This window comes from Devosia beringensis (assembly GCF_014926585.1).
GTDB classification, from domain to species: domain Bacteria; phylum Pseudomonadota; class Alphaproteobacteria; order Rhizobiales; family Devosiaceae; genus Devosia; species Devosia beringensis.
The window spans coordinates 3,961,449-4,018,112 of sequence record NZ_CP045422.1; the positions used below are offsets into that span (position 1 = coordinate 3,961,449).

Genomic DNA, 56,664 nt, shown 5'->3' on the forward strand with positions numbered 1-56,664 from the left:
TCGAACAGGAGCGACGCTCGGTGGAGCACAATCAGGATGTGCTCGACCAGTTCACGCCGTTTCGCAAGGGCGAGCGCACCGATCGGTGACGGCCAGGCGGCAATCTGTGCTTTCCCCGATTGCCCTTGGGCCCTATGTAGGTAGCCATGATCTGGGATATTTTTGTATTCGTGCTGCAGGCCGCTCTGGCGTTTGTAGTCTCAACCGCCCTGTTTGACGTACTGCACTGGACGCTGCACCAGTGGGAGACGTCATCCAGTCCCCTGCTGCGGCGCCTGTCGTCCTGGCACTGGGTGCACCACAAGTTCCTTGGCCGCGACATGCAGGTCAACCCGGCCTATGCCCGGGCCAATATCTGGTTTCACATCCTGCCTGAATATCTGACGGCCATGGCCGGCACGGCGGCTTTCCTGCTGGTCTTTCCCTGGCCGCCCATTGCCCTGGTTGCCGTTCTGCGCACCGTGATGCTGGGCGCGACGCTGCGCGAGGAAGGGCTCGACTACAATCACATGTCGATGGAGCGGGTTGGTGGTCAGCAGGGCCTGCTCTGGGTAGACAACAATTACCACGCCATGCACCACGTCTATCCGCACAGCTTTTTCTCATCCTTCAGCAATGTCTTTGATCTGTTCGCCGGCACGGCCTGCCAGATCAAGGGGCGCAGGTTCCTCGTCACCGGCGCCAGCGGCGCCCTGGGCTCGGCCATGGTGGCGCGGCTACAACGCTTGGGCGGCATTGTCGAAACCGCCAAATCCGGCGTGGACTTTGCCGCCGGCGACTACGCGGCCATGCGCGCCAAGCTCGAAGCCGCCGATGTGCTGATCCTGGCGCACGGCGCCAAGAGCGAAGATTGCTGGAACGCCAATTTCGTCACCTTCCGCGATCTCACCGCGCTGTTCACCGAGATCGGTGCCAGTCGGCTCGCCCCGCCGGAAGTCTGGGCCGTTGGCTCCGAGGTCGAGTTCCATGGCGACATGGGCATGGATGAGCTCAAGACCTATTCTGCCTCCAAGCGCGCCTTCGCGGTCAAGGCGCTCGAGTTCTACCATTCAGATGCGCTGATCTACCGGCACATCGTCCCCTCCTCCTTCACATCCGCGATGGGCAAGGGCGCCATGAGCGCCGACACGGCCGCCGCTATTGCCCTGTTCTTCATCCGTCGCGGCTTCCGCTACGTGCCGGTTACCTTTACCGGCCTGGCGGTACTGAACTTTTTCCGCTTCCGTTTCTTCCAGAAGGGCCAGCCGGACCTGACCCAGCCGGCGGAGTGAACCATGACCTATGACCCCTCCAATATCTTTGCCAAGATTCTGGCCGGCGACATCCCGGCACACAAGGTGTTCGAGGACGACAGCGCCCTCGTCATGATGGATATTTTTCCGCAGTCGCGCGGTCACACCCTGGTCATCCCCAAGGCGGCGTCGCGCAACCTGCTGGATGCCGACCCGGCGGTGCTGTCAGCGGTGATGCCGCTGGTGCAGCGGGTCGCCAGGGCGGCCAAGGCGGCCACCGGGGCCGATGGCGTCCGCGTGGCGCAGTTCAACGAGGCGCCGGCCGGGCAGACGGTGTTCCACCTGCATTTCCACGTCATCCCGGTATTCGATGGCGTCGCGCTGGGTACCCATGGCGGCGGCCAGGCGGACAATGCAGAACTCGCGACCCTCGCCCAGGCGATTGCCGCCGCTCTCTAGCGGCGACGCCGGCCCCTACCCTAGAGCGTGTGGGCGACGACCAGACCGCCCTTGAGCGTAACGATACGATCGGCGCGCCGCGCCAGGTCGTGATTGTGGGTGGCAATCAGGGCCGCCGCGCCTTCATTCTTGATCAGGTCGGCCAGCGCACCGAAGACGATGTCGCTGGTCTCGGGATCGAGATTGCCCGTGGGCTCGTCCGCCAGGATGACCTTGGGATGGTTGGCCGCGGCCCGGGCAATGGCCACGCGCTGCTGCTCGCCGCCCGACAGTTCGGCCGGCCGATGGCTGGCGCGGGCGCCGATCCCCAGCAGGTCCAGCAGTTCCATCGAACGCTTGTCGGCCTCCGCCTGCGACTTGCCGGCGATCAGCTGCGGCATCGACACGTTCTCGAGCGCGGTGAATTCGGGCAGCAGATGGTGGAACTGGTAGACATAACCCACGGTGGAGCGGCGCAGCTGCGTACGGCCCCGGTCGCCGAGATGGCTGGTCTTGATCCCCATCAGCTCGACCTCGCCGCCCTGCGGGCTCTCCAGCAGGCCTGAGAGGTGCAGCAGCGTCGATTTGCCGGCGCCGGAGGGCGCTACCAGCGCCACCAGTTCACCGCTGTTGACGGTAAGGTTGGCGGCCTCCAGCACATGCACGATCTTGTCGCCCTGGCCGTAATGGCGATGGACGTCGGTCAGTACCAGATGCGGCTTACTCATAACGCAGGGCCTCTACCGGATCATATTGCGCAGCACGCCAGGCCGGATACAGCGTCGCGAGAAAACTCAGGCCGAGCGACAGGCAGACCACCACGGTCACTTCCAGCGGATCGGTCTTGGAGGGCAGCGAGGACAGCAGGAACACTTCGGGCGGGAAAATCGCCACGCCCAGCGTGTTGGAGATAAAGGCGCGCAGGGTTTCGGCATTGGCCGCCACCACCAGGCCCAGGATTACGCCTGACACCGTGCCGATGACGCCAATCGTGGTCCCGGTGATCGAGAATATCCGCATGATGGCGCCGCGCGTGGCGCCCATGGTGCGCAGCACGGCGATATCGGAGCTCTTGTCCTTCACCAGCATGATCAGGCTTGAGATGATGTTGAAGGCGGCGACGAGGATGATCATCGAGAGGATGGTGAACATCACCACCCGCTCCACCTGCAGCGCCGAAAAGAAGGTTTCGTTGCGCTGCTGCCAATCGGTCAGCACCAGCGGCCGTGTCGCCGGGTCGGTCTGCAGCCGTTGCCGCATCACCATGACATCATCGGGATCATGGATGAAGACTTCGGCGGCCGAGACGCGGTTGATGCGCTCATAGGCGGCATCGATCTCGGCATCGCTGGCCAGCGGGTCCAGCGGACCCATGCCGGGCTTGAGCACTTCTTCGAACTGCTTGAAATAGGTCTGGGCCGCCTCGAGCGGCATGTACATGAAGAAGCTGTCGAACTCGACCATGCCCAGGTCAAAGATCACGTCGACGGGATAGGAGCGGATCTGCGGCGTCGAGCCAAACGGCGTCATCGCCCCATCGGGATTGATGATCTGCACCTGGTCGCCCAGGGACACGCCCAGCGTCTGCGCCAGCCGGTAGCCGATTGCCACGCCCTTGGAGCTGTCCCACTGGTCCCAGCCGCCCTGCGTGGCCGCGTTGTAGAGCAGGTCGAGCTTCTCGATGTTTTCCGCGTCCATGCCGCGAACGGTCACGCCGGTCGAATTGCCCCGGCCGGAGGCGAGCACCTGGCCCTCGACGAAATAGACGGCGAAGTCCACGCCTTCGATCTGCTGCAGCGCGGCGATGGTTTCCTTGTAGTCGGTGAATTCGCGCTCGATCGGATAGGCCGTGAAATGGCCGTTGAGGCCCAGGATCTTGGTCAGCAGCTCGGCTCGGAACCCGTTCATGACCGACATGACGACGATCAGGGTGGCGACGCCGATGGCGACGCCCACCATGGTCAGGCTGGCGATCACCGAAATGAACGCCTCCTTGCGCCGGGCCCGCAGATAGCGGCCGGCAATGAGCCACTCAAAGCGCGAAAAGGCGCGCGTGCCCTTGTTCAGTGCAGCCGGCGCCAGGTCGGTCAAATGTCGGTCTTTCTCTGGGGTTCGATCAGGCCCTTGAGCCGCGCCACGGCCGCAGCGATCGGCAGGGTCTCGCGTTCGCCGGACTTGCGGTGCTTGATCTCGGCTTCGCCGGCCTTGAGCCCGCGGGGCCCGATGATGATCTGATAGGGAATGCCAATCAGGTCGGCCGTGGTGAACTTGGCGCCGGCGCCCTGGTCGCGGTCATCATAGAGCATGTCGAGGCCAGCCGCGTTGAGCTCAGCATAGAGCGCATCGCAGGCAGCATCGCATTCGGCATCGCCGGCCTTGAGGTTGATTAGCACCGCTTCGAACGGCGCCACCGAGACCGGCCAGACAATGCCGTTATCGTCATGGAAAGCCTCGATCAGTGCCGGCACCAGGCGGGACGGCCCGATGCCATAAGAGCCCATATGGACGGTGATTTCCTTGCCCTCGGGCCCGGTGACGCTGGCCTTCATCGGCTCGGAATACTTGGTGCCGAAGTAGAAAATATGGCCAACCTCGATGCCCCGGGCGGAAACCCGGAATTCCTCGGGAACGGCGGCCTCGAACTCGGCCATGTCCACCATGTCTTCGGTGGCGGCATAGCGTGAGGTCCAGTCAGCGAAGATCGGGTTGAGATCGCCGCGGAAATCGGTGTCGGGGCCGGGAATTGGTTTGTCGAGCAGGCGCTGGTCGCAGAACACGGCGCTTTCGCCGGTCTCGGCCAGCACGATCCATTCATGGCTGAGGTCGCCGCCGATCGGGCCGGTATCGGCGCGCATCGGAATCGCCGTCAGGCCCATGCGGGCATAGGTGCGCAGATAGGCCACGAACATGCGCTCATAGGCCTTGACCGCATCTTCCTTGGTCAGGTCGAAGGAATAGGCGTCCTTCATCAGGAATTCGCGGCTGCGCATGGTGCCGAAGCGCGGCCGCACCTCGTCGCGGAACTTCCACTGGATGTGGTACAGGTTGAGCGGCAGGTCCTTGTAGGATTTCACATAGGTCCGGAAGATGTCGGTGATCATCTCCTCATTGGTCGGGCCATAGAGAAAATCGCGCTCGTGCCGATCCTGGATGCGCAGCATTTCCTTGCCATAGGCGTCGTAGCGCCCGCTTTCGCGCCACAGATCGGCCGACTGGATGGTGGGCATCAGCAATTGCACCGCGCCGGAACGATCCTGCTCCTCCTCGATGATCTTTTGCACCTTCATCAGCACCTTGTAGCCCAGCGGCAGCCAGGAATAGAGGCCCGAGGCCTGCTGGCGGATCATGCCTGCCCGCAGCATCAGCCGATGCGAGACGATTTCGGCGTCCTTGGGGACGTCACGCAGCACCGGCAAGAAGTAGCGAGACAGGCGCATGGTAACTCCCGAAAAATCAGTCGACTCGTGGCTTTTGTTGATGCCCACTCAAATCCTACTCGTCCATCCGATGCAAGCATGGAAGGCATGCAGAATCTGCGTGACAGACTGTTGAACCCTTGTTAGGGTCGCCAGCAATAAAGCACAGGTGGTTACAAACCGCCGGACGTCGACAACGTCAAGGGAGGAGCGTTGGCTGCGCGCTTAAGTAGCGCACCTAAGACCAGCGTATTGTCGAACAAACTTATTCAGCGGGGCCCAGTGCCCCGCTTTTTTTATGTGGTGTAGGAGTTTGTCGGGTTCAGGAGGCTTTTTGATGGCCACGCAAGCGGACCTGCGCCGACTGGCCATGGCGCTGGCTGGCACCGTCGAAGCACCCCATGTCGATCGCCGGGCCTTCAAGGTCAATCGCATCTATGCCACCCTGGCGGCCGATGGCGACAGCGCCAACCTCAAGTTCACGCCGGACGAGCAGGCCCTCAAATGCATGGTGGCGCCTGACCTGTTTGCCGCGCTCGACAATGCCTGGGGCCGCCAGGGCTGGACCACGCTCACCCTGGCCGCCGCCACGGAAGCCGATCTCGCCGCCGCCCTCGCCATGGCGCACGCCCATGCCATCACCAAACCGACCCGCAAGCGCTAGCCCGGCCGGCACGCGTTTTACGAAAACGGGTTGCCCAGCCACCGGCCCGATCCCTCCCCCGTCAGGGAAGGCTAGGCGGGGATCGTGGGCTACCGCCAAACAAGGGCGGACGCGAATCCGTCCCGCGCTCAGCGGTTCCAGTAGTGGTGCAGCGTCTCGTTGGACATGGCCCAGAGCAGCAGCAAGGTCAGCACAATGGCCAGGCCCGTCGCCATCAGCGCCTTGCGCAACAGTCGCGGCGCTACCGGGGCACCCGGATCACTACCGGCGACCACGGGCGCGCCGGCCTCATGGACGCTCTGGTTGCCGATCGGCAGCACGGCGACAAAGCTGATCCACCACAGCACGAAGAACACGGCGATGAGTGAAGCGACCTGCATAGTCATTACCCGTTCAGACTGGTGACCAAATAGCGACGAAATGGTGTCACCACTCTATCCCATCGCGCTGGGGCACGGAAGTTGCGACAGTGTCGCGGCCCGTTGCAGAGCCGCGACACCGGCATGATCAGACGCGGTGGACGAACACCGAGACGTTGGGCTTGCGACCCCAATAGGCGTTGACCTCGTTGCGAATGCCCTTGAACAGCGCGGAATTGAGCACTTCGGTATCGCTGCGGCGCTTGGGCGGCATCGACTTGAGCACGCCGGCAATGGTGTCCTGCACCAGTTCGGTCAGCGATTCATCCTCGGTTTCGGGCAGGCCATCGATCACCAGATCGGGGCCTGACACCACCTGCCCGCCAGCATTGACGCAGAGGCTGACCACGACATGGCCGCCAAACGACAACCGCCGGCGCCCTTTGACACCCGACTCGTCGGGCGTGCAAAGCACCAGCCCGTCGAGATACAGTTCGCCCGTGCGCACTTCGCCGGGGAACATCTGGGTCTCGGGGAACAGGCGCACCATGTCACCATTGCGCGCTTCGCACACAGTCGGGATGCCGCATTCGCGGCCCAGCTTGGCATGTGCCTTCAGGTGCACAGCTTCACCATGCACCGGGATCAGCACGGCCGGCTTGACCCATTCATAGAGCTGGCGGATTTCGCCACGACGGGGATGGCCCGTCACATGCACCAGACCGTCATTGGCGGTGATGACCTCGACGCCCTGGTCGATCAGCTGGTTCTGGATGTCGATGACTTCGCGCTCATTGCCCGGAATGGCCCAGGACGAGAAAATCATGCGATCGCCGGCGGCCAGCGCAATCACCGGATGATCGCCGCGCGCAATGCGCGCAATCGCCGCCCGGGCCTCACCCTGGCTGCCGGTGCAGATCAGCACGATCTTGTTGCGCGGAATCGACCGGTAGGCATCCTGATCGAGCAGGGGCGGCAGACCTTCGAGCATGCCCAGTTCGCGGGCAATGCCCATGATCCGGTGCAGCGAGCGGCCCGACATGACCACCTGGCGGCCGGCCTTTTCGGCGGCCCGCACGATGGAGATGACCCGGCCGACATTGGAGGCAAAGGTCGTCACGGCGACGCGATTGGGGGCCTCGGCGATCATTGCCGCCAGATTGCCGGCGACTTCGGCCTCGCTGGGGCTTTCGCCATCCTTGAGCGCATTGGTCGAGTCGCAGATCAGTGCGAGTGGCGTGGACGTGTCCTCGCCGATCTTCTTGAGCCGCGCCACGTCGGTGGGCGCATTGCCGACCGGGGTCGGATCAAGCTTCCAGTCGCCGGTATGCAGCACGCGGCCGATGGGCGTGGTGATGAGCAGGGCGTTGGATTCAGGGATGGAGTGGGCGACATTGATGGCCTCGATGGTGAACGGCCCCAGATTGAAGGGCTTGCCGGGGACCATGATGGTCAGGTCGACATTTTCGACAATGCCGTCGCCGGCGCGCTTGGCTGCCAGCATGGCGCCGGTGAAGCGGGTGGCGAAGACCGGCTTTTCAAAGCCGGGCCAGAGATCGAGCACGGCACCATAGTGATCTTCGTGGCTGTGGGTCAGGATCAGGCCCAGCACGTCGTCGGCGCGTTCCTCGAGAAATTCGGGATTGGCCATGATCAGCTCGATCCCCGGCAGGTCTGGCCCGCCGAAGGTCACGCCACAGTCCACCACGATCCATTTGCGCGACTTTTCTGGCCCGAAGCCGTACGCGCCCATATTCATGCCGATCTCGCCGACGCCGCCAAGCGCCACAAAGACGAGTTCATCCCTTTGGGTTTTAGCCATGGGTCAGTTCAGTCCTTTCGAACGCAACGCCGGAGCGAACTTTGGTCGCCGGTCGCCTGCGTAATTGATGGTCAGCTTCGGGCGCTGGCCGTTGCCCCAAAATGCACGTCACCCGCGGTAATCGCGATCCGACGATCATCCTCGACGCGAACGATCAATCGCCCGACGTCGTCGATAGATTCAAATATGCCCCGCAGCACTGCGCCGTCCTGATTGACGGCCACAGGTGCTCCGATGCCGGCGGCCGATGCACGCCATTGCGTGAGAACCTCGGCAATCCCGCTTCCGTCATTCCAGACGCCGAAAGTTTCGGTCCAGGCGTCACTCAGCGCAGCAAAGACGTCTTCAGCACCGCGTGGCACGCCAAGTTCGAGCAAACTGGTGGCTGGATACGGCAAACCCTGCGGCGCAGCAACAACATTGACGCCGATGCCGATGGCAATGGCCTGGCGGCCGTCCGGCAATTTATGGGCTTCGAGCAGGATGCCGGCCAGCTTGGCGCCGTCTGCCAACACGTCATTGGGCCATTTCAGCGCAATGCGGGACTGCCCGTCGCGGGAATCGCCACCATCGAGACCGATACGAACCAGGCCCTTTGGCAGTACCACTGCGAGTGCCCGGCTCAGCGACACACCGGCCACAAAGCCCAGTGTCGCAGACAATGTGGGGTCGCAGTCCGGAACAATCAACAGCGTGGCCGCGAGATTGCCGTGGGGGCTTTCCCAGATACGGCCGCGTCGCCCCCTGCCCGCGCTCTGCTGCCGCGCGGCAAACCAGATCCCGCCCGGCTCGCCCGCGGTTGCGGCCTCCAGGGCTTCGGCATTGGTCGAGCCGATCGTGTCATAGCCGCGCAGCCGATATCCGGCCGCGCGTGCCTTGGGCCCGAGCGAAAAATCGTTCACCTAGAACAGGCTTCCGGCCGCGATATGGGCAAGATTGGCCAGAGGCGCGCCAATGGTGAAGTAATAGCTTGCCACCAGTACGGCGCTGACGCCCATGATGAGGTTGAGCTCCATCGGCACGGCTTCGAACTCATTCACCGGCTCATCAAAGTACATGACCTTGACGATACGCAGATAATAGAAGGCGCTGACTGCCGAAGCGAGCACGCCGATCACTGCCAGCACATAGAGCTGGGCGTCGATGGCGGCTAGGAACACGTGCCATTTGGCAAAGAAGCCGGCCAGTGGCGGCATGCCGATCAGCGAGAACATGCTGATCGCCATCACGGCGGCCACGAAGGGTCGCTTCTGTGCGGCACCGGCCATATCGCCAATGGTCTCGACATAGCCCGCACTGGTGCGCAGTGACAGGACGCAGGCGAACAGGCCAACCGTCATGATCACATAGATCGCCATGTAGATCGCCACGCCCTCAACACCCACCTGGGTGCCGGACGACAGGCCGACCAGAGCAAAGCCCACATGGCCGATCGAGGAATAGGCGATGAGGCGCTTGATCGACTTCTGGCCAATGGCGGCAAAGGCGGCCAAGACCATGGAGGCAATCGACAGGAACACCACGATCTGCTGCCAGTCCGCGGTAATGCCCTGGAAGGTATCGATCACCAGGCGGACCATCAGCGTCATCGCCGCCACCTTGGGTGCCGTGGCAAAGAAGGCGGTGACCGGGGTCGGCGCGCCCTCGTAGACGTCAGGCGTCCACATGTGGAACGGGACGGCAGAGATCTTGAAGGCCACGCCGGCCAGCAGGAAGACCAGGCCAAAGATCAGCCCGATGGAGCGCCCTTCCCCGGCAATGACCAGCACGATTTCCTGCAGATTGGTATGGCCGGTAAAGCCATAGATCAGCGAGGCGCCATAGAGCAGCATGCCAGAGGACAGGGCACCGAGGACGAAATACTTCAGCCCCGCTTCGGTCGCCCGGCTGTCATCGCGCTTGATCGCCGCCAGCACATAGAGTGACAGCGACTGCAACTCGAGGCCGATATAAAGGCTCATCAGGTCATTGGCCGAGACCATCATCATCATGCCCAGCGTCGCCAGCAGGACGAGCACGGCATATTCGAACTTGTGGGTGCCGTTCTCTTCGGCACGCGGCAGGGCGAGCAGCAGCGAGAAGGCCGAACCGCCCAGGACGAGCACCTTCATGTAGCGGGCAAAGCTGTCGGCAATGAACACGCCGTTGAACAGCACGCCGTCCACCGGTGCGAACATCACCAGGGCGCCAACGGCCAGCAACAGCAGCACGGCGCCATAGGACACCAGCAGCGAGCGCTCCTTGTTGATGGTCACGCCCACCAGCAGCAGCACCACGGCGCCAACGGCCAGCAGCATTTCGGGATATGCGGGAGCCAGGCTCGCGAAATCGGTAACGTCTGAGTTCACGGGACTCTCCTAGTGAGCAGCAGGCTCGGCCGCGGGCGCTTCGGCGCCCACAACCGGTTCGGTATAAACAAGCGGCGCAGGCGCGTCGGCCAGCGATACGGCCGGATCCAGCCCAACCGCAATCGCATAATGCGATACCAGATTGTCGACGGCGGCAGCGGTCGTGTCGAGGATCGGCGCGGGGTAGAAGCCGAAGATGATGGTCAGCACGATCAGCGGGTAAAGCATGACCTTTTCACGCAGATCGAGATCGAGGATGCCCTTGAGGCTCTCCTTGGTCAGCCCGCCAAAGATCACCCGGCGATAGAGCCAGAGGGCGTAGCAGGCCGAGAAGATGACGCCGAAGGCGGCACCGAATGCCACCCAGGTATTGACCTGGAATACGCCCATCATGGTGAGGAACTCGCCCACGAAGCCCGACGTGCCCGGCAGGCCCACATTGGCCATGGTGAAAACCATGAAGGCAAAGGCATAGCGCGGCATGCGCTCGACCAGACCGCCATAGGCGGCAATCTCGCGGGTATGCATGCGGTCGTAGATGACGCCGACGCAGAGGAACAGCGCACCGGACACGATGCCGTGCGAGATCATCTGGAACATGGCGCCCTGGATGCCCAGGGCATTGCCGGCGAAGATGCCCATGGTGACAAAGCCCATATGCGCCACCGACGAATAGGCGATCAGCTTCTTCATGTCAGTCTGCACCAGGGCAACCAGCGAGGTCACGATGATCGCGGCCACGGACAGGAAGAAGATGAAATTGGCGAACTGTGCCGAGGCATCGGGGAACATGGGCAGGCTGAAGCGCAGGAAGCCGTAGCCGCCCAGCTTGAGCAGGATGGCGGCCAGGATCACCGAGCCGGCGGTCGGCGCCTGAACGTGGGCCTCGGGCAGCCAGCGATGGAACGGCCACATCGGCATCTTGACAGCCAGCGAGGCAAAGAACGCCCACCACAGCCAAGGCTGCCAGGACAGCGGGAAATCATGGGTCAGCAGACGGGTAATGTCGGTGGTGCCGGCATTCCAGTACATGGCCATGATGGCCAGCAGCATCAGCACCGAGCCGGTGAAGGTGTAAAAGAAGAACTTGTAGCTGGCCTGGATGCGGGCCGTGCCGCCCCAGATGCCGATGATCAGGAACATCGGCAGCAGCGTGCCCTCGAAGAACACGTAGAACATGGCCAGATCGAGCGTGGTGAAGACGCCGATCATCAGGGTTTCCAGGATCAGGAAGATGACCATGTATTCCTTGACGCGCGACTCGACGGGCCAGCTCGCCAGAATGGCGAAGGGCATCAGCAAGGCGGTCAGCACGACAAACAGCACCGAAATGCCGTCAACGCCAACGCGATAACCGATGGTGTCGCCGATCCAGGCGTAGTTCACCACGAACTGGAAGCCGGCATTGGACGGGTCGAACGCTGACCACATCACCAGGGACAGCACCAGCACGACAACCGTGATGGCAAAGGTTACCCAGCGGATGGTTTCGAGCGCCGCCTTGGGCAGGAACAGGATCAGCGCGGCGCCGAGCATCGGCAACCAGGTGAGGACTGAGAGGATGGTATTGTCGAAGGTCATCAGATCAGTCCCCCGGCCAGAATGGCCCAGGTCAATAGAGCCGCAATGCCGATCAGCATGGCGAATGCATAGTGGTAGAGATAGCCCGACTGGAGCTTGGTGACCCAGCCGGTCACGTTCTGCACCCGACGGCCCAGCCCTTCGGTGATCTTGTCATCGATGAGCCAGTCATCGAAGCCCTTCCAGAAGGCCCGGCCGATCCACAGGGCCGGCCTGACGAAGATCAGATCGTACAGCTCGTCAAAGTACCACTTGTTGAGCAGGAACTTGTAGAGACCCGGATTGGTGGCCGCCAGGCGACCCGGCATTTCCGGCCGGCGGATATACATCATATAGGCGGTCGCAGCGCCGATCAGCATGGCAATGGTCGCGCTCCATTTAACCCAGAGCGGCACATGATGGGCCGCCTCGATGATTTCATGGTCGACAACCAGGGAGCCGGCGAAGAAGTGCTCGATATGGGCCACATCGTGGAAGAACATCGAGTAAAACACCGCGCCGGCCAGCACCGCACCGGCAGCGAGCACATAGAGCGGCACCAGCATCACATTGGGTGCCTCATGCGCGTTGTCGTAAGCCGAGCCGTGGTGGCCATGAGCATCATGGGCATGGTCATGGCTGTCGGCGATCGGCTCGTCATGGCTTTCCAGCGCGGCATGCGCCGGGTCGGGATGCGGGCCTTCGCCGGCATGCTGTGCGTCGCGCGGCGAACCGTGGAACGTCAGATGGATCAGGCGCCACGAGTAGAAGCTCGTGAACAGCGCCGCGATCACCAGCATCCAGAAGGCGAACATGCCCGTATTGCCGCCGACCGCATAGGCCGCCTCGATGATGGAATCCTTGGAGAAGAAGCCGGCAAAGCCAAGCCACTCGCTGCCCGGAATGCCGACGCCGGTCAGCGCCAGGGTGCCGATGATCATCATGGCATAGGTGACCGGGATCTTCTTGCGCAGGCCGCCCATGTTGCGCATGTCCTGCTCGTGATGCATGGCGTGGATCACCGCGCCGGCACCGAGGAACAGCAGGGCCTTGAAGAAGGCATGTGTGAAGAGGTGGAAGACGCCGGCGGAATAGGCCCCTGCCCCCAAAGCCACGAACATGTAGCCGAGCTGCGAACAGGTCGAGTAGGCTATGACGCGCTTGATATCGTTCTGGACCAGGCCAACCGTGGCCGCGAAGAAAGCCGTAATGGCGCCGATAACAAGGACGAAGGTCATGGCGGCCGGCGAGGTCTCGAACAGCGGCGACAGGCGGGCCACCATGAACACGCCTGCGGTCACCATGGTGGCCGCATGGATCAGTGCCGACACGGGCGTCGGGCCTTCCATGGCGTCGGGCAGCCAGGTGTGCAGCAGGAACTGGGCCGACTTGCCCATGGCGCCCATGAACAGCAGCAGGCAGACCACAGTCATGGCATCGAGCTGGAAGCCCAGGAAGTTCATCACTGGCAGGCCAGTCGTCGCAAAACCTTCGGCGGCAAGGAACGCACCATCGAAGTCGATATGACCGAGCACCATGAAGGCGCCGAAGATGCCAAGGGCGAAACCGAAATCGCCAACACGGTTGACCACGAAGGCCTTCATCGCGGCGGCGGTCGCCGAGGGCTTGGTGTACCAGAAGCCGATCAGCAGATAGGACGCGAGACCCACGCCTTCCCAGCCAAAGAACATCTGCAGGAAGTTGTCAGCCGTCACCAGCATCAGCATGGCGAAGGTGAACAGCGACAGATAGGCGAAAAACCGGCTGCGATGCGGGTCATCGGCCATGTAGCCAATGGAATAGACATGGACGAGGGCCGACACGGTGTTGACCACCACCAGCATGATGGCGGTCAATGTGTCGACGCGCAGCACCCAGCGCAGATCCATGTCGCCGACCTGGATCCAGCGCATCAGCTCGATCTTGAGCACGGTGGTGTGGCCATCGACCGCTGCGCCCATCAAACCGCCGCCAAAAGCGACCGGCAGGAAGACGACCCAGCTCAGCACGGCGGCAACGAGCAGCAGACCGGTGGTGATGAACTCACTGTTCCGGTGGCCGATGGTGCGCCCCAGCAGACCGGCTATGAGCGCGCCGATGAGGGGCAGGAAAACAATCGCTTGAATCATAGCGGAGGTTCTTAGCCCTTCATCATGTTGACGTCTTCAACCGCGATGGAACCGCGGTTGCGATAGAAAATGACCAGGATGGCCAGCCCGATGGCCGCTTCAGCAGCCGCCACCGTCAGGATCAGCAGCGCAAAGATCTGACCCTGAAGGTCATTGAGCTGCGCGCTGAACGCTACAAAATTTAGGTTCACCGCGAGCAGGATAAGCTCCACCGACATCAGGATGACGATGATATTCTTGCGGTTTATGAAAATGCCGAACACGCCCAGCGTGAACAGAATGGCTCCAACGGTCAGGTAGTGACCGAGCCCGATACCCAAGCCCATAATTGCCTCCTACAGCCCTTGACCGCTTTTGACTTTGACGACTTCCAGCGTTTCGGACGGACGACGCCCGACCTGCTTGACCGGATCCTGGCGCTTCACGTTGCTCTTGTGGCGCAGCGTCAGCACGATGGCGCCAATCATGGCCACCAGCAGGATCAGCGCCGCTCCCTGGAACAGGAACACGTAGCGTGTGTACAGCACCTGGCCGATCAGCCGGATATTGTCTCCACCATTGATCGGCAGCACGGCTGCACTCGTGACCTCGGGCGAGACCACGAAGCTCCCGGCGACCATCAGCAGTTCGAGCAGGAGCACCACGCCCACCACCACGCCCACCGGCGCGTATTGCAGGAAGCCCTGTCGCAGCGACGCGAAATCGACGTCGAGCATCATCACCACGAACAGGAACAGCACGGCCACGGCGCCGACATAGACCACGATCAGGATGAGCGCGAGGAACTCGGCACCCGCCAGCATGAACAGGCCGGACGCATTGAAGAAGGTGAGGATCAGGAACAGCACAGCATGCACCGGGTTCCTGGCCGAGATGACCATGAAGGCCGAGCCCACGGCGATGGCCGCGAACATGTAGAAGAAGAATAGTGGAAGCGTCATAGTCTTCCCTCTCAGCGATACGGTGCGTCGGCGGACAGATTGGCAGCGATTTCACGCTCCCAGCGATCGCCATTGGCGAGCAGCTTCTCCTTGGAGAAGTAGAGCTCTTCGCGCGTTTCGGTCGCAAACTCGAAATTGGGGCCTTCCACGATCGCGTCGACCGGGCAGGCTTCCTGGCAGAAGCCGCAATAGATGCACTTCACCATGTCGATGTCGTAGCGCACCGTACGGCGGGTGCCGTCATTCTGGCGCGGGCCGGCTTCGATGGTGATGGCCTGGGCCGGGCAGATCGCCTCGCACAGCTTGCAGGCAATGCAGCGTTCTTCGCCATTGGGATAGCGACGCAGTGCGTGCTCACCACGGAAGCGCGGGCTGACATGGCCCTTCTCGAAGGGGTAGTTGATCGTTGGCTTGGGCGAGAAGAAATAGCGCATGGTCAGGAAGAAGGCCTTGACCAGCTCGGTGAGCAGCAGCGTGTTGACGAACTGGGCGGCGCGCATCAGGCCATCCCTCCATGCCAGCCCCAGCCCGTAAGCTGAAGCACAAAAGCAACAATAACGACCATGCCCAGCGACAGCGGCAGGAAGAGCTTCCAGCCAATGCGCATCAACTGATCGTAGCGGTAGCGCGGCACGATGGCCTTGGCCATGGCGAACATGAAGAACACCATGCTCAGCTTGATGACAAACCACACCACGCCCGGAATCCAGGTGAAGGGCGGCAGGTCGATGGGCGATGTCCAGCCACCGAGGAAGAGCACCGTGGTCATGGCGCACATCAGCAGGATGGAGATGTATTCGCCCAGCATGAACAGCATGTAGGGCGTCGCCGAATATTCGGTCATGAAACCGGCCACCAGCTCGGATTCGCCTTCGGCCAGATCGAATGGCGGGCGGTTGGTTTCCGCCAGCGCCGAGATGTAGAAGATCACGAACATCGGAAACAGCGGCAGCCAGAACCAGTTGAGGAAGGTCAACTGTGGCAAGCCAATCATATGGGCTAGGCCCATTTCCTGCTGCGCTATGACGATGTCGCTCAGATTGAGCGAGCCAACGCAGAGCAGCACGGTGATGATCACCAGGCCGATCGACACTTCGTAGGACACCATCTGCGCTGCTGCACGGAGCGAACCGAGGAACGGATATTTCGAGTTCGAGGCCCAGCCGCCGATGATCACGCCATAGACACCCAGCGACGAAATCGCCAGCAGGTAGAGAATTCCCAGATTGATGTCGGCAATCACCAGGCCCGGCCCGAGCGGTACGACCACCCAGCCCGTCAGGGCCAGGGTCGCCGTCAACAGGGGCGCCAGCAGGAACAGGATCTTGTCAGCGCCGCCGGGAATGACGGGCTCCTTGAGCGCGAACTTGAGCAGATCGGCGAAGCTCTGCAGCAGGCCGAAGGGGCCGACCACGTTAGGACCGCGGCGCATCTGCACCGCCGCCCAGATCTTGCGGTCTGCCAGCAGGATAAACGCGGTGAAGACCAGCAGCGACACAAGCAGCAGCAGCGCCTTGTAGACCAGGCCTACATGCACACCCCAGCCCAACGGCGGGATGCCCAGCAGGTAATCGAGAGCAGCTTGAATAAAGTCCATTGTGCTCCCCTACTCCGCGGCCTGCCGGAGACCGGCTGCGGTAGCTGCGCATTCACCCATCACGGCAGAGGCGCGGGCGATTGGATTGCTGAGATAGAAGTCAGCAACAGCCGAGCCAAAAGGCGCCGACTTGGTCTTGATTGCCGCCTTGGCCAGCTTGCCGATGTCGGCCGCACCGCCAGGGGCGATCTGGTCGATCCGCGCCAGATGCGGGAATTCGGCATAGATCGCGGCGCGCAGCTGGGTCAGCGAGTTGAACGGCAAGGGCTTGCCCAGGGCGCCAGACAGCGCGCGGATGATGGCCCAGTCTTCCTTGGCATCACCGGGCGGGAATACGGCGCGGTTGGTCACCTGGACGCGTCCCTCGGTATTGACATAGGTGCCCGACTTTTCGGTGTAGGTCGCCGCCGGCAGGATCACGTCGGCGCGGTGTGCACCGGCATCGCCATGCGAGCCGATATAGACCACGAAGGCCTTGCCCATGGCGGACAGGTCGTATTCGTCAGCACCGAGCATGAACATGACATCGAGCTCGCCCTTGCCGGCCAGAGCAATCTGGTCAGCCGAGCAGACGCCACCATCGTGCGGCACGAAGCCGATATCGAGGCCACCCACGCGACTGGCCGCATTGTGCAGCAGTGCAAAGCCGTTCCAGCCCTCGGCAACCGAGGCACCGGCGCTTGCCAGTTTGGCGGCCAGCGCGATGGTGTCGCGGCCGACCTGCTTGCCCAAGGTGGCATGCGACACCGCACCCTCGCCGACAATGATCAGTGGACGCTCAGCCTTGGCCAGAATGTCGGCGAAAGCGCCACGACCGGCAGCCAGTTCGGCCAACGATTCAAAGCCTTCGCCAAGATAGCTATAGTCATAGGTGAGATCGGCCCGCTCGCCGATCACAGCGATCGGCAGGCCCTTGGCGCGCCAGGTCTTGCGGATGCGGGCATTGATCAGCGCCGCTTCACGGCGCGGATTGGTGCCGATGATGACGATCGCGTCAGCCTGTTCGATCCCGGCAATGGTCGGGTTGAAGATGTAGGCGGAGCGCGGCATGGACGGGTCGATGCCCGACATGGCCGGACGCACATCGGTCATGCCCGAGCCGACCGAAGCCAGCAGGGCCTTGAGCGCATACATCTCTTCGACAGCGGCGAGGTCACCGGCAATGGCGCCGACCTTGCTGCCGGCCTTCTTGAGGCGCGCAGCAACGGCCGCGAGAGCCTCATCCCAGCTGGTCGCCTGCAGCTTGCCACCCTTGCGGACATAAGGACGGTCGAGGCGCTGGCTCTTTAGGCCATCCCAGACAAAGCGGGTCTTGTCGGAAATCCACTCTTCGTTGATCGCCTCGTTGACGCGCGGCAGAATGCGCATCACTTCGCGGCCGCGGCTATCGACGCGGATATTGGAGCCGACGGCATCCATGACGTCGATGGATTCCGTCTTGGTCAATTCCCAGGGACGGGCATTGAACGCATAGGGCTTGGAGGTCAGCGCGCCCACTGGGCACAGGTCGATGACATTGCCCTGCAGCTCGCTGCTCAGCGCCTTTTCGAGATAGGTGGTGATCTCGGCGTCCTCGCCGCGACCCAGCAGGCCCATCTCGGCAATGCCAGCCACTTCCGTGGTGAAACGGACGCAGCGCGTGCAGTGGATGCAGCGGTTCATCGAGGTCTTGACCAAGGGGCCAATGTACTTGTCCTCGACGGCGCGTTTGTTCTCCGCGAAGCGGTTCTTGTCCACGCCATAGGCCATGGCCTGGTCCTGCAGATCGCACTCGCCGCCCTGATCGCAGATCGGGCAATCGAGCGGATGGTTGATCAGCAGGAATTCCATCACGCCTTCGCGGGCCTTCTTGACCATGGGCGTATTGGTGAACATCTCTGGCGGCTCGCCATTGGGGCCCGGACGCATGTCCTTGACCGCCATGGCGCAGCTGGCCTGTGGCTTTGGCGGGCCACCCTTCACCTCAACCAGGCACATGCGGCAATTGCCGGCAACCGACAGGCGCTCATGGTAACAAAAGCGCGGAATTTCGGCGCCGGCAGCCTCGGCTGCCTGCATCAGGGTAAAGTAATCGGGAACTTCGACGAGAACGCCGTCAACCTTGATACTTGCCATCGGCCCTACTCCGCCGCGATCGACGGCACAGCGCCGTCGCTGGTGGATGAATACGTGTACTGGTCGATCCGCTCTTCGATCACGTGACGGAAGTTGCGGATTAGACCCTGGATCGGCCACGCTGCCGCATCGCCGAGGGCACAGATGGTGTGCCCTTCGATCTGCTTGGTGACCTCGAACAGCATGTCGATCTCGCGCTTCTGGGCGCGGCCTTCGACCATGCGCTCCATGACGCGCATCATCCAGCCGGTGCCTTCGCGGCAGGGCGTGCACTGCCCGCAGCTCTCATGCTTGTAAAAGGCCGACAGGCGCCAGATGGCCTTTATGATGTCGGTCTGCTTGTCCATCACAATGATCGCAGCGGTACCCAGTGACGAGCCGGCTTCACGCAGGCCGTCGAAATCGACGATGGCGTTCTGGATCTTCTCACCCGGCACGCAGGGCACCGAGGCGCCGCCCGGAATGACGGCGAGCAGATTGTCCCAGCCGCCGCGGATACCGCCGCAATGCTTTTCGATAATGTCCTTGAAGCTCTCGCCCATGGCCTCTTCGAAGGTCGCCGGCCGGTTCACATGGCCAGAGACGCACATCAGCTTGGTGCCGGTATTGTTGGCGCGGCCGATCGAGGCAAACCAGGCACCGGACCGGCGCAGGATTTCCGGCACCACGGCGATCGATTCGACATTATTGACGGTCGTCGGGTTGCCATAGACGCCCATGCCGGCAGGGAATGGCGGCTTGAGGCGCGGCTGACCCTTCTTGCCTTCCAGCGATTCCATCAGGGCGGTTTCTTCGCCGCAGATATAGGCACCGGCGCCGTGATGGACGATGATGTCCAGGTCCCAGCCGTGGATATTGTCCTTGCCGATCAGCTTGGCCTCATAAGCTTCCTCGACGGCACGCTCGAGATGCTGGCGCTCGCGGATAAATTCGCCGCGCACATAGATGAAGGCCAGATGCGCGTCCATGGCGCGGGCTGCCAAGAGGCAACCCTCGACCAGATGGTGCGGATCGTGGCGCAGGATGTCGCGGTCCTTGCAGGTGCCGGGCTCGGACTCGTCGGCGTTCACCAGCAGATAATGCGGGCGCCCGTCATTGACCTTGGGCATGAAGGTCCATTTCAGCGCCGTCGGGAAACCCGCGCCGCCACGGCCGCGCAGACCGGAAGCCTTGACTTCATTGGTGATCCAGTCGCGGCCGGAGTCGATGAACTCCTTGGTGCCGACCCAGGCGCCGCGTTCCCGCGCGCCAGCCAGCGTCCAGTCGTGTTGACCGTAGAGATTGGTGAAAATGCGATCCTTGTCAGCGAGCACGCTTCACACTCCTATCGCCGCTTCCTGCCTGAGGCGCGGACATATTCAGTCTCGCCGTTTCCGGCGAACGCACAGCCGTGCATGTTCCGGCCATCATGGCTTTTCCCCGCCAGGCTTGGCCTTCGGCTTGATGATCGTCCGGGTCTTGCTGGCCGGGCCACCAGCCGATGCGGGCTTGGGCGACTTGCGCACCGCCTTGCCGCCGTCCAGCATGCCGCCTTCGGCTTCCGAACCCGTCGCGCCGGGGCGCATCGCCTTGTTCGGCTCTCCGTCGGCGCCTGCCGCAACATCGGCCGCCTTGCGTTCGCCTTCGGCCTTGGCTTCCGACACCTTGGCCGACGCCGGAGTCCCCTTGAGAGCGGGGGCGGACTCTGCGCTCACGTCCTTGGGCTTGCCGGCCGTGGTTGGTGCCTGCGGAGCAGCGGGCGCTGGGGCAGCGGCAGGCGCCGCAGGGGCCCCGGCTTCCGGCGGTGGTGCTGGCGGAATGAACTTCTCGCGCTGAGCCGTAGGCTTGACCAGCAGCGTGGTCTGGCCACCCTCGGCAGCCGAATGAAGGCGACCGATCTGGGGGCCTGGCTTGATCGTGTCACCCTTGCCAGCGGCAAAGGCGTCGACGATTTCTTCAAACCGCTCCGGCGTCAGGTCTTCGTAGGTGTCGTGATAGATGGTGACCATGGGCGCGTTGACGCACGCGCCCGCACATTCCACTTCTTCCCAGCTCATTGTGCCATCGGCATTGAGGTGCTGGGGATCGTGATGGATCTTGCTCTTGCAGATGGCGATCAGGTCGCCGGCGCCGCGCAGCATGCAGGGCGTGGTGCCACAGACCTGGATATGGGCATTGCGGCCGACCGGCTGCAGCTGGAACTGGGTATAGAAGGTCGCCACTTCCAACACGCGGATATAGGCCATGCCCAGCATGTCCGCGATCGTTTCGATCGTGGCGCGGCTGACCCAGCCGTCCTGATCCTGGGCCCGCATCAGCAGCGGGATGACGGCCGATTGCTGCCGGCCGGTCGGGTACAACCCGATCTTCCATTCCGCCCATTTGGCGTTTTCAGCACTGAATGCGAACGACGTCGGTTGAACCGACTCGTCTGCTAGGCGACGCGCAACCATCAGCGATCAACCTCTCCGAACACGATATCGAGCGAGCCAAGAATGGCCGAGACGTCAGCCAGCATGTGGCCGCGACACAGGAAATCCATGGCCGACAAATGCGCAAAACCCGGCGCGCGGATCTTGCAGCGGTATGGTTTGTTGGTGCCATCGCTGACCAGATAGACGCCAAACTCACCCTTGGGGGCTTCCACGCAGGCATAAACTTCGCCCGCAGGAACCTTGTAGCCCTCGGTATAGAGCTTGAAGTGATGGATCAGCGCTTCCATTGACTGCTTCATCTCACTGCGCTTGGGCGGCACGACCTTGCCATCGAGCGAGGACACGGGGCCCTTGCCGTCGGGCGCGTTCAGCTTGTCCACGCACTGCTTCATGATCCGGGTTGACTGGCGCATCTCTTCCATGCGGATCAGATAGCGATCAAAGCAATCGCCGTTCTTGCCGATCGGAATGTCGAATTCCATCTCGTCATAGCATTCGTAGGGCTGGCTCTTGCGCAGATCCCAGGCCGCGCCGGAGCCGCGCACCATCACGCCCGAAAAGCCCCAGTTCCACGCGTCATCCAGCTGCACCACGCCGATATCGACATTGCGTTGCTTGAAGATGCGGTTCTCGGTCAGAAGCGTGTCGAGATCGACAATGAACTTGGGGAAATCGGTGCAGAAGGTATCGATGTCATCGATCAGCGCCTGCGGCAGATCCTGATGCACCCCGCCCGGGCGGAAATAGGCAGCGTGCATGCGCGCGCCGGAAGCGCGCTCATAGAAAATCATCAGCTTTTCGCGCCACTCAAAGCCCCAGACCGGCGGCGTCAAGGCGCCCACGTCCATGGCCTGTGTGGTGACGTTCATCAGATGCGCCAACAGGCGGCCGATTTCCGAGTAAAGCACGCGGATCAGCTGGCCGCGGCGCGGCACTTCCAGACCCAGCAGCTTCTCGACGGCGAGTGCAAAGGCGTGCTCCTGGTTCATCGGCGCCACGTAGTCGAGGCGATCGAAATAGGGAACGGCCTGCAGATAGGTCTTGGACTCGATCAGCTTTTCGGTGCCGCGATGCAGCAGGCCGATATGCGGATCGACGCGCTCGACGACCTCGCCATCGAGCTCCAGGATAAGGCGGAGCACACCATGAGCCGACGGGTGGACCGGACCAAAGTTGATGGTGAAATTGCGGACATTGGCTTCAACGGTCATTGTTTGGCCTTCTCGTCACCGGGCAGCACATAGTCGGTACCCTCCCAAGGCGACAAATAGTCAAAGGTGCGGAATTCCTGCATCAGCTGCACGGGCTCGTAAACGACGCGCTTGCGCTCCTCGTCATAGCGAACCTGGACAAAGCCCGAGACCGGGAAGTCCTTGCGCAAAGGATGGCCGTCAAAGCCGTAGTCGGTCAGGATGCGGCGCAGGTCCGGATGGCCCGAGAACAGCACGCCATAGAGGTCATAGGTTTCGCGCTCGAACCAGTCGGCGCCCCGGAACACACCGGTAATGCTGGGCACTGGGGTCACGTCGTCTGCCGACAGCTTCACCCGGACCCGATGATTCAAATGAGGGCTCATGAAGTGGTAGACCACCTCGAAGCGCTCATCACGCTCAGGATAGTCAGCGCCACAGACATCGGTGAAACTGATGCAGCGGCACTTGGGATCGTCGCGCAGAAAAGTCGCCACGGAAACGATCGAATCGCGTTGCACCGTCAGGGTCAGTTCGCCAAAGGCGATTTCCTGCAAAATGACCGCAGCGCCCAAAGCACCAGCAATGTGCTGGCCCAGGTCCACAAGCGGATCAAGCTGGATGACGTCATCCATTATCAGCGATCCTATCGTTCGATGGTGCCGGTGCGGCGGATCTTCTTCTGCAGCAGCAAGATGCCATAGAGAAGCGCTTCAGCGGTCGGGGGGCAGCCAGGGACATAGACGTCGACCGGCAGAACACGATCGCAACCGCGAACCACCGAATAGGAATAGTGGTAGTAACCGCCACCATTGGCGCAACTGCCCATCGAGATGACGTAGCGCGGCTCGGGCATCTGGTCGTAGACCTTGCGCAGCGCGGGGGCCATCTTGTTGGTCAGTGTGCCGGCGACGATCAGGACGTCCGACTGGCGCGGCGAGGCACGCGGCGCAGTGCCAAAGCGCTCGATATCGTAGCGCGGCATCGACATCTGCATCATCTCGACGGCGCAGCAGGCCAGGCCTGTCTGCATCCACATCAGCGAACCGGTGCGCGCCCAGGTCACCAGTTGGGAAACGGTCGAGACCAGAAAGCCCTTGTCGGCCAGCTCATCCGTCACATCGGTGAAAAACGGATCCTTGGCGCCGGCAACCTGCTGGGTACGCGGATCGATCAGGCCGGTCGGGCGTGGCGCGACAAGCGTTTCGTTATCGCTCAATCCCATTCCAGTGCCCCTTTGCGCCATTCGTAGATAAAGCCAACCGTCAGCACGCCCAGGAAGATCATCATGGACCAGAAGCCGAACCAGCCGACATCGCGGAACGCCACTGCCCAAGGGAACAGAAACGCCACTTCAAGATCGAAAATGATGAACAGAATCGACACGAGGTAAAACCGCACGTCGAACTTCATGCGCGCATCGTCAAATGCATCGAAACCGGCCTCGAAGGCCGAGACCTTTTCAGGATCCGGATTTCTGACGGCAACAAGGAAGGGAACCACCAACAAGGCCAGGCCGATCACGGCGGACAGGCCAAGGAAGATGATGATGGGCAGATAATCGCTGAGCAAATCAGTCATGCGGCAGCCTGTTACTAGTCCGGTCGGGCGACCGGCATCGCGTGAGAATCGGAGGCAATTGGGGCCAACGAGCCGACGCGACAAATGATGGCTTGGGCTTAGACCTTTGGCTATCCGGTTTCAAGGGAAAGAAATTATGACTATAATGTTCATATATATAGAAGCCGCTCAATGCGGGATGTGCCAGGGCTTGGTACGCTTTTGGCGAAGCCAAGGTCATTCGAGGGGCACCGATTTCGCCCTGCCGAGACGCACAGCCACATAACCGTTCCCGCAGATTCGTCCCATAACGGACAATGGGCCCGAGATGCGGCGCCCAAAAAGCAAAAACGGCGAACCGCAGAGCGGTTCGCCGAATTGGGTTTGCAAGATTTGTCGGGAGGGCGGCAAGCCGCCCTGCCCGATTGCATATCTTAGAAGTGGTAGAATACGCCGACGGTTGCCTTGGCACCGTCGAAGAACTGGTCGCCAGCGGTGTTCGAGAAATCGCCGAGGCCGAGCACTTCGCCACGAACCGACACAGCGTCGGTCACAGCAACTTCAACACCGCCGCCGAGGGCGTAGATGCCGTTGTCAGTGGTGCCCGAACGGCTGGTCAGGCCAACGCCGCCAGCTGCGTACACGACGACCTGGTCGGTCACGACTGCGCCAACGCGAGCCAGTGCCAGGAACATGCCGGCGTCGTCGCCGTCCTGGAACACGTAGTCACCCTGGACTTCAAGGCCGAGCAGGATCGGGTCGTAAGCGATGAAGTTGACGCCAACAGCGCCACCAACCGAAAACTGCGATGCGTTGGTCTGAAGGTTGGTCAGGCCGTTGGTGTTGGTGAACACGCCACCGACGTTAACGCCTGCATACAGACCTTCCCAATCGAAGCCAGCAGCTTCATACATTGGCTGTGGGGTCGTTGGGATGATCAGATCGGCAGCCTGAGCGCCGCTGACGAGAAGCGCGGCAGCTGCCACACCGAGATAAAGGGAACGTACGCTCATGGAGAACTCCAGATTCAAAGTTTAAGTCCACACAAAATATCGCGAAAGTTATTGATCAGGCAATAACAACTGCGACCTTGAGCGGATTTTACCAGCGAGCCGGGCTTATCGGCAACACATTCCACGGCGCCACCGAACGTACGCGCCCCGCGGCGGACGCATTGATCCACAAATGACCAATCCATCTGCCAAAACAGGCACATGACCACGCATCCATGCGACTGAACGAACACCGTTCGCAGCGGTCATGGCCAGGTGACGGTGCCGGGGGTTCTGAGTCGCGACCAAAGCCGTGGCCGAAAAGCAAAACGGCGAATCGCTTTCGCGATTCGCCGAATTGGGTTTGCAAGACGCTAGGTCGGGAGGGCGGCAAGCCGCCCTGCCCGATTGCATATCTTAGAAGTGGTAGAATACGCCGACGGTTGCCTTGGCACCGTCGAAGAACTGGTCGCCAGCGGTGTTCGAGAAATCGCCGAGGCCGAGCACTTCGCCACGAACCGACACAGCGTCGGTCACAGCAACTTCAACACCGCCGCCGAGGGCGTAGATGCCGTTGTCAGTGGTGCCCGAACGGCTGGTCAGGCCAACGCCGCCAGCTGCGTACACGACGACCTGGTCGGTCACGACTGCGCCAACGCGAGCCAGTGCCAGGAACATGCCGGCGTCGTCGCCGTCCTGGAACACGTAGTCACCCTGGACTTCAAGGCCGAGCAGGATCGGGTCGTAAGCGATGAAGTTGACGCCAACAGCGCCACCAACCGAAAACTGCGATGCGTTGGTCTGAAGGTTGGTCAGGCCGTTGGTGTTGGTGAACACGCCACCGACGTTAACGCCTGCATAGAGACCTTCCCAATCGAAGCCAGCAGCTTCATAGATTGGCTGTGGGGTCGTTGGGATGATCAGATCGGCAGCCTGAGCGCCGCCGACGAGAAGCGCGGCAGCTGCCACACCGAGAGAAAGTGAACGTACAAACATATCTTGCACTCCCATAGAGTTAACCGTAGTCCACCGTTAGATGCATCAGCACCACGCGTGTGACAAGCCTTCGCCATTCGAATTTTGGCGGTGCGGATAACATTCCATGAGCATTTGGGATGGGGTGTTGCGCCAATGTCGCGCATTTGGCTCAATTTGATACAAATCCCATCTTGCAACAGCCGCCTAGACGACCGTGCGGCAGATGTATTCACGACTGAGTCGTGCCGTCAAGCCACACCATCGCCATAATTGGGCCACCCCGGCGCCGGATTTTGTGGTCTCATATCCGCAATGGCGTCGGGTTCGATGCTGGTATGGGGCTCAAAAAGCCCCGCAATTGCAGGCTTTGCAGGGAATGGGCGGTGCAATGCCTGGGGATCAGCGCGTGTAAGCGGGCCGGTTCGGTCTGGCTGAATTTAGATCGGGCGGCGACATATTTTTTCGCATTCGCGCCCTGATTCGTCTTGTCGGCGGCTCGGCCGACGAACCAGACTGCATCCCCTTGCCACTCTGACAGTAGTCTCAGGTGCGACGTCTGCACCGGGACGGAGACTTCCGACCGGCGACTCTGGCACCGGTCAGAATAGACCGGCACGGATTGCGCCGGTCCATTCGGGATGGCCTAGAGCGTTCCTACCAGCACGGGATCTGCGCGGTACATATCGGGAAAGATTGCCTTGAGCGCGGCAATTTTAGGCAGGTCGTGCATCACGATATAGGGCCAGGTCGGATTGAGCGTCAGGAAGTCCTGGTGATATTGTTCGGCGGGATAGAATGCCTGCAGCGGTTCGATGGTGGTGACGACAGGCCCTTCAAACAGGCCGGTTTCATCGAGCTGAGCGATATAGGCTTCGGCTGTGGCCGCCTGCTGCTCGTTGAGCGCGAAGATGGTCGACCGATACTGGGTGCCGTGATCGGGGCCCTGATAATTCAGCTGTGTCGGATTGTGGGCCACCGAGAAATAGATCTGCAGCAGGTCGCCATAGCTTACCACCGAGGGGTCGTAGGTGATCTGCACGGCCTCGGCATGTCCCGTGGTTCCGCTGCCGGTCTGCTCGTAAGTGGCCGTATCGGCCGCGCCGCCGGAATAGCCCGACACAGCATTGGTGACGCCGACCACGTGCTGGAAGACGCCTTGCACCCCCCAGAAGCAGCCGCCGGCAAAAACGGCGGTCGCCGTGCTGCCCGTCTCGGCAAGATCGGCGGCGGGTGCAGGGATTGTCACCGGGGCTTCCTGCGCATCAGCCGGTTTATTGAACAGGCCCATCGCAAAGACGGGCATGACCAGCAGCAAGGCGAGTGTCGCACGCCGGCTGTTGGTGGGGGCAAGGTGAAGGGCACGGGTGCTGGACATAAGCGATCCTCGGTTGGAGCTATCTGCACGTCAGTTCGCATCATAGGGCCAACTGGTTACGGCAGATCAGTCCATCACGGTGATATGAACCGGCAATCGCTGCGGCCAGGGCTCAGTCCGGCCGGACCGAGATCACCCGGAACACGTGCATTTTGCCGTCGTCTTCGCGGATCGATACATATTCGCCGACCACGAAGCGCTCCTCGGACAGGCGGAATCCCGCCTCGTCGTCGGTGCTGGTCTTGACGTCATAGTCGAAGATCCAGCCATTGTCCGGGCCGTGCAGGATACGGCCACGCGCCTCCTCCTCCCCCGGCCGACGGCGCACCACGCGGCACCAGTCGGGCATGTCGCGATAGGCCGAAGGGTCAATGTGGCCCTCCGCGTTCAGCGGGAAATACAGGCGATAACTGTGGGCCGGGTCCCCTTCCGGGTGCCCTGGCTCGCGCGCCAGTTCAAGTTCGATGCGATAGAGCACTGCCTTGGTCATAAGTGTCCCTGTGCCTATTGGGCGGTATAGCCGCCATCCACCAGATGGTAGCTGCCGGTGATGAAGGAGGCGTCGTCCGAGAGCAGGAAGGCCGTCAGTGCCGCCACTTCGGCGGGGGTGCCGAGGCGGCCGACCGGGTGCATGCCGGCAATGGCGGAGAGGGTAGCGGCATCGAGGTGGTTGCTCAGCAACGGCGTGTCGATAAAGGCCGGCCCGATGGAATTGATGCGAATGCCGTGCTTGGCATATTCGATGGCCGCCGTCTTGGTGAGGCCGATAACGCCGTGCTTGGCGGCGACATAGGCGGGCGCCGTGGCAAAGCCAACCGAACCCAGGATCGATGCCATGTTGACGATCGAGCCGCCGCCCGAAGCAAGCATGGCGGGGATCTGGTAGCGCAGGCCGTAGAAGACGCTGTTCAGGTTGGTGGCGATCACCTTGTGCCAGCTGTCGAGTGGGTAGTCGCCTGTGGTGGCGGCGGCGCCGGCAATCCCGGCATTGTTGACCGCCAGGTGCAGCCCGCCGAATTCGCGCTGGGCGGCGGCGACCATGGCCTCGACTTCGAGCGCATCGCTGACGTCAACGGCAAAACCCTTGGCGACCCCGCCCTGCGCAGTGATGGCGGCAGCGATATCCCGCGCTCCATCCTCGTTCAGATCGGCGACCAGCACCTTGGCGCCCGACGCTGCGAGCAAGTGGGCGACCGCTGCACCAATGCCGGAGGCGCCGCCGGTGACGATGGCAACCTTGTTCTTGAAATCGAAAGGCATGGCAAATCTCCTTGAAGGCAATGCACTGAACAATCGGTGACCGCCTAGCTGCGCCAGTCGATCTTGCCCGTTCCCTACTCCTACAGATCAGATCTACCACTCAAACTTCTTGATCTCGCGCAAATGGCTGGCAATTGCGTGCACCGGCCGAGCCCGACAAGGCCGATGGCCTGTGGTGGTGTAGTGTTTCGGACATCAGGCTGTCCTTTCGCGCAGCAGGCCTGTGTCACCGGTTGAATGCTGTGCTGCGCTCAGATCGGGACCATCGAGAATGTCCCAAGCCTTGAGCAAAAGGTCTGGCGCGACAATGTCGCCGGGCAAGAGTGCCAGGGCCAGGTCGGGGCCGACCAGGCTGCGCGTCCAGGCCAGTCCCGGGGCGATTTCCGGTCCAATCGTGAAGGCATGCACCCCAAGTGCTGCCACGATGGCGCTGGACGCCTCACCATCGGCAATGATGAAGCGGGAGAAGCCGTTGTCGCGTAGGATGACCGCCAGATTGGCCAGCAGTTGGCCGATCAGCACTCCGGCTGTCTCGGCGCCCCGCTTGTCTGGCACGGCCTCCGGTCCATCGCCGGAATAGACCAGCACCGGCCCCTTGCTGGCGTGCCGCAGCACCCAGTTGGCCACATCGGCCGCCGCCTGTGCCCCGGAGGCCACTTCGGCCGGCATGATCTGCAGGGCGGGCATGCCGGCGTCAATGGCGGCCTGCACCTGCTCGCGCAAGGCAGGTGAACCCAAGCCGGCCAGGACAATCGCCTTTCCCTTCGGCGCGGCCATGCGTTCCGACTCGATCGTGATGCCGATCCGACCCTGGCGCCGGAAATTCTCCAGCAGCCCCATGGCGATCTCCGAACCGCCGGTGACCAAACGGATGCCGGCCATAGCGTCGCCCAGCACGCGCAGATCGGCATCGCGCACCGCGTCGGCAATCATCAGCCGGAAGCCGGCCTGCTGGGCGCGGAACAAGACCGCCCTGACCGCCTCGGGTCCGGCGGAGATAATATCGAGGGGGATCAGCCCCACCCGTGCTGTGGTCTGCGCCTGCAGTACGCGGACCAGATTGGCATCAGCCATGGGTGTGAGCGGATGCTTTCGCATCGCAGTGTCCGACAGCAGGGCGGAGCCCAGGAAGAGATGCCCCTGATAGACGGTCAATCCCGTGGCTGGAGACGCCGGGCAGGCAATGGCGATCGGAACCTCGAGGAAATCCAGCAGGGCTTCGGCAACCGGGCCGATATTGCCAGCGGACGTGGAGTCAAACGTAGCGCCATAGGTGAAAAGGAACTGCTCGGCGCCGGCCTGGCGCAAGGCCATGACCGAAGCCAGCGCCATGGCCACTGCTTCGTCGGCAGGAATAGCGCGCGAGGTGAGCCCGATGACCACGGCCTGGGCGCCGTCAAAACTGATATCTTCGGGCGGTACGCCCATAACCTGAACGGTCTTCATCCCTTGGCGCGCCAACGCCAATGCCAACTCGGTCGCCCCGGCCAGATCATCGGTAATGGCGCCCAGCAGGATGGAATTGGTCATGTGGTCCTCAGCAGTGGCGCCGGCAGAATCTGGCAGCGGCATCGACAATGCCAGCTTGCGCGGGCAAGTGATGTTGAGCAAGCCATCTGTCGATGGCTGTCCTCTCGATCCGTGCAGCGACCAAGCGGGAGCGCCGGACGGCCGGCGGCCTCCGGGGACGAATAGATGGACGAACCCCGAGGCGGCTTTCGCCTCTGGTAAACTTAAAAATGAGACGGAAACCGCCTCGGGGCGCCGGTTTTTGGAACTGTTCGGCGGCGCGGGATCGCTCGTCCTCGCACGGCCGTCTCGGAACCTGTGGGAGAGGCAAAGCCCCCACCCGGCTCACTCCACCACTGTTCGCCTGCAGGCCGCCCATGCGGGGTGATGGGCATGAGTTTAACCGAGCCGGCGCCGCCGGGGATAAGTCTCGTGTTTCCGAACGTCCGATGAGCGAGCAAACCAAGGGGCGCCGTGGTCATCGCCACAGAGAGATCGATGCCGCTCACGGGGATTGCCAAACCGGCGCCGGGGCCAGATTCAGGCAGCGGGCTCCTGCACCACAAGGTCGCTCAACTGTACCGCTTCCTCGTCGCCGACCACCGAGACCGCGCCGGCGGTTCCCAGATCGAAATTCTCCTTTTCGGCCTCAGGCAGACCTTCGCGACGGCTGAGGCGGACAGCGACAAAGCCGATCAGGATCAGCATCACCACACCATTGGTGATGAACATGCCGGCCGGCCCGAACAGCTCGATGCTGAGCGAGGTGAGCAAGGGGCCCACCGTCGATCCCAGGCCGTTCAAGAGCAGCAGGCCGGCAGAAATCTCCACATATTCCGAACGCTCAGCAAAGTCGAACACGTGGGACGCGGCAATGGCATAGGCGGGCAGCAGACCCGCGCCGAAGACAAGGCCCAAAGCCAGCCACAGCCAAGTCAGGTGCGGCAGCACCAGAATGACCAGGCCCACCAGAGCCGCAACGAGCGCCAGGCCGATGATGACCAGGCGCCGGTCCATATGATCGGACAGCTTGCCGGCGGGCCATTGCACGAGAGCGCCGCCCACCACGGCCGCGCTCATGAACAGGGCGGCATCGGTGACACTGCCACTGACCGCATTGGCATAGCTGGGCCCCAGCGACCAGAACGACCCCGTGGCAATGCCGATCAGAAATATCGACACCGTTCCGGTGGGCGACAGGCGAAACATGTGCCGCGGCCGGAAACGAACCATGGTGATCGGCGGCGGTTGGCTGGATCGCGTCATGACGATGGGCACAGCGGCCAGGGACACCAGCACCGAGGCGATCGAGAACAGGACGAAGGAACTCGGCTGCACCAGGGTGACCATCATCTGGCCTATCGTGATGACGGTGAAGTTGACTGTCACATAGGTGGAGATCAGGGTGCCGCGCGTTTCATTGGTCGCCTGGTCATTGAGCCAGCTCTCGACCACCAGATACAGACCCGCCAGACAAAAGCCGGTGATCATGCGCAACAGCACCCAGACCAGTGGGTCGACCGCCAAGGGATAGCCCAAGGCCGCCGCCGAGGCGATCGACACCAGGGCGGCAAAGGTGCGGATATGGCCGGCCCGGATGATGAACAGGGGCGAAAAGGCACAGCCGAGCACGAAGCCGAAGAAATAGCCCGAGCCGAGCATGCCGACCTCAAAGGCCGAAAAGCCTTCAATGCCGCCGCGGATGGGCAGCAGCATGACCTGCAGGCCATTGCCCATGATCAGCAGGGCGACGCTGAGCAGAATGGCGCCGGCGGCCAGCAATGGCGAACGTACCGGCGCTTCAGTCATCACTTCTACCTTTGCGTTCCGCCACGCGCGGGATCAGTCAGGGCCGCGCTGATGCCGCACAAAGGCGGCTATTTCTAGTCCATCGACCCTTCTGTCCCCAGACTATCGGGCGTCGGCTCGGCTTTAGACGGGCTCGGTGGCCTTGTCACGCGTGTGCCAGGCCCCGTCCTGCCATTCGCGGACCGTAACGACAATCTTTTCATCGCCGATGTCGATGAGATTGTAGGCGTTCGACTCGCCGCGCAGCCGGGTCGAGATCGCCGACGACGCCTGGGCGATCAGGATCGGCGCCACGATGGATTTGCTCACGCCCAGCGGTTCACCCTCGCGGACAACGGGCTTTGTCTCGTGCTTGCGTACATAGGACAGGTGAAAATGCCCCGACAGTACGAGCCGCACGCCCAAGCCGGCGAAGGTTTCGAGAGCATCGTCGGCACGTTTGACGCGCTTGGTCTTCTGCACCATGGGCTGGGTGGGAAACAGCAACGGGTGATGCGCCACGATGACGCGCACCGCATCAGGGGATGCCTTGGCAAAGCGCTGTTCTAGGTCTTCGAGCTGGCCGCGCGAAATGGTGCCGTGCCCCCAGTTCCATTCAAGGCGCGCGCGGCGCGAGGTGCGCATGCCGACCAGGGCCACGCCGTCCATTTCGAGGAAGGGTTCGAGATCGGGCGAGATATAGCGTTTGTAAAAGCCATAGGGGTTGAGGAAGCGCTTGAAGATGTTGACCGCCGGCACGTCATGGTTGCCGGGGACTGCAAAAACCGGCGCCGTCAGCGTATCGAGAAACTCACGCGCCTGCTCGAACTCCTCCTTAGTGCCGATCTGGGTGAAATCGCCGCTGGCCACGATGAGGTCAGGCTGTTGCGCATTGATGTCGTCGGCAAAGCCTTCGGCCAAAGCGGGATCGTGGTGGCCAAAATGCAGGTCGGAAATGTGCAGGATCTTCATGCCGCCTCCGCCGGTGTCGCATATTCGGCGGGTACGATGACGGATAGCGAGCGCGGCCGGATGGAGAATTGGAGCGGCGGCTGCAGATTTTCGACCTCGCCGTCGAACATCACCTTGATCAGCGACTTGCGTGAGTCGATCGTGACAGCCTGCACGCTCTCCATGGTCAGCGCCTCGTCATTTTGCCAGTGGCCCAGCAGCATGCTGGCCGTCAGGCGCAAAAAATCACCCGGGTTAAGGTGGCGCAACACGTAGAGCGTGAGCGTGCCGCCGTCCAGCACGTGACGGGAAAAGAACTGTCCCAACCCCTCATCATAGGCATTGCTGGATACCGCTATGGCCTGTACCCGCTCGACGCGCCGCTCGCCCTCGCTGGGCTGGATGACCACGGCAATCCGCCGCGCACGCGCCAGGCGACGAAACATGTAGCGCAGAAAGCCGATCTTGGCGGACGCGTCATAGCGCCCGCGAATGTGTTCACGCCCGGCCGCCAGGCCCGGGATCAGCCCGACCACGACCTTGTGCAGGAAGACCCGGCCGTTGACCTCGCCGACATCGATGCGATGGGCAACACCGGTGGCCAAGGCGGCGACGGCGGCGGGCAGATCGAGCGGCACGTGCAGGTCCTTGGCGAGGGCATTGACCGTGCCCAGCGGCAGAATGGCCAGGTTCCGGTCGGTGCCTACCAGGGTCGCTGCCAAGGCGGTGATAGTGCCATCGCCGCCTGCCGCCACGATGGTGGGCGCGCCGCTGGCCATGGCTGCCGCGATGCGGTCGACCAGGGGACGATCGCCATCGGCGTCGATAGTGGCCGTCAGCCCATTGGCCGCGAACAGGTCGCCCAGCGACTCCGCCGTGACCCCGGTGGCATTGGCTGTCCCGGCATTGGTGTTGAGCAGCACGTAGTGCGAGACGGGGCTGGGGGGACTCAGGCTCATGACAAATCGATCCGGTAACGGGCATTGTTCGACTAGGGAACGTGTGCGAGGACGAGACGTTGCGTGATCAGCACGAGGAAAGCGTCAAATGTTCAATCGACTGGTCCAGTCCACCCCCTATCGTCGCCTGCACGGGCTGATCACCGGCGAAGCCTGGCTATTGGCGTCCATCGCCCTGGTCAGCGGGCTGATCCTGGCCTTTCTGCAGATTGCCGACGAGATGATCGAGGGGGAGATGGAGGCATTTGACAATGCCATCCTGATGCTGTTCCGCGATCCGGCCAACCTGGACAGCACCATCGGTCCCCCCTGGGTGCATGAAATGGTCCGCGACGTCACGGCGCTGGGCAGCTTTGCCCTGCTCGGCCTGATCGTCGCTGCCGTCTGCGCCTATCTACTACTGGCCCGCATGCGGGCGGAAGCGCTGCTGATCATCACCTCGGTGCTGGGCGGCACGATCCTCAGTACGGTGCTGAAAATGGGCTATGACCGGCCGCGACCGGACCTGGTGGCCATGTCGCACCAGTTCACGGCCAGCTTTCCCAGTGGCCATGCCATGCTGTCTGCCGTCACCTTCCTGACGCTGGGGGCATTGCTGGCGCGGCTCGCACCAACGCGTTCGCTGCGCATCTTCAGCATCAGCATGGCCCTGCTGCTGACGCTGCTCATCGGCCTGAGCCGGATCTATATGGGGGTGCATTATCCCAGCGACGTGCTGGCCGGCTGGTGCCTGGGGGCCGCCTGGGCCTTGTTCTGCAGCGCCGTGGCGGCGCGGCTGCAACGCGGCGGGGCCATCGTGCACGGCACCGAGCCGACCTGACCGCGGCGCAGACTTCCACGCCATCGGGGGTCGCCGCCCGCATCGCGGTCAGGACCGTTTGGATTTGGGCCGGACCCGTGTAAAACGGATGGCGGATACCCCTCTTGGCCAAGGACGTCACATTGAGCAGCTCTGAGCGCGGCAGCAGGCCGCAGCGGGTCACGCTGCGCACGATTGCCCAGGCCACCGGGCTGAGCCTGTCGACGGTCTCGCTGTCGCTGCGCGGCGGCACCACGCTCAAGCAGGAAACCCGCGACAAGGTCGCAGAGGCCGCGCAAAGACTGGGCTATGTGCCCGATCGTGCCGGGGTCCGCCTGCGCACCGGCAAAACCAATGTCATCGCCTTGGTGCTCGACGGGGCCGAGGATTCCATCGATTTTGCCCGCCAGATGATCCAGGGCATCGGCCAGGCCATCAAGGGGACCCGCTATCACCTGACGGTGGTGCCCGAATTCGTGCGCGGCGCCAGCACCGATACGATCGGCTACATTCTGGACAACCGCACGGCCGATGGGGTCATCATCACCCATACCACACCACGCGACAGCCGCGTGCAGATGCTGGCCGATACCGACTTTCCCTTCGTTACCCACGGGCGGACCGACTTTGCCACGCCGCATGCCTTTCACGATTTCCATTCTGAGATGTTTGCCCGCCAGGCCGTCGAGCGGCTGGCACAAAAAGGCTGCCGCAACATCATGCTGGTGGCTGGCGATGACAGCACCACCAATCACCACAATATCGTCACAGCCTTTCAGCAGGCCGCGACGCGGCTGGGCCTGACGTCGCGCATTGTGGGGGGCAGGCAGGGCATGCCGCCCGAGGAAATGCGGCGCATGGCGCTGGCCCTGGCGCAGACTGAGGACCGACCGGATGGCATTGTCTGCGACAGCGAGATGCGGACCATCGCGCTGGTGGGCGGGCTGCAGGAAGGTGGGCTGAAACCGGGCGTGGACGTGCATGTGATCTACAAGCAGACCTCCGGCATCCTGCCCACGCTGTTTCCCACGATGGACAGCATTCGCGAGGATGTCTTCGCGGCCGGTGCCGAACTGACGCGGCTGCTGCTGCAACGCATCGAGGGTGCTGATCCCAGAGACCTGCAGACGCTGGCCGAGCCAGAGCCACAGTGGCGCGCCCCGGACGGCAGCGGGCAGCGTCGATGACCGATACGGGGCCGGCCAGACCATGAGCGCCAGGGGAAACAAGTCGGGAGTCGGGCCAAGCGCGCCGCAGCAGACCGAAGGCTTCACCCTGACGCTGAATGGCGGTTCCTCAAGCCTCAAGTTTGCCCTGTTCGAAAGCGACGGCCAGACGCGGCATCTGGCGGGCAAGTTCGACCGGATCGGGCAGTCCGAGGCCAGGCTCGTGGTCGAGGGCAAGGACCGTCCGCACCATGAAGAGAAGGTCGCCGCTGCCACGCATGCAGAGGCTCTCGAAACGCTGTTCGCCTGGCTGTCCCGGGAGATCGGGCCCAAGGCGATCGCGGCGATCGGGCACCGCATCGTGCATGGCGGAGCGCAATACCGGAGCCATGGCGTCATCGACGATGCCCTGATCAGCGCACTCGAGGCGATCGCCGATTATGCGCCGGAGCACCTGCCGGCCGAGATCGCGATGATCCGGGCCTGCCGGACGCATTTCGGCGCGCTGCCCCAGCTGGCCTGCTTTGACACCGCCTTTCACCGGGACATGCCGGCGGTGGCGCGGATGCTGGCCATTCCGCGGCGGTTTTTCGAGCAGGGTGTGCAACGCTACGGCTTTCACGGCCTGTCCTATACCTATCTGCTGGAGGCCCTGCGCCGAAGTGCCGGGGAAGAGGTCGCGCAGGGCCGGCTGGTGCTGGCGCATCTGGGCAATGGCGCCAGCCTGACAGCCGTGCACCAGGGCCGCAGCATGGATACGTCCATGGGCTTCACCCCGGCGGCGGGAGTACCCATGGGCACGCGCAGCGGCGATCTTGATCCCGGGCTGGTCCGCTATCTGGCGCAGGCGCATGGCATGGATGCCCGGGCCTTCGACCGCATGGTCAACCATGAATCGGGCCTGCTGGGCATCTCGGGCAGTGGTGCCGATGTGCGCGAATTGCTGGCGATCGAAGCAAGTGATCCGCGAGCCGCCGAGGCGCTGGCCGTGTTCTGCTATCGCATCCGGCAGACCATCGGGGGCCTTGCTGCCACGCTGGGCGGCCTCGATACATTGGTGTTTACCGGCGGCATTGGCGAAAACGCGGCGGTGATCCGCGCGCGCATCTGCGCCAATCTGGGTTTTCTCGGCATCGACATCGACGGCGCGCTCAACCAGTCCGGGGCCGCTGTCATATCAAGTTCAACGTCGCGGGTATCAGTTCGCGTCATAGCCACCGACGAGGAAGCGGTTATCGCCGCTGCCGTTGCCAGCCTGCTGCAGCACAAGGATCGCCCATCATGAACACGCCCCTCTCCCCCGACCTGCTCGCCAGCATGAATGCCTATTGGCGCGCGGCCAACTACCTCTCGGTCGGCCAGATCTACCTGCGCGACAATCCGCTGCTGACCGAGGCGCTGACCCTGGACCATGTCAAACCGCGCCTGCTGGGCCACTGGGGCACCACGCCGGGGCTCAACTTCATCTATGTGCACCTCAACCGGGTGATCAAGGCGCTCGATCTGGACATGATCTATGTCACCGGACCGGGCCATGGCGGGCCGGGCCTGGTCGCCAATACCTATCTCGAAGGCACCTATAGCGAGCTCTATCCCGCGGTGAGCCAGGACCTCGACGGTCTCAAGCGGCTGGTGACGCAGTTTTCCTGGCCGGGCGGCATTCCCAGCCATGTGGCCGCCGAAGTGCCCGGCTCGATCAACGAAGGCGGCGAACTCGGCTACTCGCTGATGCATGCCTATGGCGCGGCCTTCGACAATCCGGATCTGGTGGTGGCCTGCGTGGTCGGCGACGGCGAGGCGGAAACCGGGGCGCTGGCGACCAGCTGGCATTCCAACAAGTTCCTCAACCCGGCGCGCGATGGCGCGGTGCTGCCGATCCTGCACCTCAATGGCTACAAGATCGCCAGCCCCACCGTGCTGTCGCGCATCAGTCATGACGAGCTGGAGGCGCTGTTCCGCGGCTATGGCTATGCGCCGCATTTCGTGGAGGGCGACGATCCGGCCAGCATGCACCAGCTTATGGCCGCCACGCTCGACACAGTGCTGGCCGATATCAAGGCGATTCAGGACGGCGCCCGTAACGGCGGCGTTACCGATCGGCCTGCCTGGCCGATGATCGTGCTGCGCTCGCCCAAGGGCTGGACCGGGCCCAAGGAGGTGGATGGCAACCCCACCGAAGGCACGTGGCGCTCGCACCAGGTGCCGTTGGCCAAGCTCGCCGAGGTGCCGGGACATCTGCAGATCCTTGCAGACTGGCTGGCCAGCTACCGGCCGGCCGAACTATTCGACGCCAGCGGGCGGCTGATGCCCGAACTGGCGGCCCTGGCGCCGGTCGGCAACCGCCGCATGAGCGCCAATCCGCATGCCAATGGCGGCCTGCTGCTGGCCGATCTCAAGCTGCCCGATTTCCGCGACTATGCCATCGACGTGCCGGTGCCCGGCGGGGTGGACGGCGAGGCAACGCGGGCGGCGGGGCAATATCTGCGCGATGTGCTGCGGCTCAATGCCGATGCCAGCAATTTCCGGGTGTTCGGCCCCGATGAGACGGAATCGAACCGGCTGGGCGCGGTATTCGAGGCCACCAACCGGGTGTTCATCGGCGACCAGCTCGAGACGGACCGGCAGCTCGCTGCCGATGGGCGGGTGATGGAAGTGCTCAGCGAGCATCTCTGCCAGGGCTGGCTCGAGGGCTATCTGCTGACCGGCCGGCATGGATTTTTTTCCTGCTACGAAGCCTTCATCCACATCGTGGATTCCATGTTCAACCAGCATGCCAAATGGCTGAACGTTGCCAAGGACGTGCCCTGGCGCAAGCCGATTGCCTCGCTGACCTATCTGCTGACCTCCCATGTCTGGCGGCAGGACCACAATGGCTTCAGCCATCAGGATCCGGGCTTTATCGACCATGTGATGAACAAGAAGGCCAGCGTGGTGCGGGTCTATCTGCCGGCTGATGCCAATACCCTGTTGTCAGTTGTCGACCACTGCCTGCGCAGCCGCGACTACATCAATGTTATCGTCGCCGGCAAGCAGCCCGCGCCGCAATATCTGGGTCTCGATGCGGCGGTTGCCCATTGCACCATTGGCCTGGGGAGCTGGGACTGGGCCTCGACCTGCGGCAACGAGGAACCCGACGTGGTGATCGCCAGCGCCGGTGACGTCCCGACAATGGAGGCGCTGGCCGCCGTCATGATCCTGCGCGAGCAGTTCCCCGACCTCAAGATGCGCTTCGTCAATGTGGTCGACCTGATGGCGCTGCAGGCACCCAGCCAGCATCCGCATGGCATGGACGATATGGATTTCGATGCCCTGTTCACCACCGACAAGCCGGTGATCTTTGCCTATCACGGCTATCCGGCGCTGATCCACCGGTTGACCTATCGCCGCCGCAACCACGACAATTTCCACGTGCATGGCTACCAGGAGGAAGGCACGACAACGACACCCTTCGACATGGCGGTGCTCAACGAGCTCGATCGCTTCCACATTGCCAAGGGCGTGGTGGACCGGGTCGAGAGACTGCAGGACCGGCGCCAGGGCTTTGCCGATTTCGTCGCCGCGCGTTTGGCCGAACACACGGCCTATATCCGCCAGCACGGCGAGGACATGCCGGAAATACTGAACTGGCGCTGGGCCTCGGCCGAGCAACCCACCACTGAGGCGAACAGGCGGTGACCAAGGGCCGATCTGCACGGTGAAGGGCGGGCCCTGATGAGCCCAGCTCAGTGGCCGCCGGAGGAATACTCGTTTTTGACCCGGTGTCGCGACCGCTAGCCTAGCGGGGCCGCCGGGGGCGGCCATTGTCCGCTATCCGGGTGTCTTCTCATGAGTTTGCGCGACTGGGCGCTGGTCGTCTTCGTTGGCTGTCTATTCGGCAGCTCTTTCCTGCTGATCACCATCGTGTTGCAAGAATTGGGACCGCTCACCATCGCGGCGGGCCGCTCTCTCGTGGCCGCCGCCGCGTGCTGGCTGTTTCTGCTGCTGTCGCGCAAGCAGGTGACGCGGGACCGCGGTCTCATCGTCAAGCTTTGCCTGCTCGGGCTGTTCAGCTATGCCCTACCCTTCGTGCTGATGCCGATCAGCCAACGCCACATCTCGACGGGCCTGGTGGCGATCATCAATCTGATGCTGCCCATCGCCACCCTGACAGTTTCGCACTTCTGGCCGGGCGGCGAACGGGCAACGCTGGTGCGGGCGGTGGGCGCAGCGATCGGCCTGCTCGGCGCCTGCATTCTCACGGCGCCCACCTTTGCCGGCATGGATAGCGGCCAGATCTGGGGCACGCTGCTGTGCCTTTCGGGCACGCTGATCTTTGCGGTGTCGTTCAACATCACGCGCAGCTTTGCCGGGACCGACCCGCAGACGATCATGACCTTTGCCATGACAGGCGCGGCGCTTGGCGCCGTTCCCGCCGCCCTGCTGATTGAAGGCGCGCCTGCGGTGGTGAGCCTGGGTACCTGGTGGGCCTGGCTGGCGCTGGGGCTGTTTCCGACAGCGCTCAATTTCCAGATCATGTACTGGATGCTGCCGCGGGTGGGCGCGACAAACTTTGCCACCAATACGTATATCTCGCCTATCGTCGCGCTGATCCTGGGGGCCAGTCTGCTGGGGGAAGTGCTGCTGCCGATCCAGGCCGTCGGCATGGGGGTGGTGCTGGTGGGACTGCTGGTGATGGATGGGCGGCTATGGGCGCTCTGGCAGCGACGAGCCTGAGTTTCAGGCCGGGCGTTCGGCGCGCAACTGGCCAGGATAATCGCCCAGCAGCAACAGGATGGGCACCGATAGCATCGGGATAGCAGCCATCGCCAGGAAGACGACCTGGAAATCGGCGACGCCTGGCAGGCTGCCTTCCGGCACGAGCATCGACAGCATGGCAGCACTGATCGATACGCCCAGGCCCATCGACAATTGCTGGAACACGCCCGCCGAGGCGACGCTGCTGCTCAGCTTGGCTTCCGGCACGCCAGCATAGGTCAGGGAATTGACGGCATTGAAGTGCATGGTCCGCACGGCGCCCAGCGCAAATACCGTGCCCACCAGCACCGGCAGCGGCACGCTGGGCCCCATGGTGGCAAAGCTGCCCATCAGCAGGGCGCCCAGCACGGCGACGCTTACCAGCGTGGCAGCGTAGCCGAAAGACCGGATCGACCAGCGCAGCAGGGGCTTGGCGGCGAAGGCACCGAAGGCCGACAGGGAGGCCAGACCGGCAGCGGCAATCGGCGCCATGCCGAAGCCGATCTGCAGCAGCAGCGGCAGCAGGAAGGCCGAGGAATTGAGGCCCACCCGGCCGATGCCACCAGCGATTACCCCTACCGAAAAGGAGCGGCTGGAGAACAGCGAGAGATCAAGGGCCGTGCCGGTACGGCCGCGGGCCCGCAGGGCGTAGAAGATGAAGATGGCGATCGACGCAGCAAAGATGGTGGCGCTGCCCAAAGGTCCCCAGCTCGGTCGCGCCAGATGCTCAACGCCGAGCTGGAACAGAACCAGCGACACGCCCACCAGGACGAAGCCCCGGAAATCAAAACGGGTCGGGATGCCCTTGGCCAGTGCGGGGACGAAGCGCAACGTCAGCAGGATGGTCACCGCACAGACCGGCACATTGACCAGAAACAGCCAGCGCCAGGAGGTGAAGGAAATGATGGTGGCGCCCAGCAAAGGCCCGAGCAGCGGGCCGATCAGCACGGGAAGCGTGAGATAGGTCATGGCGTCCAGGGTCCGGCCGGGACCGAAGGCCTTGAGCACGATCAGCCGGCCGACCGGCGTCATCAGGGCGCCCCCGAAGCCCTGCAGCACGCGCGCAGCAACCAGGGTCGTCAGGGTCGGCGCCACCGAGGCCAGCAGCGAGCCGAAAGTGAACGCGGCCAGTGCGGCGCAGAAGACCAGCCGCGCGCCGAAGCGATCGGCAAACCAGCCGCTGACCGGCATGAAGACGGCCAGGCTGAGCAGATAGCCGGTAATGGCCAGATGCAGCAGCAAAGGGTCGACCTGCAAGGCCTCAGCAATGGTGGGGATGGCTATGGTCAGCAGGGTGCTGTCGATACCCTGCATGAGAAAGGCGCAGGCGACGATGAAGGCGATGAGGATACGCCGCCCCTCGGTGAATGGCGCGCCGACGGGAACAGGCATTGCAGAAAATCCATGCAGTTTGGCGGAGACCGGCAAGCCGACCGTTCCCGCTCTTGGGTGCGATCCACCTTCCCGACGCCGTGCCTGAGGGTCAATTTAGTTTCCTGTCGCGGAAGCCTAAGAAATCCTCATGACCCACCAAGACGCCCCGGCAGGCGGGAGCGGTGAACATTTCTCATCGCCCCGGGGAGAAATCCCCACTGGCTGCCCCTGCCCGGCCCGACTAGCGTTTTGGTATCGGAACTCAGATCAAGAGGAACTGAAATGGCTGTGTGGGACGCGTTTCTGACGGAAGACGACAAGAAGGTCATGGCCGCACGCAAGCCGCGCAAACCCCATGGCCCCGGCCAGAAGGTGGCGCTGCTGCTCATCGACATGCAGACCACGGCAATGGGTCTGGACAAGCCCATATATGAGCAACTCGATGCGTATTCAGGCGCCTGCGGCCCGCATGCCTGGGCGTCCGTGCCCTATCAGCAGAAGCTGCTGGCGGCGGCCCGCGCGGCAGGTGTGCCGGTGATCTATTCCAAACACGTCTTCCACGCCTATACCGGCCTGCCTGCATCCGACCCCGGCAACAATTTCAGCGCCGTCAACGCCAAGTCGGACATTCCGGTCGAGGTGGCGATGCAGGATGGGGACTATCTGGTGGAAAAGCAGACTCCAAGCTGCTTCGTCATGACCAACCTGGCCCTCATCCTGCGCAATCTGGGCGTCGACGGCCTGCTGGTCGGCGGCAACAGCACCAGCGGCTGCGTTCGCGCCACCTGCGTGGATGGCGAGGCGCATGGCTACAAGATGAGTGTCATCGAGGAAGCAGTGTTCGACCGTATCGAATTCTCGCATGCCGCAGCGCTTTTCGACATGGCCTTCAAGATCTGCGACGTCATCGATACGGTGCAGGCGCTCGACATCATCGGCCCGGCCAAGGCCTCGGCCCAGGCGGCGTAATCGCCTCCCACAGCAAGACGAAGCCGCCCGCCCTGGCGCGGGCCCAATTCCTCACACCCTGAAAGTTGCGTCATGCTTGTTGCCGCCCTGCAAATGGGACCCGCCGGGTCCTCGATAGCCGAAACCGCAAACCGCATTGTCGCCCTGGTCGACAAGGCCGCCGCTCTTGGGGTGACCCTGGGCGTGCTGCCGGAACTGGCGCTGACGCCCTATTTCGCCGCCGAGATCCATGCCGATCTCGACCCCTATGTCAGCATCAGCCAGAACAAGGCAGCGCTGGCGGCGATCATGGCGCGGGCGCAGCTGCATGATATGGCGCTGGTGCTGCCCTATGCCGAGCAGACTGATGACGGGCTGTTCAACTCCATGAGCTTCATCCATCGCCAGGGCAGCCATGCCGGCACCTTCCGCAAGATGCACATTCCCGGCGAGATCGAACCCAAGCCCGATGCCAAGATCACCATCCTGGAAAAGCGCTATTTCAAGCCCGGCAATCTGGGCTTCGGCGTCTATGATGTCGGCGCGGTCAAGATCGGTGGCCTCATCTGCTATGACAGGCGCTTCCCCGAAGCCTACCGCTCGCTGTCGATAAACGGCGCCGACATCATCGCGGTCGGCTACAATACGCCGGTCATGCCCGGCTCAACCCTTGGACAGGCCCGCAAGTCGTCCGAACTGGCGATCACCGCGGGCGCCTATTACACCGGCACCACGATCATCGCCGCCGGCAAGGCGGGCAAGGAAAACGGCGTGCGCTTCATCGGGCGCTCCTTCGTCGCCGGATCGGACGGCTCGATCCTGGCCCGGGCCAAGACCAATCACGATGAAGTGGTGCCGGCCGAGATCGATCTGGACCGCCAGGCCAAGATCCGGGAACGCTGGGGCTTCAGCCGCAATCGCCGGCCGACCGACTACGTGCTGCACGAAACGACCTGAACCGCATGGACCAGATGGCGCCAGCCGGCGCGGCCAGGGCGGCGAGACGGCGCTCCAAAGTACACAAGGCGCTGTCGATCCGGAATTTCCGCATCTACTTCACCGGCTCGGTGATTTCGGTGCCTGGCACCTGGATGCAGATGACGGCCCAGGCCTGGCTGGTGCTCGACCTGACCAATTCGCCGGTCGCCCTGGCCATCGTCACCTCGCTGCAATTCCTGCCGGTCTTCCTGTTGTCGCTGATCGGCGGGGCGATCGCCGACCGGTTTCCGCGCCGCAAACTCATGTATTTCACCATGACGATGGGGACGCTGCAGGCGGCTGCACTGGGCACGCTGTGCCTCACCGGCACCATCCACATCTGGCACATCTATGTGCTGGCCGTGACGCTGGGCATCATCAATGCGCTCGACGCGCCGCTGCGCCAGTCCTTCATCAGCGAACTGGTGCCGCTGACGCACCTGCCCAATGCCATTGCCATGGGCTCGTTGGCGCAAAATCTGGGCCGGATCATCGGGCCGGCGCTGGGGGGCGTGGTAATCGCCGTGCTTGGCGTCGGCGTGGCCTATTTCATCAATGCGCTCACCTTTGCTGCCGCCCTGATCGCGCTGGGCCTGCTGCGCAGCAGCGAGCTGCAGCCCCGCCGCCTGGCGCGCAAGCAGAACCTCCTGCTGCAGATCCGCGAAGGCCTGTCCTATGCGCGACGCACGCCCACCATCCTGTTCCTGCTGATCGCCACGGCCTTTATCGGGATGTTCGGCCAGAACTTCACCACCATGGTGCCGTTGATATCGACCTATCTGATCAAGGCCAGCGCCGCTGAATTCGGCATTCTCAATTCCTGCCTGGGCAGTGGGTCGTTCCTGGCCGCGCTGGTCATGACCACACGGGGCGCCCCCTCAACTCGCCGCATCCTGCTGGCCGGCTTGGCCTTTGGTGTCGTGCTGACGCTGATCAGCTTTTCGAGCAATCTGATTGCCTCGAGCGCCATGTTCGTTGCCGTTGGCGCCTCGGCCGTTACCTTTTCGGCATCGGTCAACACGCTGCTGCAATTGCGTGCCCCGCCAGAGATGCGTGGCCGGCTGGTCAGCATGATCAACCTGCTGATCCCCTCGCCAATCGGGCCGATGCTGACCGGCGCGGCCGCTGCATTGCTGGGCGTCGGCTGGGCGGTTTTTGCCAATGGACTGCTCTGCTGTGTCGGAATTGGCCTAGCCTATATCTACCTGGTGCGGCATCGGCGCAACGGCACCAACTTTGAGTATGTGACGCCAGACACAGGTGATGAACCCTCGAATGGACCGGCGCAAGTTGATGCCGCAGATACCGGCACGCGCTAATAAGCTCAAATTTTGATCAAGCCAGTTATCTGTGCAAGAAATAAGCTTGTAGACCCGAACAAGCCGTGATCTGCTGGGTTTTGGGGAGGAGAGGCAAGCGAGGCTTCCAATGAGACGTCGTGTCCCTCTCAATGCGGTCAGAGCCTTCGAGGCAGCTGCCCGATACAAGAGTCTGGTCCGTGCTGCGGACGAACTTTGCGTTACGCCTACTGCTGTCAGCCACCAGATACGCCTGCTGGAAGATTTCCTGCAGACCAAGCTGTTCTTGCGCAAGAACAGCCGGCTGGAGCTGACAACCGACTCCCGAGCCTGTCTGGGCAAACTGACCAATGCGCTGGACCTGATCGATGAGGCGCTGATGTCGCTGCGCGATCCCGTCGACGCCCGCCAGCGTCTGATGGTAGGCGCCTCGGCCTCGGTCGCGTCACTCTGGCTCATGCCGCTGATGGGCGATTTCGTCGGTGCATCGCCCGAGATCGACGTCACCATCACGACGTTCATCAAGCGCCAGGAAATCGAGAACGAGGACGCCGACCTGTGGATCTGCAACTGGCAGACCGGCCTTGATCGCCGCATCGAACCCCTGATGGAAGAAGAGATCATCCCGGTCTGCTCGCCAATCCTGGCGGAACGGTTCGGCAACAATGCCGGCGATCTGCTGCGCGACGTGCCGCTCATCCATATCGACCGGGTGCGAAGCGACCAGAACGGACCCTATCCCGATTGGGAACGCTATCTGCGTGAGTTCGGCGTGAGCCGCGGCGACATTGGCAAGGGCCCGCGCTTCAACCAGGCCAGTCCCAGCATCGAGGCCGCCAAGGCAGGGCTCGGCGCCATTCTGGGCCGATCGCTGCTGATCTCTGACGCTCTCAAGGCCGGCACGCTGGTCCAGATCGGCGAGGCCTATCCGATCCGCAGCCCCTACTACCTGGTGTCCCCGTGGACGCCCACGGCGCCCAATACCGTGAACCGCTTCAAGGAATGGCTCTATCACCAAGTGGAAGACCAGATCGCAAGCCGGGCCGTCGTCCTGGCCTGAACAGGAGAACCGCGGTCGAGGCGACCGCGGTTCTGGAAAATGACTGGCCGACCCGGTGTAAAAACGCCCCGGCCGACCGGGGCGTTTTCCTGTCAGGCGGCGACGTCCAGCGGGCATTCGTCATCGGCGGTCCAGGACAGGACAACCCGCTCGCCCACGGCCGGCGGATCGGCAAAGAAGCGGCTGTCGGAAATCAGCGAGCAGAGATCCTGGCCGGCATCGCCCTTGAGATTGATGCGCACCACCGGCCCCTGATATTCAACACTGATGACGGTCGAGGCAATGCCGGGCCCGATGGCGCCATCGACAATGCGGCATTTGTCGGCCCGCACCGCGACCGGCTTGCCATCGCGCTCGACGACATTGTGGCCCCCGATGAAGCGGGCAACGAAGGCGTTGGCAGGCTTTTCGAAAACCTCCCGCGCCGAGCCCGCCTGCATGATCTTGCCGCCGTTCATCACCACCATGACGTCACTGAGGGCCAGGGCTTCTTCCTGACTGTGGGTGACATGGACAAAGGTTATGCCCAACTCGGTCTGGATACGCTTGAGCTCGGTGCGCATCAGCACCCGCAGGAACGGATCGAGCGCAGAAAGCGGCTCGTCGAGCAGCAGCACCTTGGGCCGCGTGATCAGCGACCGGGCCAGTGCCACGCGCTGTTGCTGGCCGCCCGACAACTGGCCCGGCAAGCGATGGGCAAGGCTCTCCATCTGGACCAGGTTCAGATATTCCATGGCCTGGGCGTGACGGGCCGCCTTGCCGACGCCCTTGAGCTTGAGGCTGAAGGCGACATTGTCGATGGCGCTGAGATGGGGAAACAGCGCATAGCTCTGGAACATCATCGAGGTGCCGCGCTGGGCCTGATTGGCATCGGTGATGTTGCGGTTGTGGATCAGCACGTCGCCATCGGTCACCGATTCATGGCCGGCCAACATGCGCAGCGTCGTGGTCTTGCCGCAGCCGGACGGGCCGAGCAGGCAACAATAGCTGGCCTTGGGAATGCGCAGCGAGACATTGTCGACGGCCAGGGCGCCACCATCATAGGACTTGGAGACGGCGACCATTTCGACATCGTATTTGAGGCTGACATCGGACGAGGTGGCGTCAGCGCCGAGGTCGGTGACCAGGTTGGTGGCATTGAAATCGGCATCGATTTTCATGGCGATATCCTCGGGGTTTCAGATCAGGCGTGCTGCGCTGCGAGGCGCATCTGCCGGCGCTTGGCGATATTGCCAATGATGAGCAGGGTGACGATGACGATGGTGAACATGAACAGCGTGGTCAGCGTGCCGACGGCGAACATGACCGGTGTGGTCGCCGCTCCGAGCAGACCGGTCAATTCCATGGGCATGGTGTTGCCGGTGCCGATATTGAGGCCGGCGCGGGCGGATTCTTCATAGGACGAGGTGAAGCCGGCCATGGCGATGCCGATGACGCCCGGCAGGATCAAGGGCAGGATGACATATTGAAAGCGCTGCCGCGCCGTGGCGCCGAGATCGGTGGCGGCCTCTTCAAAGGCCGGATCCATGCGCCCCAGGATGATGAACATGATCAGCAGGCCGAAGGGCAGCGACCAGGTCAGCTGGGCGCCGATGCCGGAATGCCACCATTCCGAGCGCATGCCGAGCAGGTTGAGCGTCAGGGCAATGCCGAAACCGACAAAGATGCCGGGCACCACCATGCTGGCGATGGCCGAGTAGAACACGAAATTGGCGCCGGCATATTTGCGGCGGAACGACACCCCGGCGGCCACGGCGATGAGCATGGTCAGCGCGGAGACGATCAGGCACATGCGCATGGAGCGCCAGAAGGAATTGTGGATGTCACCGACACCGCGCCCGCCGGCCGTGAACAGAGTTTCAAACCAGACGGTGGAGAAGCCGCGCATCGGAAAGCTCATGCCGCCTTCGGGGCCCTGAAAGCTCAGGATGTAGACACAGGCCATCGGCCCGTAGAGAAACACGATGAACAGCGCGAAGATAGCGGACAGCACATAAAAGGACAGCGGGCGGCGTATCATGCTCAGTTCCTCGCAAGTTCTTTACGGATATCGACCACACGCAGCAGCGTGCCGACGATCAGCATGACAATGATCAGCATGATCACCGACTTGGCGGCGGCCGGCGGATACATGAAGGCGTTGATCTCGTTCATGATGGCGCCGGCGGGCGTATTGACCTGGTTGCCGCTCAGCGCCTTGACGATGAAACCATCGCCCATCACTGCGGTGATGATGAAGATGCTGCCCACGGCGATGCCCGGTTTGATCAGCGGGATGATGATCTGGGTGATGGTCTGCCATTCCGTGGCACCCTGATCGCGGGCGGCCTGAATGATGGCCGGGCTGATCTTGGCCATGGAATTGGCGATGGGGCCCAGCATGGCCAGGGTCAGCATGTTGACATAGACCAGCAGCACCGAGAATTCGGAATAGAGCAGCCAGGAAATGGGCTCGTCGACAATGCCGAGCGCCATCAGCGCCTGGTTGACCAGACCTTCGCGGCCCAGCAGCGGCACCCAGGAAATCATGCGGATGGAGCCCGAGGTCCAGAACGGAATGGCGCAGGCCATCAGGAAGATGGCGCGCCAGAAATTCGAGCGGACGTGGAAGATCAGATAGTAGGCAATGGTGAAGCCCAGCAGCAGCGTGATGGTCCAGACAATGACGATGTGGCGGAACACCGTCAGGTAGAGATCGAGCGTCAGCTGCGACTTGAAGATGTCGAGATAATTTCCCCAATAGAGCTCGGGAATGATCTCGGCGAAGCCGTAATCCATGAAGCTCACCAAGATGATGATGGCGAGCGGGATCATGACCAGCGCGACCATGATCAGCGCGAAGGGCGAAGCCTGTAGCCAGGAGGCAGTACGGGGGGAAATGCTCATCGACCTTGCATCCTCAAAAGCAGAGCGGTCCGGGAAGCGCATGCTCCCCGGACTTAATTCGGCGATCAGGCGGAGATGAAATCCTGCCAGCGGCGGACCAGGTAGCGATCCTCGTCCATCAGGGTGTTCCAGATGCCCACATTGCCCATCCGGTCCCAGAGCGAGCCGCCATCGCGCAGGGCGCCGGCCTTTTCCATCACCTTGCCGAACGGATCGATGATGTCGGCGGTGGCCGCCTTGCCCTCGTACCAGTAGCCATAGTCGTTGGGGTCCATCTGGGCCTTCATCAGGTCCGGGACCGAGGAATAGAAGCCCTGACGGGAGAAATAGACGCCGTTGAAGCCCGAATTGGTCCAGTTCATGTATTCCATGACGCAGTCGCGGCGCAGCTTGTCGCCGCCATCAAGATGGGCCATGGCGGACTGGAAGATGTACCAGCCGCGCGAGCCCTCCTCGAGCGGCAGGTACTGGCATTCGATGCCGCGCGTGCGCACCTCGGTCACGGCCGGCGCGAACATGGATTGCAACACCACTTCGCCCGATGCCATCAGCTGCACCGACTGGTCGAAATTGGTCCAGAAGGAGCGGAACTGGCCGGCGCGCTTGAGCTCGATGAGCAGATCGATGGTCTTGTCGATCTCCTCGCGGGTCATGTTGCCCTTGTCGACATAGGTCATCAGTCCGGCGGCCTGGAGCGCCACGGCCGCGTCGGGCACGCCGACATTGACGCCATCCTGCAGCGCCACCTTGCCGGCGAAATCGGAGCTGACGAGCTCCTTCCAGCTGGTGACCTTGTGCGACACCAGATCGGGCCGCACGCCCAGGGTGTCAGCATTGTACATGACCGGGATGCCGACCAGATAATCGGTGGGCGTCAGCGAATACTCCTGGGCGGTTTCGTCGGCCCAGAACTGCGACTTGATGGGGGCATAGCCCTCCATCGAATAGGGCTTGCCGTCGGCATAGGTGCCCTGGGTGAACAGCGGCACCGTCTGATCCCAGTATTTGTATTCCTTGACGGGGATAGCCATCAGGATCCCCTTGTTCTTGAAATAGCCCATCGAGGTATTGCCGAAGTCGGCCACGTCGACGGTTTCCGGCTGGGTCAGCAGGCGGTTGATGAGCGTGGTATTGTCCAGCGTCTGCATCTGGATGGTGAAACCGAGATCCTTGTTGGCCTGCTCAGCTACTGTGGGATTGGTGGTGTAGATCGACCCGATATGGGTGATCGTGATGTCCTTGCTGGCCTGGGCCCAATAGGTGGGGAAGCCGGTAATCGCGCCTGAGCCGACCGCTGCGCCCACTGTTGCAGCGGCGCCCTTCAACACAGTTCGGCGAGAAATTCCCTTGGTCTTGATCTCAGTCATGTCGTGCTCTCCGGATGACGCTGCTTGGAGGCAGCTCTGGTCTGGAGTGAGGATTGAATGAACCCGGCACAGGAACAAATGAGATTAATTCATAGGTAGAGCAGAGCTAGATTGAGGCTGCGCCGGGCGCAGGGCAGCCCTGCAATTGCTTAGGGTTTCAGCCCTTCGGCCGGGCAGACACGACAAGGCCGGCGCCTGTTGGCGCCGGCCTTGTCGACAAATCAGAGTCAGGAATGATCAGGCTTGAAGTGGTCAGCTGGCGACGGAAAACATCTGCTGCGCCTCGGCCAGCAGACGATAGCGCCCGTCGAGATAGACCAATGGCCGGTTGGCCTCCGCCCAGAGTTCGACGGAGACGATCTCGGCGAGGAAAATGGTGTGGGACTGATAGGGGACCGCTTGGCGCACTTCGCAGTCAAAGCTGACCATGGCGTTGACCAGAGCCGGGGCGCCGGTCTGCAGCGTCTGCCAGGCGTCGTAGTCAAAGCGCTTCTCGCGATCGACGGGACTGGAGAAGCGACCGGCCACATCTTCGTGGGAGTCGGCCAGGATATTGACGCATAGAATGCCGGCCTCCGACACATGCGCATGGGCGGAGGCGGTCTTGTTGATGCAGACCAGCAGGGTCGGCGGATCGGCGGTGACCGAGCTGACGGCCGTGGCCACGAGGCCGTGGCGGACGCCGTGATTGACGGTGGTGATCAGCGATACGCCCGCCGCCAGACGCCGCATGCCGAGTTTGAAATCCTGGTTGTGCATCAGCCTGCTTCCTTCCGCGCCGCCAGCCGAATATGCGGCGAACATAGGCAAACTATCGTGCCGGCCCATTTTTCAGCCAACTGACCATTTCTCACGGACCATGGTGAGAAATTCTGGACTGCCGAAGTGCGGCGGCTCGCCCTAGCCTGATGGTCTCGTCCCGGCGCAAAGGATCTTCAGCGTGAGCAAAATCGCATTCATCGGCACCGGCGGCACGATCGCCTCGCTCGGCACCGGGCCGCTCGACATCGTCCATTATGGTAACAACAAGACCATGCTGCCCGCCGATGGCATCCTCGCCGCCGTGCCGCAGGTGCGGGAGGTGGCCGAGGTCATTGCCGTACCGTTCGCCAACATACCCAGCCCCAGCATCGGCTTTGCCGAATGGAAGGCGCTGGCGCTGCTGTGCTCACGCCTGGTCGCCGAGCATGCCGATCTTGCCGGCATCGTCATCGGGCATGGCACCGCGACATTGGAGGAAACGGCCTACGCGCTTGGCCTGACGCTCAAGGTGGCCATTCCCGTGGTCGTGGTCGGTTCGCAGCGGCCGCTGAGCGGGCTGGCCAGCGACGCGTCGATGAACCTGGTCAATGCCGTGCGGGTCGCGTCAGATCCACAATCGGCGGGCCGCGGCGTGCTGGTGCTGCTCAATGACGAAATCCACGCGGCGCGCGAGGTGACCAAGACTGCCACCTACCGGTTGCAGACCTTCCGGGCGCCCGATTTCGGCATGCTCGGCTATGTGGACGGCGATGTGGTCAGCTATTACCGGCGCACCGAAAGGGTAACGGCGCCCGATACCGAATTTGATCTGGCGATGCTGGAGGCGCTGCCCCGGGTCGACATTGCCTACGCCTATGCCGGCGCTGACGGCGTCGAGGTCGATGCCTTCGTCGCTGCAGGGGCGCGCGGCATCGTCGCGGCGGGCTTTGCTCCGGGCATGGCGCCGCCCGGCCAGGCAGCGGCGCTGGAGCGCGCCGCCAAAGCCGGCGTGGTAATCGTACAGGCGACGCGGGCCGGCAGCGGCGTGGTGCATGACAATGCCCGGCTGAGCGCGCTGGGCTTTGTGCCGTCGGACAATCTCAACCCGCAAAAGGCGCGCGTCCTGCTGGCGCTGGCCCTGAGCCATACACAGGACCGCGCCGAGATCATGCGCATGTTCAAGACCTATTAGGAGCAGGCCATGACCGAGCCACACCAGTTGGACGCCGCCACCATCGCCACCCGCGTCGCGGCGGGCACGCTATCGGTCGCCGATGTGGCCGAGTCGCTGATCGCACGGGTCGATGCACGGGACGCGGATGTTCGCGCCTGGGCTTGGTTCGACCGCGACCTGCTGCGCGACCGCGCCAGCCTCCTCGATGAAGTCCCCATCAAGGGGCCGCTGCATGGCGTGCCAATCGCGGTCAAGGATGTGATCGCCACCTATGACATGCCTACGGCGCACAATACGCCGCGCTACCGCAATAGCCGCACGGGGGTTGACGCCGCCTGTGTCGATACGTTGCGGGCAGCCGGCGCGCTGATTGCCGGCAAGACGGTGACCACCGAATTCGCCGCGACATTGCGCGGCGGGTCCACCCGCAATCCGCATGCCCTGACGCATACGCCGGGGGGCTCGTCCAGCGGCTCGGCTGCGGCGGTCGCCGACTGGCAGGCGACCCTGGGACTGGGCACGCAGACCGGGGGCTCGACCATCAGGCCGGCCTCATTCTGCGGCATCTATGGCTGGAAGCCGACCTGGAGCAGCATCAGCCGGGAAGGACTCAAGATGAGCTCGACCACGCTCGATACGCTGGGACTCTATGCCCGCAGCGCGCGGGACCTGATGCTATTGGCGGATGTCTTTGCCATCGACGCGCTGGAGATGCCGGCGCCAGCCAGCCTCGCGGGCCTCAAGGTCGGCATTTGTCGAACACCGCATTGGGGCAAGGCCTTGCCCGCAACTGTTCACGCAATGAGTCAGGCGGTGGCACTGCTGCGGCAGGTCGGCGCCGAGGTCACCGAACTCGACCTGCCCGGCATATTCGACACGATCGGGGAATCGCACCGCATCGTGGCGCGCACAGAGGGCCGCGCGGCCTTTCTCAACGAATATCGCAACACCTACGACCTGCATGACGACTTCAAGGCGACGGTGGAAAACCGCAGCGGCATCACGCCAGGTGACGCGCGCGCCGCCTATCGCCATGCCGATCACTGCCGCGGCCTTTATGACGACATCGCCAGTGCGTTCGATATCGTGCTGACGCCCAGCGCGACCGGCGAAGCGCCCGAGGGTCATGACATTACCGGCGACGCGTCGTTCAACTCGATGTGGACGCTGCTACAGGTGCCGGTGGTCAATGTGCCGGGGCTGGTCGGTCCGGGCGGATTGCCGGTCGGCCTGTCGCTGGTAGGCCGACGCTATGAGGACCGCAAGGCCCTGGCTATCGCTGAACTGGTCGGCGCCATGTTCAACCAGCGCGACGCGGCGGCGGCCTGAGCTAAAGCCCGGCGATGAAACTGGCGCTGTCGCTGATCTCGGCCTGACGCGGCAGGATCTTGGCCAGCAGGAATTCATGCACGGCCGGATCGCTGTCGCCGATGCAGTCGGCCAGGATGGTGATGGCGAAATCCATGTCGGCCGCCGTGCGGGTGGTCGAGAGGATGACGCCGCTGGTGGAAATGCCGGTCAGCACCAGGTGATTGGCGTCAAAGGCGCTGAGAATGACCGGCAGATCAGTGCCATGCAGCGCACCGACGCGGTGCTTGACGACCACCGGCTCCCCCTCGATCGGCGCCAGCACATCGATGACGCTCGGATTGACCAGGCGACCGGACGCCTTGACCGCGGCAAAGCCCTTGTTGTTGGCCGACACTTCCGGATAACCCGGTCGAAAGCCGACAACCACGAAGGCCACCGGCATGCCGGCCGCGCGAGCGGCATGCAGCACGGTCTGGGTGGCCGCGATGGCGGCGCTGGCATCATGGCTGGCGACGATCTCGTCCTGGAAATCCATGACGAGCAGAGCGGACCGCCGTGGCATCACAGCGTCTTGCCCTTGTAGGACACCATTGGCGCCTTGCCCTCGGTGGCGGCAAAGTCCTTGACCCGGCCCAGCACGATCAGCGTGCCGTGGCGCTCGATGGTCTCCTCGACTTCGCAGTCGATCACCCCCGAGGCGCCTTCGAGCACCGGGGCGCCCGTCGCCAATCTTGACCATGTGCCCAGGGTAAAGCGATCCGCCCCCTTGAGTTCGCCCTTGCCGCCGAACGGGCCAGCAAGATCGGCCTGGTCAGTGGCGAGGTAATTGATGGCGAAATGCTTGCCTTCAAGGATGGCGGAGACGGCCGAGGTCTTCTTGTCCACCGAGATCATCATCATCGGGGGATCAGCACAGAGGTGGGTGGCCGAGAGTGCCAGAAAGCCGCGCGGGCCGTCGCTGCCCTCGGCAGTGACGATGGCGGTGCCGACGGCGCGCAGGCCCACCGCCTGCCAGAAAGTGCGGACATCGATGACCCGTTCGGGCGACATGACTTCAGACATGGCTATACTCGATCTGGTTGGGAATGGGCTCCGGCAGCTGCCGGAGCGCCCCTAGGCCGCAGCCTGGTCTTTCGCCAATTTGGCATTGCGGGACTTCATCAGCGGCTGGATGTGCTCGCCGAACTGCTCCATGCCGATGATGAAATCGTCAAAGGTCAGCATGATGCCTTCAATGCCGGGCTGTTCGGCGATCTCGTCGAGCATGCGGGCGACGTTGGCATAGCTGCCGATGAGCTTGAGCATGCCGGTCGGCTCGGCCTTGGAGGGGTCGTTGAGCATTTCCTGGGCACGCCGGGCCATGCCGCCAGCGGTGGAATTGGCAGCGGCATTCTTGTCGGCCGAGGACTGGTCACGCGACCAGGCGATGGCTTCAAGGTCTGTTCCCTGCTTGTAGTGTTCCCATTTGGCGAAGGCCATTTCATCGGTGCGGTCAGCAATGACCATCAGCAGGGTGAAGGCGCCCACCTTGCGACCATAGGGCTTGGTGACCTCGAGCAGCCGCTTGGCATTGTCGCCGGCATTGGCGGTATTGTTGATGCCCGAACCGGCGCCGATGAAGTTGTAGTCGCAGTGCTGGCCGACAAACTCCATGCCGCGATTGCTGGCGCCGGCCGCCACGATCTCGATCTTGCTCGAGGGACGGGGCGACAGCTTGCAGTCGTCCATCTGGAAATATTCGCCCTTGGAGTCGGAGGTGCCGGTCTCCCAGAGGTCCTTCATCACCTGCACATATTCGCCGGCATATTCGTAGCGGCGCTCGAAATGGGCGTCGCCGGGCCACAGGCCCATCTGCTGATATTCCTTGGGCTGCCAGCCGGTGACGATGTTGACGCCGAAACGGCCGGGGGCAATGGAATCGATGGTGGAGGCCATGCGGGCGGCCAAAGCCGGCGGCAGGGTGAGCAGCGCGATCGAGGCATAGAGCTTGATCTTGCTGGTGACGGCTGCAATGCCGGCCATCAGGGTGAAGGCTTCCAGGTTGTGCTGCCAGTATTCGGAGGGGCCATTGAAGCCGCGCAGCTTGATCATGGCGAGGGCGAAATCGAGCCCGTAATGCTCGGCGCGCTGCACGATGGTCTTGTTCAGGTCAAAGGTGGGATAGGTCTCCGGTGCGGTCGTGGAAATCAGCCAGCCGCGGCTGCCGATCGGGATAAAGACGCCAATTTTAACCATGGCTGATGCTCCTAGGGTTAGATCAGGCCGCGTTCTGGTTGGCGGCGGAAAGGGTGCTGCGGCTGCGCATGCGCGGCTGGATGTACTGGCCGAACTGCTCAATGCCGGTGATGAAGTCGTCAAAGGTCAGCATGATGCCACCCAGGCCAGGCGTCTGAGCCATAGTGTCGAGCATGCGCGCCACATTTTCATAAGAGCCGATCAGTCGCAGGCCGCGATTGGGTTCGGCGGCGGCGGGATTGCGCAACTGTTCAAGGGTGCTGGCCGCCATGCCGCCGGCGGTGGAATTGGCCGGGGCCTTGGTGTCCTGGGAGGACTGTGAATGGGCCCAGGCAATGGCCTCCATATCGGTGCCCTTCTTGTAGTGTTCCCACTTGGCGAAGGCCAATTCGTCGGTGCGATCGGCGATGATCATGGCGCCGGTATAGGCCTGCACCTTGCGGCCGGTGCCTTCAGCGACCTTGGCCAGACGCAGCACATTGGCGCCGGCCTTGTCAGGCTCGTTGATGCCGCCGCCCGAGGAGACGAAATTGTAGTCGCAATGCTCGGCCACGAACTGCATGCCGCGGTCCGAGGTGCCGGCGGCAACGATGTCGATATGGCTGGACGGACGCGGGCTCAGCTTGCAGTCATCCATCTGGAAGAACTTGCCCTGGAAGTTGGAGACGCCGGTCTCCCAGAGGTCCTTCATCACCGTCACATATTCGGTGGCATAGTCGTAGCGCTGGGCGAAATGCGCCTCGCCGGGCCAGAGGCCCATCTGCTGGTACTCCTTGGGCTGCCAGCCAGTGACGATATTGACGCCGAAGCGGCCCGGCGCGATGGAATCGATGGTCGACACCATGCGGGCGGTCAATGCGGGCGGCATGGTGAGTAGTGCGATCGAGGCATACATCTTGATGCGCTGGGTAACGGCAGCAATCCCCGCCATCATGGTGAAGGGCTCAAGATTGTGCTGCCAGAATTCGCTGGGGCCGTCATAGCCGCGCAACTTGA

Annotated in this window: 54 protein-coding genes (2 of these 54 running past the window's edge); 15 read left to right on the forward strand and 39 right to left on the reverse strand. The window is 62.8% G+C overall.

Translation table 11 applies throughout. The features are described from left to right. The 3 genes in view from GDR53_RS19255 to GDR53_RS19265 are tightly spaced (at most 57 nt apart) and all read left to right on the forward strand, a layout consistent with a single transcriptional unit that may run on beyond the window. Positions 1-89, forward strand: the end of a protein-coding gene (locus tag GDR53_RS19255) for a GNAT family N-acetyltransferase (protein ID WP_232846676.1). Its footprint begins 1,090 nt before the window's first position; 89 of the gene's 1,179 nt are visible here — the last part of the coding sequence; its start codon lies beyond the left edge, outside the window; it ends in the stop codon at positions 87-89. Positions 90-146: 57 nt separating this feature from the next. Then, positions 147-1,271 (forward strand): hypothetical protein, encoded by a 1,125-nt coding sequence (locus GDR53_RS19260; RefSeq protein WP_193336026.1) that lies wholly within the window; start codon positions 147-149, stop codon positions 1,269-1,271. Between the two features lie 3 nt (positions 1,272-1,274). Then, entirely contained in the window at positions 1,275-1,691 is a 417-nt protein-coding gene (locus tag GDR53_RS19265; RefSeq protein WP_193336027.1) for an HIT family protein, read from the forward strand. A 20-nt stretch (positions 1,692-1,711) separates the two neighbouring features. On the opposite strand, the gene GDR53_RS19270 is transcribed toward GDR53_RS19265, so the two are convergent. From GDR53_RS19270 to proS, 3 genes are read right to left on the reverse strand one after another with little or no spacing between them, the layout of a single operon-like run. Next, on the reverse strand, positions 1,712-2,398 hold the full coding sequence (locus GDR53_RS19270; RefSeq protein WP_193336028.1) for an ABC transporter ATP-binding protein: 687 nt from the start codon (positions 2,396-2,398) through the stop codon (positions 1,712-1,714). Beyond that, positions 2,391-3,752 carry an ABC transporter permease gene (locus GDR53_RS19275; RefSeq protein WP_408639810.1) on the reverse strand — a complete coding sequence of 454 codons (1,362 nt, stop codon included), beginning with the start codon at positions 3,750-3,752 and terminating at the stop codon, positions 2,391-2,393. The genes GDR53_RS19270 and GDR53_RS19275 overlap by 8 nt, the downstream gene beginning before the upstream one ends. A 5-nt stretch (positions 3,753-3,757) precedes the next feature. Beyond that, positions 3,758-5,107, reverse strand: coding sequence for a proline--tRNA ligase (gene proS, locus GDR53_RS19280; protein WP_193336029.1), 1,350 nt, complete (start codon positions 5,105-5,107; stop codon positions 3,758-3,760). 316 nt (positions 5,108-5,423) lie between these two features. Here proS and GDR53_RS19285 point away from each other — a divergent pair, with 316 nt between their 5' ends. Next, positions 5,424-5,750 (forward strand): MmcQ/YjbR family DNA-binding protein, encoded by a 327-nt coding sequence (locus tag GDR53_RS19285; RefSeq protein WP_193336030.1) that lies wholly within the window; start codon positions 5,424-5,426, stop codon positions 5,748-5,750. A 128-nt stretch (positions 5,751-5,878) separates the two neighbouring features. Here the strand turns inward: GDR53_RS19285 and GDR53_RS19290 are convergent, their stop codons facing one another. From GDR53_RS19290 to GDR53_RS19415, 26 genes are all read right to left on the reverse strand, one after another. After that, a complete protein-coding gene (locus GDR53_RS19290) occupies positions 5,879-6,136 on the reverse strand; it encodes a DUF1467 family protein (RefSeq protein WP_193336031.1) in 258 nt (85 codons plus the stop codon). A 121-nt stretch (positions 6,137-6,257) separates the two neighbouring features. Next, positions 6,258-7,931: a ribonuclease J gene (locus GDR53_RS19295; RefSeq protein WP_193336032.1), complete on the reverse strand. Its 1,674-nt coding sequence runs from the start codon at positions 7,929-7,931 to the stop codon at positions 6,258-6,260. A 71-nt stretch (positions 7,932-8,002) separates the two neighbouring features. After that, positions 8,003-8,833 carry a biotin--[acetyl-CoA-carboxylase] ligase gene (locus tag GDR53_RS19300; protein WP_193336033.1) on the reverse strand — a complete coding sequence of 277 codons (831 nt, stop codon included), beginning with the start codon at positions 8,831-8,833 and terminating at the stop codon, positions 8,003-8,005. Further along, on the reverse strand, positions 8,834-10,228 hold the full coding sequence (nuoN, locus tag GDR53_RS19305; RefSeq protein WP_193338177.1) for an NADH-quinone oxidoreductase subunit NuoN: 1,395 nt from the start codon (positions 10,226-10,228) through the stop codon (positions 8,834-8,836). 60 nt (positions 10,229-10,288) lie between these two features. After that, positions 10,289-11,860, reverse strand: a complete 1,572-nt coding sequence (locus GDR53_RS19310) for an NADH-quinone oxidoreductase subunit M (RefSeq protein WP_193336034.1) — start codon at positions 11,858-11,860, stop codon at positions 10,289-10,291. After that, positions 11,860-13,968, reverse strand: a complete 2,109-nt coding sequence (gene nuoL / locus GDR53_RS19315; protein WP_193336035.1) for an NADH-quinone oxidoreductase subunit L — start codon at positions 13,966-13,968, stop codon at positions 11,860-11,862. The genes GDR53_RS19310 and nuoL overlap by 1 nt, the downstream gene beginning before the upstream one ends. An 11-nt stretch (positions 13,969-13,979) precedes the next feature. Further along, positions 13,980-14,288, reverse strand: coding sequence for an NADH-quinone oxidoreductase subunit NuoK (nuoK, locus tag GDR53_RS19320; protein ID WP_193338178.1), 309 nt, complete (start codon positions 14,286-14,288; stop codon positions 13,980-13,982). Positions 14,289-14,303: 15 nt separating this feature from the next. Beyond that, on the reverse strand, positions 14,304-14,909 hold the full coding sequence (locus GDR53_RS19325) for an NADH-quinone oxidoreductase subunit J (protein WP_193336036.1): 606 nt from the start codon (positions 14,907-14,909) through the stop codon (positions 14,304-14,306). Positions 14,910-14,920: 11 nt separating this feature from the next. Beyond that, entirely contained in the window at positions 14,921-15,409 is a 489-nt protein-coding gene (gene nuoI, locus GDR53_RS19330; protein ID WP_046170135.1) for an NADH-quinone oxidoreductase subunit NuoI, read from the reverse strand. Beyond that, positions 15,409-16,506, reverse strand: a complete 1,098-nt coding sequence (nuoH, locus tag GDR53_RS19335; protein WP_193336037.1) for an NADH-quinone oxidoreductase subunit NuoH — start codon at positions 16,504-16,506, stop codon at positions 15,409-15,411. The genes nuoI and nuoH overlap by 1 nt, the downstream gene beginning before the upstream one ends. A 9-nt stretch (positions 16,507-16,515) precedes the next feature. Continuing rightward, positions 16,516-18,621 carry an NADH-quinone oxidoreductase subunit NuoG gene (gene nuoG / locus GDR53_RS19340; RefSeq protein WP_193336038.1) on the reverse strand — a complete coding sequence of 702 codons (2,106 nt, stop codon included), beginning with the start codon at positions 18,619-18,621 and terminating at the stop codon, positions 16,516-16,518. A gap of 5 nt (positions 18,622-18,626) precedes the next feature. Then, positions 18,627-19,934 (reverse strand): NADH-quinone oxidoreductase subunit NuoF, encoded by a 1,308-nt coding sequence (gene nuoF, locus GDR53_RS19345; protein WP_193336039.1) that lies wholly within the window; start codon positions 19,932-19,934, stop codon positions 18,627-18,629. A gap of 93 nt (positions 19,935-20,027) precedes the next feature. Next, positions 20,028-21,053 (reverse strand): NADH-quinone oxidoreductase subunit NuoE, encoded by a 1,026-nt coding sequence (gene nuoE, locus GDR53_RS19350; RefSeq protein WP_193336040.1) that lies wholly within the window; start codon positions 21,051-21,053, stop codon positions 20,028-20,030. Further along, positions 21,053-22,246 (reverse strand): NADH-quinone oxidoreductase subunit D, encoded by a 1,194-nt coding sequence (locus GDR53_RS19355; protein ID WP_193336041.1) that lies wholly within the window; start codon positions 22,244-22,246, stop codon positions 21,053-21,055. Before GDR53_RS19355 ends, nuoE begins: the two co-directional genes overlap by 1 nt. Continuing rightward, entirely contained in the window at positions 22,243-22,860 is a 618-nt protein-coding gene (locus GDR53_RS19360; protein WP_193336042.1) for an NADH-quinone oxidoreductase subunit C, read from the reverse strand. The genes GDR53_RS19355 and GDR53_RS19360 overlap by 4 nt, the downstream gene beginning before the upstream one ends. Before the next feature lie 11 nt (positions 22,861-22,871). Continuing rightward, positions 22,872-23,450, reverse strand: coding sequence for a NuoB/complex I 20 kDa subunit family protein (locus GDR53_RS19365; RefSeq protein ID WP_193336043.1), 579 nt, complete (start codon positions 23,448-23,450; stop codon positions 22,872-22,874). Continuing rightward, a complete protein-coding gene (locus tag GDR53_RS19370) occupies positions 23,441-23,806 on the reverse strand; it encodes an NADH-quinone oxidoreductase subunit A (protein ID WP_193336044.1) in 366 nt (121 codons plus the stop codon). Before GDR53_RS19370 ends, GDR53_RS19365 begins: the two co-directional genes overlap by 10 nt. A gap of 413 nt (positions 23,807-24,219) precedes the next feature. Further along, complete coding sequence (locus tag GDR53_RS19375) at positions 24,220-24,798, reverse strand: outer membrane protein (protein ID WP_193336045.1); 579 nt, start codon at positions 24,796-24,798, stop codon at positions 24,220-24,222. Positions 24,799-25,194: 396 nt separating this feature from the next. After that, positions 25,195-25,773, reverse strand: coding sequence for an outer membrane protein (locus GDR53_RS19380; RefSeq protein ID WP_193336046.1), 579 nt, complete (start codon positions 25,771-25,773; stop codon positions 25,195-25,197). A 625-nt stretch (positions 25,774-26,398) separates the two neighbouring features. Then, positions 26,399-27,130 (reverse strand): peptide-methionine (S)-S-oxide reductase MsrA, encoded by a 732-nt coding sequence (msrA, locus tag GDR53_RS19385; protein WP_408639773.1) that lies wholly within the window; start codon positions 27,128-27,130, stop codon positions 26,399-26,401. Positions 27,131-27,242: 112 nt separating this feature from the next. Continuing rightward, positions 27,243-27,620: a hypothetical protein gene (locus tag GDR53_RS19390; RefSeq protein ID WP_193336047.1), complete on the reverse strand. Its 378-nt coding sequence runs from the start codon at positions 27,618-27,620 to the stop codon at positions 27,243-27,245. Positions 27,621-27,634: 14 nt separating this feature from the next. Then, positions 27,635-28,390: an SDR family NAD(P)-dependent oxidoreductase gene (locus GDR53_RS19395; RefSeq protein ID WP_193336048.1), complete on the reverse strand. Its 756-nt coding sequence runs from the start codon at positions 28,388-28,390 to the stop codon at positions 27,635-27,637. A gap of 195 nt (positions 28,391-28,585) precedes the next feature. Continuing rightward, positions 28,586-29,920: a 3-oxo-tetronate kinase gene (otnK, locus tag GDR53_RS19400; RefSeq protein WP_232846678.1), complete on the reverse strand. Its 1,335-nt coding sequence runs from the start codon at positions 29,918-29,920 to the stop codon at positions 28,586-28,588. Between the two features lie 519 nt (positions 29,921-30,439). Further along, entirely contained in the window at positions 30,440-31,708 is a 1,269-nt protein-coding gene (locus GDR53_RS19405; RefSeq protein WP_193336049.1) for an MFS transporter, read from the reverse strand. A gap of 123 nt (positions 31,709-31,831) precedes the next feature. Beyond that, entirely contained in the window at positions 31,832-32,659 is an 828-nt protein-coding gene (locus GDR53_RS19410) for a metallophosphoesterase family protein (RefSeq protein ID WP_193336050.1), read from the reverse strand. Continuing rightward, positions 32,656-33,597, reverse strand: a complete 942-nt coding sequence (locus GDR53_RS19415) for a diacylglycerol/lipid kinase family protein (RefSeq protein WP_193336051.1) — start codon at positions 33,595-33,597, stop codon at positions 32,656-32,658. The genes GDR53_RS19410 and GDR53_RS19415 overlap by 4 nt, the downstream gene beginning before the upstream one ends. Before the next feature lie 88 nt (positions 33,598-33,685). On the opposite strand from GDR53_RS19415, the gene GDR53_RS19420 reads away from it, so the two are divergent. The 5 genes from GDR53_RS19420 (at position 33,686) to GDR53_RS19440 (ending at position 40,275) form a co-directional block, all read left to right on the forward strand. Next, a complete protein-coding gene (locus tag GDR53_RS19420) occupies positions 33,686-34,417 on the forward strand; it encodes a phosphatase PAP2 family protein (RefSeq protein WP_193336052.1) in 732 nt (243 codons plus the stop codon). 122 nt (positions 34,418-34,539) lie between these two features. Next, positions 34,540-35,583, forward strand: a complete 1,044-nt coding sequence (locus GDR53_RS19425) for a LacI family transcriptional regulator (RefSeq protein WP_193336053.1) — start codon at positions 34,540-34,542, stop codon at positions 35,581-35,583. A gap of 22 nt (positions 35,584-35,605) precedes the next feature. Further along, positions 35,606-36,847 (forward strand): acetate/propionate family kinase, encoded by a 1,242-nt coding sequence (locus tag GDR53_RS19430; protein ID WP_193336054.1) that lies wholly within the window; start codon positions 35,606-35,608, stop codon positions 36,845-36,847. Beyond that, on the forward strand, positions 36,844-39,237 hold the full coding sequence (locus tag GDR53_RS19435; protein ID WP_193336055.1) for a phosphoketolase family protein: 2,394 nt from the start codon (positions 36,844-36,846) through the stop codon (positions 39,235-39,237). Before GDR53_RS19430 ends, GDR53_RS19435 begins: the two co-directional genes overlap by 4 nt. A gap of 150 nt (positions 39,238-39,387) precedes the next feature. Further along, positions 39,388-40,275 carry a DMT family transporter gene (locus GDR53_RS19440; protein ID WP_193336056.1) on the forward strand — a complete coding sequence of 296 codons (888 nt, stop codon included), beginning with the start codon at positions 39,388-39,390 and terminating at the stop codon, positions 40,273-40,275. Positions 40,276-40,278: 3 nt separating this feature from the next. Here the strand turns inward: GDR53_RS19440 and GDR53_RS19445 are convergent, their stop codons facing one another. Next, positions 40,279-41,688, reverse strand: coding sequence for an MFS transporter (locus GDR53_RS19445; protein ID WP_193336057.1), 1,410 nt, complete (start codon positions 41,686-41,688; stop codon positions 40,279-40,281). A gap of 264 nt (positions 41,689-41,952) precedes the next feature. Here GDR53_RS19445 and GDR53_RS19450 point away from each other — a divergent pair, with 264 nt between their 5' ends. The 4 genes from GDR53_RS19450 to GDR53_RS19465 all read left to right on the forward strand — a co-directional run bounded on the left by GDR53_RS19450 (position 41,953) and on the right by GDR53_RS19465 (position 45,954). Beyond that, entirely contained in the window at positions 41,953-42,639 is a 687-nt protein-coding gene (locus GDR53_RS19450) for a cysteine hydrolase family protein (RefSeq protein WP_193336058.1), read from the forward strand. A gap of 72 nt (positions 42,640-42,711) precedes the next feature. Beyond that, positions 42,712-43,575, forward strand: coding sequence for a nitrilase-related carbon-nitrogen hydrolase (locus GDR53_RS19455; RefSeq protein ID WP_193336059.1), 864 nt, complete (start codon positions 42,712-42,714; stop codon positions 43,573-43,575). 5 nt (positions 43,576-43,580) lie between these two features. Next, positions 43,581-44,915 (forward strand): MFS transporter, encoded by a 1,335-nt coding sequence (locus GDR53_RS19460; protein WP_232846679.1) that lies wholly within the window; start codon positions 43,581-43,583, stop codon positions 44,913-44,915. A gap of 109 nt (positions 44,916-45,024) precedes the next feature. Continuing rightward, a complete protein-coding gene (locus GDR53_RS19465; RefSeq protein WP_193336060.1) occupies positions 45,025-45,954 on the forward strand; it encodes a LysR substrate-binding domain-containing protein in 930 nt (309 codons plus the stop codon). 92 nt (positions 45,955-46,046) lie between these two features. Here GDR53_RS19465 and GDR53_RS19470 read toward each other — a convergent pair whose 3' ends face one another. From GDR53_RS19470 to GDR53_RS19490, 5 genes are all read right to left on the reverse strand, one after another. Then, complete coding sequence (locus GDR53_RS19470; RefSeq protein WP_232846853.1) at positions 46,047-47,018, reverse strand: ABC transporter ATP-binding protein; 972 nt, start codon at positions 47,016-47,018, stop codon at positions 46,047-46,049. A gap of 119 nt (positions 47,019-47,137) precedes the next feature. Then, positions 47,138-47,974: an ABC transporter permease gene (locus GDR53_RS19475; protein ID WP_193336062.1), complete on the reverse strand. Its 837-nt coding sequence runs from the start codon at positions 47,972-47,974 to the stop codon at positions 47,138-47,140. Between the two features lie 2 nt (positions 47,975-47,976). Further along, positions 47,977-48,840: an ABC transporter permease gene (locus GDR53_RS19480; RefSeq protein ID WP_193336063.1), complete on the reverse strand. Its 864-nt coding sequence runs from the start codon at positions 48,838-48,840 to the stop codon at positions 47,977-47,979. A 65-nt stretch (positions 48,841-48,905) separates the two neighbouring features. Further along, the gene (locus GDR53_RS19485) at positions 48,906-50,207 is read right to left on the reverse strand and encodes an ABC transporter substrate-binding protein (protein ID WP_193336064.1); all 1,302 of its coding nucleotides are present in this window, start codon (positions 50,205-50,207) and stop codon (positions 48,906-48,908) included. A gap of 252 nt (positions 50,208-50,459) precedes the next feature. Next, positions 50,460-50,966: a flavin reductase gene (locus tag GDR53_RS19490; RefSeq protein WP_210321367.1), complete on the reverse strand. Its 507-nt coding sequence runs from the start codon at positions 50,964-50,966 to the stop codon at positions 50,460-50,462. Positions 50,967-51,147: 181 nt separating this feature from the next. Between GDR53_RS19490 and GDR53_RS19495 the strand changes: the two genes are divergently transcribed. Next, entirely contained in the window at positions 51,148-52,140 is a 993-nt protein-coding gene (locus tag GDR53_RS19495; protein WP_193336065.1) for an asparaginase, read from the forward strand. A 9-nt stretch (positions 52,141-52,149) separates the two neighbouring features. Further along, a complete protein-coding gene (locus GDR53_RS19500; protein ID WP_193336066.1) occupies positions 52,150-53,451 on the forward strand; it encodes an amidase in 1,302 nt (433 codons plus the stop codon). Position 53,452: 1 nt separating this feature from the next. Here GDR53_RS19500 and GDR53_RS19505 read toward each other — a convergent pair whose 3' ends face one another. The 4 genes in view from GDR53_RS19505 to rutA (GDR53_RS19520) are tightly spaced (at most 51 nt apart) and all read right to left on the reverse strand, a layout consistent with a single transcriptional unit that may run on beyond the window. Further along, a complete protein-coding gene (locus GDR53_RS19505; RefSeq protein WP_193336067.1) occupies positions 53,453-53,995 on the reverse strand; it encodes a cysteine hydrolase family protein in 543 nt (180 codons plus the stop codon). Beyond that, a complete protein-coding gene (locus tag GDR53_RS19510; RefSeq protein WP_193336068.1) occupies positions 53,995-54,495 on the reverse strand; it encodes a flavin reductase family protein in 501 nt (166 codons plus the stop codon). The genes GDR53_RS19505 and GDR53_RS19510 overlap by 1 nt, the downstream gene beginning before the upstream one ends. A 51-nt stretch (positions 54,496-54,546) precedes the next feature. Then, the gene (rutA, locus tag GDR53_RS19515) at positions 54,547-55,668 is read right to left on the reverse strand and encodes a pyrimidine utilization protein A (RefSeq protein WP_193336069.1); all 1,122 of its coding nucleotides are present in this window, start codon (positions 55,666-55,668) and stop codon (positions 54,547-54,549) included. Between the two features lie 22 nt (positions 55,669-55,690). Continuing rightward, a protein-coding gene (gene rutA, locus GDR53_RS19520; RefSeq protein ID WP_193336070.1) for a pyrimidine utilization protein A crosses the window boundary here: on the reverse strand, positions 55,691-56,664 show its 3' portion. The gene runs 148 nt beyond the window's last position; 974 of the gene's 1,122 nt are visible here — the last part of the coding sequence; its start codon lies beyond the right edge, outside the window; its stop codon occupies positions 55,691-55,693.

Excerpts from the sequence above, each read along its gene's own strand:
- GDR53_RS19450 (WP_193336058.1), top strand. The coding sequence starts at position 41,953 with ATGGCTGTGTGGGACGCGTTTCTGACGGAAGACGACAAGAAGGTCATG.
- GDR53_RS19485 (WP_193336064.1), bottom strand. The coding sequence starts at position 50,207 with ATGACTGAGATCAAGACCAAGGGAATTTCTCGCCGAACTGTGTTGAAG.
- GDR53_RS19415 (WP_193336051.1), bottom strand. The coding sequence starts at position 33,597 with ATGAGCCTGAGTCCCCCCAGCCCCGTCTCGCACTACGTGCTGCTCAAC.
- GDR53_RS19490 (WP_210321367.1), bottom strand. The coding sequence starts at position 50,966 with ATGCACAACCAGGATTTCAAACTCGGCATGCGGCGTCTGGCGGCGGGC.
- GDR53_RS19405 (WP_193336049.1), bottom strand. The coding sequence starts at position 31,708 with ATGACTGAAGCGCCGGTACGTTCGCCATTGCTGGCCGCCGGCGCCATT.
- GDR53_RS19260 (WP_193336026.1), top strand. The coding sequence starts at position 147 with ATGATCTGGGATATTTTTGTATTCGTGCTGCAGGCCGCTCTGGCGTTT.
- GDR53_RS19445 (WP_193336057.1), bottom strand. The coding sequence starts at position 41,688 with ATGCCTGTTCCCGTCGGCGCGCCATTCACCGAGGGGCGGCGTATCCTC.
- GDR53_RS19285 (WP_193336030.1), top strand. The coding sequence starts at position 5,424 with ATGGCCACGCAAGCGGACCTGCGCCGACTGGCCATGGCGCTGGCTGGC.
- GDR53_RS19310 (WP_193336034.1), bottom strand. The coding sequence starts at position 11,860 with ATGACCTTCGACAATACCATCCTCTCAGTCCTCACCTGGTTGCCGATG.
- GDR53_RS19370 (WP_193336044.1), bottom strand. The coding sequence starts at position 23,806 with ATGACTGATTTGCTCAGCGATTATCTGCCCATCATCATCTTCCTTGGC.
- GDR53_RS19355 (WP_193336041.1), bottom strand. The coding sequence starts at position 22,246 with ATGACCGTTGAAGCCAATGTCCGCAATTTCACCATCAACTTTGGTCCG.
- GDR53_RS19360 (WP_193336042.1), bottom strand. The coding sequence starts at position 22,860 with ATGGATGACGTCATCCAGCTTGATCCGCTTGTGGACCTGGGCCAGCAC.
- otnK (WP_232846678.1), bottom strand. The coding sequence starts at position 29,920 with ATGACCAATTCCATCCTGCTGGGCGCCATTACCGATGATCTGGCCGGG.
- GDR53_RS19270 (WP_193336028.1), bottom strand. The coding sequence starts at position 2,398 with ATGAGTAAGCCGCATCTGGTACTGACCGACGTCCATCGCCATTACGGC.
- GDR53_RS19440 (WP_193336056.1), top strand. The coding sequence starts at position 39,388 with ATGAGTTTGCGCGACTGGGCGCTGGTCGTCTTCGTTGGCTGTCTATTC.
- GDR53_RS19470 (WP_232846853.1), bottom strand. The coding sequence starts at position 47,018 with ATGGTCGCCGTCTCCAAGTCCTATGATGGTGGCGCCCTGGCCGTCGAC.
- GDR53_RS19380 (WP_193336046.1), bottom strand. The coding sequence starts at position 25,773 with ATGTTTGTACGTTCACTTTCTCTCGGTGTGGCAGCTGCCGCGCTTCTC.
- GDR53_RS19475 (WP_193336062.1), bottom strand. The coding sequence starts at position 47,974 with ATGATACGCCGCCCGCTGTCCTTTTATGTGCTGTCCGCTATCTTCGCG.
- nuoE (WP_193336040.1), bottom strand. The coding sequence starts at position 21,053 with ATGGTTGCGCGTCGCCTAGCAGACGAGTCGGTTCAACCGACGTCGTTC.
- rutA (WP_193336069.1), bottom strand. The coding sequence starts at position 55,668 with ATGGTTAAAATTGGCGTCTTTATCCCGATCGGCAGCCGCGGCTGGCTG.
- GDR53_RS19505 (WP_193336067.1), bottom strand. The coding sequence starts at position 53,995 with ATGCCACGGCGGTCCGCTCTGCTCGTCATGGATTTCCAGGACGAGATC.
- nuoG (WP_193336038.1), bottom strand. The coding sequence starts at position 18,621 with ATGGCAAGTATCAAGGTTGACGGCGTTCTCGTCGAAGTTCCCGATTAC.
- GDR53_RS19510 (WP_193336068.1), bottom strand. The coding sequence starts at position 54,495 with ATGTCTGAAGTCATGTCGCCCGAACGGGTCATCGATGTCCGCACTTTC.
- GDR53_RS19295 (WP_193336032.1), bottom strand. The coding sequence starts at position 7,931 with ATGGCTAAAACCCAAAGGGATGAACTCGTCTTTGTGGCGCTTGGCGGC.
- GDR53_RS19435 (WP_193336055.1), top strand. The coding sequence starts at position 36,844 with ATGAACACGCCCCTCTCCCCCGACCTGCTCGCCAGCATGAATGCCTAT.
- GDR53_RS19290 (WP_193336031.1), bottom strand. The coding sequence starts at position 6,136 with ATGACTATGCAGGTCGCTTCACTCATCGCCGTGTTCTTCGTGCTGTGG.
- GDR53_RS19365 (WP_193336043.1), bottom strand. The coding sequence starts at position 23,450 with ATGGGATTGAGCGATAACGAAACGCTTGTCGCGCCACGCCCGACCGGC.
- GDR53_RS19325 (WP_193336036.1), bottom strand. The coding sequence starts at position 14,909 with ATGACGCTTCCACTATTCTTCTTCTACATGTTCGCGGCCATCGCCGTG.
- GDR53_RS19460 (WP_232846679.1), top strand. The coding sequence starts at position 43,581 with ATGGACCAGATGGCGCCAGCCGGCGCGGCCAGGGCGGCGAGACGGCGC.
- GDR53_RS19395 (WP_193336048.1), bottom strand. The coding sequence starts at position 28,390 with ATGCCTTTCGATTTCAAGAACAAGGTTGCCATCGTCACCGGCGGCGCC.
- nuoL (WP_193336035.1), bottom strand. The coding sequence starts at position 13,968 with ATGATTCAAGCGATTGTTTTCCTGCCCCTCATCGGCGCGCTCATAGCC.
- nuoI (WP_046170135.1), bottom strand. The coding sequence starts at position 15,409 with ATGCGCGCCGCCCAGTTCGTCAACACGCTGCTGCTCACCGAGCTGGTC.
- msrA (WP_408639773.1), bottom strand. The coding sequence starts at position 27,130 with ATGTCCAGCACCCGTGCCCTTCACCTTGCCCCCACCAACAGCCGGCGT.
- GDR53_RS19390 (WP_193336047.1), bottom strand. The coding sequence starts at position 27,620 with ATGACCAAGGCAGTGCTCTATCGCATCGAACTTGAACTGGCGCGCGAG.
- GDR53_RS19420 (WP_193336052.1), top strand. The coding sequence starts at position 33,686 with ATGTTCAATCGACTGGTCCAGTCCACCCCCTATCGTCGCCTGCACGGG.
- GDR53_RS19500 (WP_193336066.1), top strand. The coding sequence starts at position 52,150 with ATGACCGAGCCACACCAGTTGGACGCCGCCACCATCGCCACCCGCGTC.
- nuoN (WP_193338177.1), bottom strand. The coding sequence starts at position 10,228 with ATGCTGCTGGCCGTTGGCGCCGTGGTGCTGCTGCTGGTGGGCGTGACC.
- GDR53_RS19480 (WP_193336063.1), bottom strand. The coding sequence starts at position 48,840 with ATGAGCATTTCCCCCCGTACTGCCTCCTGGCTACAGGCTTCGCCCTTC.
- nuoH (WP_193336037.1), bottom strand. The coding sequence starts at position 16,506 with ATGGACTTTATTCAAGCTGCTCTCGATTACCTGCTGGGCATCCCGCCG.
- GDR53_RS19430 (WP_193336054.1), top strand. The coding sequence starts at position 35,606 with ATGAGCGCCAGGGGAAACAAGTCGGGAGTCGGGCCAAGCGCGCCGCAG.
- proS (WP_193336029.1), bottom strand. The coding sequence starts at position 5,107 with ATGCGCCTGTCTCGCTACTTCTTGCCGGTGCTGCGTGACGTCCCCAAG.
- GDR53_RS19410 (WP_193336050.1), bottom strand. The coding sequence starts at position 32,659 with ATGAAGATCCTGCACATTTCCGACCTGCATTTTGGCCACCACGATCCC.
- GDR53_RS19375 (WP_193336045.1), bottom strand. The coding sequence starts at position 24,798 with ATGAGCGTACGTTCCCTTTATCTCGGTGTGGCAGCTGCCGCGCTTCTC.
- GDR53_RS19465 (WP_193336060.1), top strand. The coding sequence starts at position 45,025 with ATGAGACGTCGTGTCCCTCTCAATGCGGTCAGAGCCTTCGAGGCAGCT.
- GDR53_RS19455 (WP_193336059.1), top strand. The coding sequence starts at position 42,712 with ATGCTTGTTGCCGCCCTGCAAATGGGACCCGCCGGGTCCTCGATAGCC.
- GDR53_RS19265 (WP_193336027.1), top strand. The coding sequence starts at position 1,275 with ATGACCTATGACCCCTCCAATATCTTTGCCAAGATTCTGGCCGGCGAC.